The organism is Thalassobacillus cyri (assembly GCF_900107755.1).
In the GTDB taxonomy this organism is placed as follows: domain Bacteria; phylum Bacillota; class Bacilli; order Bacillales; family Halobacillaceae; genus Thalassobacillus; species Thalassobacillus cyri.
In genome coordinates this window covers 57,672-114,320 of the sequence record NZ_FNQR01000009.1, presented here as the reverse complement: position 1 = coordinate 114,320, position 56,649 = coordinate 57,672, and the positions used below count along the sequence as shown (strand labels likewise).

General features: G+C 42.6%; 65 protein-coding genes and 2 pseudogenes (2 of these 67 running past the window's edge). 28 read left to right on the top strand and 39 right to left on the bottom strand.

The annotated features are described in order from the left end of the window. The 5 genes and pseudogenes from BLV00_RS12175 to BLV00_RS12155 form a co-directional block, all read right to left on the bottom strand. Positions 1–166, bottom strand: a pseudogene (locus tag BLV00_RS12175) (RNA-guided endonuclease TnpB family protein); it reaches 948 nt to the left of the window's first position. A gap of 6 nt (positions 167–172) precedes the next feature. After that, a complete protein-coding gene (gene tnpA / locus BLV00_RS12170; RefSeq protein ID WP_093045326.1) occupies positions 173–577 on the bottom strand; it encodes an IS200/IS605 family transposase in 405 nt (134 codons plus the stop codon). 321 nt (positions 578–898) lie between these two features. After that, a complete protein-coding gene (locus BLV00_RS12165) occupies positions 899–1,000 on the bottom strand; it encodes a putative holin-like toxin (RefSeq protein WP_084315779.1) in 102 nt (33 codons plus the stop codon). A gap of 111 nt (positions 1,001–1,111) precedes the next feature. Then, positions 1,112–2,263 (bottom strand): trans-sulfuration enzyme family protein, encoded by a 1,152-nt coding sequence (locus tag BLV00_RS12160; protein ID WP_093045249.1) that lies wholly within the window; start codon positions 2,261–2,263, stop codon positions 1,112–1,114. A 226-nt stretch (positions 2,264–2,489) separates the two neighbouring features. Next, positions 2,490–3,083 (bottom strand): NUDIX hydrolase, encoded by a 594-nt coding sequence (locus BLV00_RS12155; RefSeq protein WP_093045248.1) that lies wholly within the window; start codon positions 3,081–3,083, stop codon positions 2,490–2,492. 109 nt (positions 3,084–3,192) lie between these two features. On the opposite strand from BLV00_RS12155, the gene BLV00_RS12150 reads away from it, so the two are divergent. Beyond that, positions 3,193–3,384, top strand: coding sequence for a hypothetical protein (locus BLV00_RS12150; protein ID WP_093045247.1), 192 nt, complete (start codon positions 3,193–3,195; stop codon positions 3,382–3,384). Positions 3,385–3,404: 20 nt separating this feature from the next. Here BLV00_RS12150 and BLV00_RS12145 read toward each other — a convergent pair whose 3' ends face one another. From BLV00_RS12145 to BLV00_RS12125, 5 genes are all read right to left on the bottom strand, one after another. Further along, positions 3,405–3,755: a ferritin-like domain-containing protein gene (locus tag BLV00_RS12145; protein ID WP_245728960.1), complete on the bottom strand. Its 351-nt coding sequence runs from the start codon at positions 3,753–3,755 to the stop codon at positions 3,405–3,407. 160 nt (positions 3,756–3,915) lie between these two features. Further along, complete coding sequence (locus BLV00_RS12140) at positions 3,916–4,827, bottom strand: MBL fold metallo-hydrolase (protein ID WP_093045246.1); 912 nt, start codon at positions 4,825–4,827, stop codon at positions 3,916–3,918. Positions 4,828–5,010: 183 nt separating this feature from the next. Then, positions 5,011–5,808 carry an alpha/beta fold hydrolase gene (locus tag BLV00_RS12135; RefSeq protein WP_176791497.1) on the bottom strand — a complete coding sequence of 266 codons (798 nt, stop codon included), beginning with the start codon at positions 5,806–5,808 and terminating at the stop codon, positions 5,011–5,013. A 64-nt stretch (positions 5,809–5,872) separates the two neighbouring features. Then, entirely contained in the window at positions 5,873–6,685 is an 813-nt protein-coding gene (locus BLV00_RS12130) for a DUF2935 domain-containing protein (RefSeq protein WP_093045244.1), read from the bottom strand. A gap of 66 nt (positions 6,686–6,751) precedes the next feature. Then, positions 6,752–7,384: a DUF421 domain-containing protein gene (locus tag BLV00_RS12125; RefSeq protein WP_093045243.1), complete on the bottom strand. Its 633-nt coding sequence runs from the start codon at positions 7,382–7,384 to the stop codon at positions 6,752–6,754. 477 nt (positions 7,385–7,861) lie between these two features. On the opposite strand from BLV00_RS12125, the gene BLV00_RS12120 reads away from it, so the two are divergent. From BLV00_RS12120 to BLV00_RS12105, 4 genes are read left to right on the top strand one after another with little or no spacing between them, the layout of a single operon-like run. Next, positions 7,862–8,449 carry a YitT family protein gene (locus BLV00_RS12120; RefSeq protein ID WP_093045242.1) on the top strand — a complete coding sequence of 196 codons (588 nt, stop codon included), beginning with the start codon at positions 7,862–7,864 and terminating at the stop codon, positions 8,447–8,449. Positions 8,450–8,498: 49 nt separating this feature from the next. Beyond that, complete coding sequence (locus tag BLV00_RS12115; RefSeq protein ID WP_218131902.1) at positions 8,499–9,254, top strand: amidohydrolase family protein; 756 nt, start codon at positions 8,499–8,501, stop codon at positions 9,252–9,254. A gap of 13 nt (positions 9,255–9,267) precedes the next feature. Beyond that, positions 9,268–10,218, top strand: a complete 951-nt coding sequence (locus BLV00_RS12110) for a hypothetical protein (RefSeq protein WP_093045240.1) — start codon at positions 9,268–9,270, stop codon at positions 10,216–10,218. Continuing rightward, the gene (locus tag BLV00_RS12105; RefSeq protein WP_093045239.1) at positions 10,215–10,802 is read left to right on the top strand and encodes a hypothetical protein; all 588 of its coding nucleotides are present in this window, start codon (positions 10,215–10,217) and stop codon (positions 10,800–10,802) included. The genes BLV00_RS12110 and BLV00_RS12105 overlap by 4 nt, the downstream gene beginning before the upstream one ends. A 178-nt stretch (positions 10,803–10,980) precedes the next feature. On the opposite strand, the gene BLV00_RS12100 is transcribed toward BLV00_RS12105, so the two are convergent. Further along, positions 10,981–11,781: an SDR family NAD(P)-dependent oxidoreductase gene (locus tag BLV00_RS12100; RefSeq protein WP_245728959.1), complete on the bottom strand. Its 801-nt coding sequence runs from the start codon at positions 11,779–11,781 to the stop codon at positions 10,981–10,983. 127 nt (positions 11,782–11,908) lie between these two features. On the opposite strand from BLV00_RS12100, the gene BLV00_RS12095 reads away from it, so the two are divergent. Continuing rightward, a complete protein-coding gene (locus BLV00_RS12095) occupies positions 11,909–12,472 on the top strand; it encodes a DUF420 domain-containing protein (protein ID WP_093045237.1) in 564 nt (187 codons plus the stop codon). An 82-nt stretch (positions 12,473–12,554) separates the two neighbouring features. Here BLV00_RS12095 and BLV00_RS12090 read toward each other — a convergent pair whose 3' ends face one another. Both BLV00_RS12090 and BLV00_RS12085 read right to left on the bottom strand, forming a co-directional pair. After that, positions 12,555–13,466, bottom strand: a complete 912-nt coding sequence (locus BLV00_RS12090; protein ID WP_093045236.1) for a DUF1002 domain-containing protein — start codon at positions 13,464–13,466, stop codon at positions 12,555–12,557. Between the two features lie 167 nt (positions 13,467–13,633). Beyond that, entirely contained in the window at positions 13,634–14,524 is an 891-nt protein-coding gene (locus BLV00_RS12085; RefSeq protein WP_093045235.1) for a LysR family transcriptional regulator, read from the bottom strand. Positions 14,525–14,639: 115 nt separating this feature from the next. On the opposite strand from BLV00_RS12085, the gene BLV00_RS12080 reads away from it, so the two are divergent. The 3 genes from BLV00_RS12080 (at position 14,640) to BLV00_RS12070 (ending at position 16,872) form a co-directional block, all read left to right on the top strand. Next, positions 14,640–15,647 (top strand): YeiH family protein, encoded by a 1,008-nt coding sequence (locus BLV00_RS12080; RefSeq protein WP_176791495.1) that lies wholly within the window; start codon positions 14,640–14,642, stop codon positions 15,645–15,647. Positions 15,648–15,742: 95 nt separating this feature from the next. After that, on the top strand, positions 15,743–16,228 hold the full coding sequence (locus BLV00_RS12075; protein WP_093045233.1) for a hypothetical protein: 486 nt from the start codon (positions 15,743–15,745) through the stop codon (positions 16,226–16,228). 119 nt (positions 16,229–16,347) lie between these two features. After that, complete coding sequence (locus tag BLV00_RS12070) at positions 16,348–16,872, top strand: type 1 glutamine amidotransferase domain-containing protein (protein WP_093045232.1); 525 nt, start codon at positions 16,348–16,350, stop codon at positions 16,870–16,872. An 86-nt stretch (positions 16,873–16,958) separates the two neighbouring features. On the opposite strand, the gene BLV00_RS12065 is transcribed toward BLV00_RS12070, so the two are convergent. Together BLV00_RS12065 and BLV00_RS12060 are read right to left on the bottom strand one after the other, a co-directional pair. After that, positions 16,959–18,116 carry an acyl-CoA dehydrogenase family protein gene (locus BLV00_RS12065; RefSeq protein WP_093045231.1) on the bottom strand — a complete coding sequence of 386 codons (1,158 nt, stop codon included), beginning with the start codon at positions 18,114–18,116 and terminating at the stop codon, positions 16,959–16,961. Positions 18,117–18,197: 81 nt separating this feature from the next. Further along, positions 18,198–18,830, bottom strand: coding sequence for a hypothetical protein (locus tag BLV00_RS12060; RefSeq protein WP_093045230.1), 633 nt, complete (start codon positions 18,828–18,830; stop codon positions 18,198–18,200). Positions 18,831–18,958: 128 nt separating this feature from the next. On the opposite strand from BLV00_RS12060, the gene BLV00_RS12055 reads away from it, so the two are divergent. Together BLV00_RS12055 and BLV00_RS12050 are read left to right on the top strand one after the other, a co-directional pair. After that, positions 18,959–19,687: a YqcI/YcgG family protein gene (locus BLV00_RS12055; RefSeq protein ID WP_093045229.1), complete on the top strand. Its 729-nt coding sequence runs from the start codon at positions 18,959–18,961 to the stop codon at positions 19,685–19,687. Positions 19,688–20,104: 417 nt separating this feature from the next. Beyond that, complete coding sequence (locus tag BLV00_RS12050) at positions 20,105–20,524, top strand: VOC family protein (protein WP_093045228.1); 420 nt, start codon at positions 20,105–20,107, stop codon at positions 20,522–20,524. 286 nt (positions 20,525–20,810) lie between these two features. On the opposite strand, the gene BLV00_RS12045 is transcribed toward BLV00_RS12050, so the two are convergent. After that, on the bottom strand, positions 20,811–21,827 hold the full coding sequence (locus tag BLV00_RS12045; RefSeq protein WP_093045227.1) for an STAS domain-containing protein: 1,017 nt from the start codon (positions 21,825–21,827) through the stop codon (positions 20,811–20,813). 262 nt (positions 21,828–22,089) lie between these two features. On the opposite strand from BLV00_RS12045, the pseudogene BLV00_RS22360 reads away from it, so the two are divergent. The 4 genes and pseudogenes from BLV00_RS22360 to BLV00_RS12025 all read left to right on the top strand — a co-directional run. Next, positions 22,090–22,173: pseudogene (locus tag BLV00_RS22360) on the top strand (YjcZ family sporulation protein); the annotation flags it as partial. Between the two features lie 209 nt (positions 22,174–22,382). After that, positions 22,383–22,631, top strand: a complete 249-nt coding sequence (locus BLV00_RS12035; RefSeq protein ID WP_093045225.1) for a hypothetical protein — start codon at positions 22,383–22,385, stop codon at positions 22,629–22,631. A gap of 113 nt (positions 22,632–22,744) precedes the next feature. After that, positions 22,745–23,374, top strand: coding sequence for a LysE family transporter (locus BLV00_RS12030; protein ID WP_093045224.1), 630 nt, complete (start codon positions 22,745–22,747; stop codon positions 23,372–23,374). Between the two features lie 60 nt (positions 23,375–23,434). Then, positions 23,435–24,163, top strand: coding sequence for a YqcI/YcgG family protein (locus tag BLV00_RS12025; RefSeq protein ID WP_093045223.1), 729 nt, complete (start codon positions 23,435–23,437; stop codon positions 24,161–24,163). On the opposite strand, the gene BLV00_RS12020 is transcribed toward BLV00_RS12025, so the two are convergent. Then, complete coding sequence (locus tag BLV00_RS12020; protein ID WP_093045222.1) at positions 24,158–25,480, bottom strand: amino acid permease; 1,323 nt, start codon at positions 25,478–25,480, stop codon at positions 24,158–24,160. The genes BLV00_RS12025 and BLV00_RS12020 overlap by 6 nt on opposite strands. A gap of 129 nt (positions 25,481–25,609) precedes the next feature. On the opposite strand from BLV00_RS12020, the gene BLV00_RS12015 reads away from it, so the two are divergent. The 3 genes from BLV00_RS12015 to BLV00_RS21990 are packed head-to-tail and all read left to right on the top strand — an operon-like array spanning position 25,610 to position 28,896. Next, positions 25,610–26,743: a zinc-dependent alcohol dehydrogenase gene (locus BLV00_RS12015; protein ID WP_093045221.1), complete on the top strand. Its 1,134-nt coding sequence runs from the start codon at positions 25,610–25,612 to the stop codon at positions 26,741–26,743. Positions 26,744–26,758: 15 nt separating this feature from the next. After that, positions 26,759–28,726, top strand: a complete 1,968-nt coding sequence (locus tag BLV00_RS12010) for an aconitate hydratase (protein WP_093045220.1) — start codon at positions 26,759–26,761, stop codon at positions 28,724–28,726. Continuing rightward, positions 28,720–28,896 carry a hypothetical protein gene (locus BLV00_RS21990; protein WP_176791493.1) on the top strand — a complete coding sequence of 59 codons (177 nt, stop codon included), beginning with the start codon at positions 28,720–28,722 and terminating at the stop codon, positions 28,894–28,896. Before BLV00_RS12010 ends, BLV00_RS21990 begins: the two co-directional genes overlap by 7 nt. A 44-nt stretch (positions 28,897–28,940) precedes the next feature. On the opposite strand, the gene BLV00_RS12005 is transcribed toward BLV00_RS21990, so the two are convergent. Beyond that, positions 28,941–29,882, bottom strand: a complete 942-nt coding sequence (locus tag BLV00_RS12005; protein ID WP_093045219.1) for a ComEC/Rec2 family competence protein — start codon at positions 29,880–29,882, stop codon at positions 28,941–28,943. Between the two features lie 372 nt (positions 29,883–30,254). Between BLV00_RS12005 and BLV00_RS12000 the strand changes: the two genes are divergently transcribed. Then, positions 30,255–31,169: a class I SAM-dependent methyltransferase gene (locus BLV00_RS12000; RefSeq protein ID WP_245728958.1), complete on the top strand. Its 915-nt coding sequence runs from the start codon at positions 30,255–30,257 to the stop codon at positions 31,167–31,169. A gap of 161 nt (positions 31,170–31,330) precedes the next feature. On the opposite strand, the gene BLV00_RS22555 is transcribed toward BLV00_RS12000, so the two are convergent. Further along, the gene (locus BLV00_RS22555) at positions 31,331–31,465 is read right to left on the bottom strand and encodes a hypothetical protein (protein WP_281243021.1); all 135 of its coding nucleotides are present in this window, start codon (positions 31,463–31,465) and stop codon (positions 31,331–31,333) included. A 307-nt stretch (positions 31,466–31,772) separates the two neighbouring features. After that, positions 31,773–31,913: a hypothetical protein gene (locus tag BLV00_RS21985; protein WP_176791491.1), complete on the bottom strand. Its 141-nt coding sequence runs from the start codon at positions 31,911–31,913 to the stop codon at positions 31,773–31,775. Between the two features lie 328 nt (positions 31,914–32,241). Between BLV00_RS21985 and BLV00_RS11995 the strand changes: the two genes are divergently transcribed. Further along, positions 32,242–32,874: a flavodoxin family protein gene (locus BLV00_RS11995; protein ID WP_093045218.1), complete on the top strand. Its 633-nt coding sequence runs from the start codon at positions 32,242–32,244 to the stop codon at positions 32,872–32,874. 84 nt (positions 32,875–32,958) lie between these two features. Here BLV00_RS11995 and rpsN read toward each other — a convergent pair whose 3' ends face one another. Together rpsN and BLV00_RS11985 are read right to left on the bottom strand one after the other, a co-directional pair. Continuing rightward, on the bottom strand, positions 32,959–33,228 hold the full coding sequence (rpsN, locus tag BLV00_RS11990) for a 30S ribosomal protein S14 (RefSeq protein ID WP_093045217.1): 270 nt from the start codon (positions 33,226–33,228) through the stop codon (positions 32,959–32,961). Positions 33,229–33,426: 198 nt separating this feature from the next. Beyond that, entirely contained in the window at positions 33,427–34,308 is an 882-nt protein-coding gene (locus tag BLV00_RS11985; protein WP_342722601.1) for a formate/nitrite transporter family protein, read from the bottom strand. Between the two features lie 141 nt (positions 34,309–34,449). On the opposite strand from BLV00_RS11985, the gene BLV00_RS11980 reads away from it, so the two are divergent. Both BLV00_RS11980 and BLV00_RS11975 read left to right on the top strand, forming a co-directional pair. After that, entirely contained in the window at positions 34,450–34,905 is a 456-nt protein-coding gene (locus BLV00_RS11980) for a LysM peptidoglycan-binding domain-containing protein (protein ID WP_245728957.1), read from the top strand. A gap of 22 nt (positions 34,906–34,927) precedes the next feature. Then, the gene (locus BLV00_RS11975; protein WP_093045215.1) at positions 34,928–36,115 is read left to right on the top strand and encodes a cation:proton antiporter; all 1,188 of its coding nucleotides are present in this window, start codon (positions 34,928–34,930) and stop codon (positions 36,113–36,115) included. A gap of 36 nt (positions 36,116–36,151) precedes the next feature. Here BLV00_RS11975 and BLV00_RS11970 read toward each other — a convergent pair whose 3' ends face one another. The 4 genes from BLV00_RS11970 to mscL form a co-directional block, all read right to left on the bottom strand. After that, a complete protein-coding gene (locus BLV00_RS11970; RefSeq protein WP_093045214.1) occupies positions 36,152–36,865 on the bottom strand; it encodes a DUF421 domain-containing protein in 714 nt (237 codons plus the stop codon). Between the two features lie 16 nt (positions 36,866–36,881). Further along, positions 36,882–38,102, bottom strand: coding sequence for a bacillibactin exporter BcbE (gene bcbE, locus BLV00_RS11965; protein ID WP_093045213.1), 1,221 nt, complete (start codon positions 38,100–38,102; stop codon positions 36,882–36,884). A 96-nt stretch (positions 38,103–38,198) separates the two neighbouring features. Beyond that, positions 38,199–38,558: a DUF2512 family protein gene (locus BLV00_RS11960; RefSeq protein WP_093045212.1), complete on the bottom strand. Its 360-nt coding sequence runs from the start codon at positions 38,556–38,558 to the stop codon at positions 38,199–38,201. A 101-nt stretch (positions 38,559–38,659) separates the two neighbouring features. Continuing rightward, a complete protein-coding gene (mscL, locus tag BLV00_RS11955; RefSeq protein ID WP_093045211.1) occupies positions 38,660–39,163 on the bottom strand; it encodes a large conductance mechanosensitive channel protein MscL in 504 nt (167 codons plus the stop codon). A gap of 113 nt (positions 39,164–39,276) precedes the next feature. On the opposite strand from mscL, the gene BLV00_RS11950 reads away from it, so the two are divergent. Next, positions 39,277–39,495 (top strand): hypothetical protein, encoded by a 219-nt coding sequence (locus BLV00_RS11950; RefSeq protein WP_093045210.1) that lies wholly within the window; start codon positions 39,277–39,279, stop codon positions 39,493–39,495. Positions 39,496–39,532: 37 nt separating this feature from the next. Here BLV00_RS11950 and BLV00_RS11945 read toward each other — a convergent pair whose 3' ends face one another. From BLV00_RS11945 to BLV00_RS11890, 12 genes are all read right to left on the bottom strand, one after another. Continuing rightward, positions 39,533–41,164 (bottom strand): PAS domain-containing sensor histidine kinase, encoded by a 1,632-nt coding sequence (locus BLV00_RS11945; protein WP_093045324.1) that lies wholly within the window; start codon positions 41,162–41,164, stop codon positions 39,533–39,535. Positions 41,165–41,263: 99 nt separating this feature from the next. Next, positions 41,264–41,713, bottom strand: coding sequence for a GAF domain-containing protein (locus BLV00_RS11940; protein WP_093045209.1), 450 nt, complete (start codon positions 41,711–41,713; stop codon positions 41,264–41,266). A gap of 12 nt (positions 41,714–41,725) precedes the next feature. Then, positions 41,726–42,382 carry a response regulator gene (locus BLV00_RS11935; RefSeq protein WP_093045208.1) on the bottom strand — a complete coding sequence of 219 codons (657 nt, stop codon included), beginning with the start codon at positions 42,380–42,382 and terminating at the stop codon, positions 41,726–41,728. Between the two features lie 16 nt (positions 42,383–42,398). Next, the gene (locus tag BLV00_RS11930) at positions 42,399–43,052 is read right to left on the bottom strand and encodes a sensor histidine kinase (RefSeq protein ID WP_093045207.1); all 654 of its coding nucleotides are present in this window, start codon (positions 43,050–43,052) and stop codon (positions 42,399–42,401) included. A gap of 19 nt (positions 43,053–43,071) precedes the next feature. Further along, positions 43,072–44,580, bottom strand: a complete 1,509-nt coding sequence (locus tag BLV00_RS11925; RefSeq protein ID WP_093045206.1) for a nitrate/nitrite transporter — start codon at positions 44,578–44,580, stop codon at positions 43,072–43,074. After that, a complete protein-coding gene (locus tag BLV00_RS11920) occupies positions 44,570–44,860 on the bottom strand; it encodes a hypothetical protein (RefSeq protein ID WP_093045205.1) in 291 nt (96 codons plus the stop codon). The genes BLV00_RS11925 and BLV00_RS11920 overlap by 11 nt, the downstream gene beginning before the upstream one ends. Then, positions 44,847–45,158: a hypothetical protein gene (locus BLV00_RS11915; protein WP_093045204.1), complete on the bottom strand. Its 312-nt coding sequence runs from the start codon at positions 45,156–45,158 to the stop codon at positions 44,847–44,849. Before BLV00_RS11915 ends, BLV00_RS11920 begins: the two co-directional genes overlap by 14 nt. Further along, positions 45,148–45,357 (bottom strand): hypothetical protein, encoded by a 210-nt coding sequence (locus BLV00_RS11910; RefSeq protein WP_093045203.1) that lies wholly within the window; start codon positions 45,355–45,357, stop codon positions 45,148–45,150. Before BLV00_RS11910 ends, BLV00_RS11915 begins: the two co-directional genes overlap by 11 nt. Continuing rightward, on the bottom strand, positions 45,347–45,871 hold the full coding sequence (locus BLV00_RS11905) for a QcrA and Rieske domain-containing protein (RefSeq protein WP_093045202.1): 525 nt from the start codon (positions 45,869–45,871) through the stop codon (positions 45,347–45,349). Before BLV00_RS11905 ends, BLV00_RS11910 begins: the two co-directional genes overlap by 11 nt. 12 nt (positions 45,872–45,883) lie before the next feature. Next, positions 45,884–46,444 (bottom strand): 4Fe-4S dicluster domain-containing protein, encoded by a 561-nt coding sequence (locus tag BLV00_RS11900; RefSeq protein ID WP_093045201.1) that lies wholly within the window; start codon positions 46,442–46,444, stop codon positions 45,884–45,886. Beyond that, a complete protein-coding gene (locus BLV00_RS11895) occupies positions 46,445–48,613 on the bottom strand; it encodes a molybdopterin oxidoreductase family protein (protein ID WP_093045200.1) in 2,169 nt (722 codons plus the stop codon). Continuing rightward, positions 48,600–49,643 (bottom strand): hypothetical protein, encoded by a 1,044-nt coding sequence (locus tag BLV00_RS11890; RefSeq protein WP_176791506.1) that lies wholly within the window; start codon positions 49,641–49,643, stop codon positions 48,600–48,602. Before BLV00_RS11890 ends, BLV00_RS11895 begins: the two co-directional genes overlap by 14 nt. A gap of 1,232 nt (positions 49,644–50,875) precedes the next feature. On the opposite strand from BLV00_RS11890, the gene BLV00_RS11885 reads away from it, so the two are divergent. The 5 genes from BLV00_RS11885 to BLV00_RS11865 all read left to right on the top strand — a co-directional run bounded on the left by BLV00_RS11885 (position 50,876) and on the right by BLV00_RS11865 (position 56,404). Next, positions 50,876–52,174, top strand: a complete 1,299-nt coding sequence (locus tag BLV00_RS11885) for a homoserine dehydrogenase (protein ID WP_093045199.1) — start codon at positions 50,876–50,878, stop codon at positions 52,172–52,174. Next, positions 52,174–53,235: a threonine synthase gene (gene thrC, locus BLV00_RS11880; protein ID WP_093045198.1), complete on the top strand. Its 1,062-nt coding sequence runs from the start codon at positions 52,174–52,176 to the stop codon at positions 53,233–53,235. Before BLV00_RS11885 ends, thrC begins: the two co-directional genes overlap by 1 nt. Further along, positions 53,232–54,161: a homoserine kinase gene (gene thrB / locus BLV00_RS11875; RefSeq protein ID WP_093045197.1), complete on the top strand. Its 930-nt coding sequence runs from the start codon at positions 53,232–53,234 to the stop codon at positions 54,159–54,161. The genes thrC and thrB overlap by 4 nt, the downstream gene beginning before the upstream one ends. 126 nt (positions 54,162–54,287) lie before the next feature. After that, a complete protein-coding gene (locus BLV00_RS11870; RefSeq protein WP_093045196.1) occupies positions 54,288–54,770 on the top strand; it encodes a glutathione peroxidase in 483 nt (160 codons plus the stop codon). Positions 54,771–54,904: 134 nt separating this feature from the next. Then, the gene (locus BLV00_RS11865; RefSeq protein WP_245728956.1) at positions 54,905–56,404 is read left to right on the top strand and encodes a flavin monoamine oxidase family protein; all 1,500 of its coding nucleotides are present in this window, start codon (positions 54,905–54,907) and stop codon (positions 56,402–56,404) included. Here the strand turns inward: BLV00_RS11865 and uvsE are convergent. Then, positions 56,394–56,649 carry the final stretch of a UV DNA damage repair endonuclease UvsE gene (gene uvsE / locus BLV00_RS11860; protein ID WP_093045194.1) on the bottom strand. It continues 701 nt past the right edge of the window, so 256 of the gene's 957 nt are visible here — the last part of the coding sequence; its start codon lies beyond the right edge, outside the window — the gene reads right to left on this strand; its stop codon occupies positions 56,394–56,396. The genes BLV00_RS11865 and uvsE overlap by 11 nt on opposite strands.

Sequence of the window (56,649 nt, the reverse complement as noted above, 5' to 3'; positions counted from 1 at the left end):
TTTTTAAGGCATCTTTATCATCTTTCAGTAACTCATAAGCCCCTTTTCGTTCAGCTAACATCTTGTTGTAGACAAAACGAACACATCCGAAAGTTTTGCGTATAATCAAAGCCTGTTCCTCTGTTGGATACAATCTGAACTTGTACGCTTTATTTTGTTTAGCCATATCAAATCACCTCACTTTATCCCTTGGGTTTTCAATATATTTTTTCACCACTTCGATAGGAGAACCACCAGTCGTTAATAAACAGAAACTTCTTGACCAAAACATTTCTTTCCATAACTTTTTACGAACGTGAGGAAAATCCTTCTTGATAAGTCTTGAACTGGAACTTTTATAGGCATTGATGAATTTCGATAACTCACTGTTGGGTTGTGCTTTGAACAAGATATGAATATGGTCCATATCGTGGTTCCATTCGACTAATGTGATATTATATTTTTCACTCAATGACACAAATTTACCTTTGGCATAATCTGAAATGGGATCATCTATTACTTTCCTTCGATACTTCACAACTAACACAAGATGATAATACATCGAGAATACTGAATGATTATTACTATCTAAATTCATTATCATATCAACCCTCATGCTTTTAATACTGATTATACTATTTTGAGCAAAAGAAAAAAGTCTTTGGGCTATCGTCCAAACCGAAATTCATCTACCCCTTACAGTTGATCTACGCCCTTCACACGCTTGAAGAGGTAGACCCCTTTCGGGAGTATGTTAAAAAAAAGCCAGATGTGGTATGATGTATATAGATAATCATACAATAAAAATAGCCGCAGCTGATGCTGCGGCCATGGATACACGCCCCCTCCGGGGGATCAGCTATCCACTACAGGAATAGGCCTCTCCCCTATCAACTTTTGGCCGAGTGAATAGGGAGGTCTATTTTTTATTGATCATTTGCATGATCAACGCGAGCAAAGCGATCAAAAACGTGCCGAAAGACCAGATGACGGTCAACACTTCGTATATGCTCGTAGGCATCACCCCCCTTACTGATAGATGGGGGCAGCCGATCCTCCCTAAAAGGACGTGCTCCACTTCCAATTATAGCATGGGTGCCGGGGTGAATTTTTCACCAACTTTAATCAGGACTTAAGCCTCATTCAACGATTCCTCAATCGCTTCACCAAGCTGCGTCAAAATATCCTTGGCCCCTTCAATTCCGATAGAAATACGGACGACACGCTCATTGATTCCGATTTTCTCCCGCTGCTCATCAGTAAGTGCACGGTGAGATGTTCCTTTCGGATATGATACCGTCGTTTCCACTCCAGCTAACGAAGGTACAATTTTAATCCAACCCAGGGATTTGAAAAATGTATCCATATCGCATCGCTCATTCAATTCAATCGTAATGATGGCTCCGTTTCCTTTTTCCGATACGTAGGCCGGGTAATATACATGCTTGATATCCGTATGATTGCGCAGGCTTTCTGCTACATAATCGGCATTCTCCGATTGCTGCCTCATGCGCAGCGCCAAAGTCTTCAACCCGCGCTGACCAAGCCAGGCTTCAAATGGACTAAGGTTGGCACCCAGAGCGACCATCTTCCCATTCGCCTTTTCAATCAGTTTCTCCCTGCCGACCAGTACGCCTGCAGAAACATCACTGTGACCACCTATATATTTCGTCGCACTATGGACGACAAGATCCACTCCCTCTTCATATGGCTGTAAAAGATATGGAGTTGCAAAAGTATTATCAATCATTGTCATTAGCTGGTGGCGTTCTGCCATCTCAACGAGAGCATTGATATTTTCTACACGTAGAAATGGGTTGGAGACAGATTCGCTATATAGAAGTTTCGTATTCTCCTGGATGGCATCTTCTACTTCTCCCAGGTTATCAAAAGAAGCGAGTGTCACTTCAATACCAAACGTCTGCAGTTCCTGGGTAAGCAGCTGATAGGTACCACCATAGGTGTCTTCTGCTGCTACAATATGATCGCCATGCCCGACTACTGCTAGAATGCCGCATAAAATCGCAGACATTCCGGATGAGGAAGCCATTCCAGCAGGCGCCCCTTCCAATTGGGCAACGGAGTAGCCCAATTCGTCCGTATTCGGATTGCCGTTCCTCGTATAAAGGTAAGGAGCATTTCCTTCAAAGTAGCCTTCCAAATCTTCCAGGCTCTCAAAGGAGTAGGCCGAGGTTTGATAAATTGGGGTCGCTTTACTATTGATCTTGTCTTCTTCCTGCTTCAATTTACTATGTACGACTTTCGTTTCAAATGATTTTGCCATATAGCTTGTCTACTCCCTTCAAATATAAAAACCTGGCTTGTCGCCAAATACTTATGGAGACAGCCTTCGTACTTCCTTATACTTCATTCTTTTAACAAGGTTAAACTTTCTTATAGTGTAAAAAAACCTCTTCCTAAGAAGAGGTGTCTCATTCATGAGGATCTTCCCCACATAAGCACGTACCTTTATTTGAATAGTTTGATTATATCCCCAAGAGGCATAACTGTCAAAAGGAAGTCAATTTTTTGACAGCTTCTGCAACGAAGGAAAAGTAACCCGAAGTATGAGGACATAAGTGATCTAAACTTATCGGCTTTTGTACACCGCTTAATAAATAGTCCCCTTCCCTTTTGCCCCCTTGCAAAATCTCCTCAAAGTCATGGAAACGGAGTCGGAGAACATCCTCGACCTCATCGGTGATCCTGAAATCGGGACGCTTCTTTACATGGTGAAAATAAACATGGCAAAACTCCCGATCGATCATATGCTCTGTAATCAGCTCTTCCTGGTAACACCCCTGATATATCAAATCGTTTTCTGCCAGCTTGATTCCTAACTCTTCTTCTATTTCCCGCATTCCTGCCGCAACAACTGCTTCATCTGCCACTACATGCCCCGCAGCAGTGATGTCTAATGTACCTGGAAAATCTCTCTTACTCGCCGCCCTATGCTGGAAATACATATAAGGGTCTTCAGTATCTAATTCTACAAACCAGCACTGAAACGTTTGATGCCACAGCCCTCTCTTATGTACTTCCTCCCTGTCTTCCACTCCAATTTCATTACCTTTGTCATCCAATACAGTCAATAATTCGACCACAGACCACCTCTTTCTCCCGATATTTCTTGCTGCTCATCATGGATGTTTAGCTTTTTCATTCCAATGGAATAATAATTAATAATAACATATCAAAAAGGAGGCCATCTTCATGACTCAACAAAAACAAAAGAAGGCTACCGTTCAAACTTCCAATGAGCAAGCCGAGGTCTTCAGCAAAGGAATTTCCTTCTCAAAATCATTTCTTCCTCCAAAGTTGGAACGAGAAGAACATCCTACTGAAGGTGAAATGATGAGCGGTCATCACGAAGTTGAAAATCACACGAAAAAGAAAGACAAATAAAAAAGAGGGGAACCCCCCTCTTATCCGTTCGGCATCAACCCTTTTAAGATCTGAAGATGATTACGGTCTTCATCCAGTATTCTCTCAATCATCTGCTTACTTTCCGGATCAAAGTCCCCTTTAACAATCTCTTCTGACAAATGTAAACCATAAACGTCTTCTCCCTTTAAAGCACTTTCCAGTATCCCTTCTGTCGAATCAGGAGTGGTGAATCTACTGACACAATTCTGCATCGACCCGACAAAACCTTCATCGTCCACCGGATTTCCACCAAGATGCTGAATACGTTCAGCTACTTCCATCGCATGCATCTTGTGCTCTTGCTGAATATTTTGTAACTCTTGCTTGATACCAGTACCAGGTTCGTCCACGCGCTGAATAAGGTGTTCTTATGCATGAATCCCCATGTACTGCCCTTTTAGAAAAGCATTTAATTCTTTGATGGCAACGTCATTCATGGTGTAAGCTCCTTTTTTTAAGCTTAGTTTGCCATATAAATACGTAAATAACCTTCTCAATATCACATGGAAATTATTGCAGGGAGACGCCCTTGTCTGTTTCGATGATGATATCCTTATCCTTTAACCGATTGAGATGGTTGGAAATCAGTTGAATATAAAACAACAAATGCTCATCCACTTTTCCATTATTGAACTGGAGAGCAAGATCGTAACATGACTTAGAACCATCCTTCAGGCAAGTAATGATTTTCTGATCGATGTCAATAATAGTGGTAATCGATTGCTCAATCGCATCATGATGGTGGTACATGACCGGCCCATGGCTTGGAAAAACTTCAGTTACATCTTTCTGTTTTAATGCATCCAGCGTAAGTAAGTATTGCTGCAAATCTATAATTTTCGTCGGAGGTCCATTTTCAATCAGCACATCTCCTCCAAATAACAATTTCGAATCCGGTTCGTAGAGAGAAATATGATCATAACTATGGCCCGGGGTTTCAAGTACTTCCACCCTTCCGCCTCCTATATCAATCACATCTCCCTGTTTCACAAGATCTGTGATAGGAAGATGTTCTGCATGAGCAAAGTCTATTTCGTCCATCGTCACTTTGGTCAACAGTTCCTCTGTAAACTGATCTGGCAGCTGGGGACGGATGCCCTCAAGCTGTTCGTAAAGTTTCGGCTCTTTTTTAGATGGATATCCTGCAAACACCTTGCAGTCAAGCTCATCAGCATGACTCAATAAAGCGCCAATATGGTCCATGTCCCGGTGTGTTACAATGAGTTGATCAATATCCCCCCACCCGACACCGAGCTCTTTCAAGGCATCGACCAGGCAGGCCTGAGAATCTGAAGACGGATGACCGGCATCAATCAGTGTCACTTTATCATTTTTAATCAAATATACGAATACATCTCCAGAAACCGGCTGTGGCAGACTGATTCGATATATTCCGCTTTTCACTTCCTTCACATTTTTCATCTCGTACCCCTCCGAATTTTCCGAATATTATCACTTCTCTCAGTTTACCACATAATTTACTGATATTGGATAAGAAGTTAGCAGGAAAAATCGACAGAAATCCATACCAAAGTCCCCCAGTTTTGAGTCTGGGAATTTATACATTAAATCTAATAAAAAACACCCCTCATCCAGGGGTGTCGATTATCGCATGGTCTTTGCTTGGTGATAAGTTTGTTTTGTCAGGTTTTCCTGTATGAAGAAATCCACATAATGATTGAAGCTATGCCAATGCTTCGTCGGCAGTTGGTGTGTCGCCTTTTCGATATGAGTTAAGCGGACATCTACGCACTTTCGATAGTGGTAACTATGGTGATGAATCCAGAATACACGAACCCCATACATTAAAAGAACCGGGCAGTCTATGTCGCCTAAACGTGCTGAACAATCATATCGATAGGACTCATCGTAAAAATCATACCAGCTTTTTAAATCTGCTTTCCCCATATGACCGGTTATCAACTGCTGGACATTCGTATCTAAAAAGTGAGATCGGGCTAGTACCCGAATCAAAGAATCAGGCTTTGTTTCGAGCCATTTCATTCCAATACGGTATTCCAGCTTCAATAATTGTGTTTCTACTTTTGGATATCCGCCAGATAAGACTAACGCCCTGGTCCGTTCTGGATAAGCCAATGCGAACTCCTGGACGACTCCCCCCCCTGCTGAATAACCACAGATGACAGCTTTCTGAGAGCCTGTATGGTCAAGAAGCGCCTTGATTTCCTCCGCATACCGCTTTATCGTTACTGGTTCTGATGCAATCGATGAATCTCCATGCCCACTTAAATCTGGAATCAATAAGCGGTATTGATTGCCCAAGGGGTGTTGATAGGTGAAGACCAGCCTCCCCATGCCAGGCGGGTGTATCAACACTAGTGGTATCCCTTTACCGATATCATCGTAATGGATGGTACAGGAGTCATATTTGAATTCAGGCATATACATTCCTACTTTGTTTGAAGATTATAAACGTCGATTATTAGCATATCCGTTATGTAGCTTTTTATTTATCCCCTTTTTTAAGACGCGGTTTTGTGGGATCACAATCCGGAAACTTTGAAGCAGTAGATTGCGCCACCTTGAATAAGTAGTAACATTCCTCCCGGAACATATGGTCTGCCATCAAAGGTGTAAAGGAACTTAACGCTTCGTCCGTTAACTCCATTTCTTCCAGCTCCTTCAAAAATGTCTGGAACAGTTTCATTTCGACTTTCGTTTCGTTATTGAAACGTGTCAATGCGGGGAAAGATTGGATATTAGCTCGTAAATACCCTGTCATTTCTACCGATTTCAAATACAAATCATTGAACGTTTGACGAAAGACATCGCTCTGTTTTTTGATTTGTTGTTCGGTGGCATCCATCGTGTCGTTAATCGCTCCGGCATGGCCGGAAGCATCCAAAAGCCATAGCATATGGTGATGAAGCTCATGAAAAACGGGCGGCTCCTTTCCTTTTCCCAGATATCCAATGACAAGCAGATATTCTTCCAGCTCATTAACCATGTGATTAATAAAAGTAGGTGTCAAATGAATACCTATATTTCCTTCCAGTGACCTTTGGAGAAGTGATAGCTTATACACTCGGAAATTTCGCGCATGGTCTCCTGCCTTCTGGGTGAATGTTTTGGTTTCCTCAAATGATAAATTCTTGGACTTAGCACCCATTTCGTCAAATATAGTAATGAACTGTTTTGTTTTTTCTATGTCTTTCGTTTCAGTCGGGTAAAGCGAGTCACGGATGAAACGGGCATGGTCCCCTAATATCTGCAGCCAAAAAGCATGTTCAAACCGAGCAGCTTCCAGGTAAGTTCTCAAAAAAACCCCTCCTGTTGGATAGTCCTCATTATATCTATTCAGGAAGGCCAAACTTTATTTTCTTTTTTAGTGGAACTGCTCAGGAGGATCTTCGGTATGGCCTTGCTGGGATACCTCTTTAAAAATATCCTTTTGCATGGCAGGGGCTGGATTATTAGCCGTATAAGCAGCTGTTGTTCCAAGCTGGCCAAGCTGCTGCTTCAATGCCATCACTTCCATTTTCAGACTGTCAATATCCCCCTTTGTGGCTGGTTGTTTCGGCTGTTTCAACTCAACACCCAGCTGTCCATTCGGTTCTATCGTGGCATAGGCGACATCGTTGATATCGGTGATACTATTCTGCCTAAGTTTCATTTCCAATTGATCCACCGACAACCGCAGCTTTTTCAATCTATCAATCTGTAGCTCTCCATTTTCAATGACAACCTTGGAACTGCCAGTGATGAATTTCTCTAAAGGATTTACCTTAACTTGCACATACTCCATGACTAATAAAGTCAAAACCAGGGTAAGGCCGACAATTAATGTGGTCCAGATATTTTTTCCAACAATCGGCTGGATGAGCAATGAGCCAATTCCAATCATAATGACTACTTGAGCCAGGGTCATCTGTGATATCGATTTCCGCCCGGCTACCCTTAGAAGAAGTGTTCCACCGACTACTACTACAACTGCTTTCCATAACATATCAAAATCCATGTATCGTTCCCTCATTTCTCACTAGTTCATTAATCGTTAGTTTGTGCAAATGGGCTTCCAGACATTCTATTTTTTTAATAGCCCCTATTCAGGTTAATGATTTTTATAAGAGGCTTATTGAATTATTGCACCGTAAAGTCGAAGACTTTATTTCGAAATTTTTGCCTGAATAACGGTCCGGTGGGGAACGACTCCCTTTCCACGGGAGTTCGCTGATCCTCCTCTGGGATGATCATGATCGGTGAGGTCCCGGAAGGAGAAGCCTGAGGAAGCTCACCACTTGCCTACGGAAAGCGATCCGTTTTCCCAGCCGCCATAACCTCAACCTAAAGTCTCGAAACTGAGTTTACAGTAACGGTAGATTTAACTGTAAAATTACATTGCCTTCGATTTTATTGTTTTAGCAGTACCCTTTCTTATTAAGCAACGTGCTGCATATAAATGAAGAGAACCTGTCCAAAATGAAGGGGTTATCGTATGAAGGAACTGATTGAAAAAGGTATCATCATTATCATTGGCAGTGCATGCCTGGCATTCGGCATCAACTTTTTTTTAGTACCAGATCATGTACTTGATGGGGGAGTCATTGGCATCGGATTGATTTTTCATTATTTGTGGGGACTGGAAACGGGTTTGACCATTCTATTTGTTAGCATCCCGATTTTTTTGATTGCCTGGTTCAAGTACCGTAAATATTTTTATAACAGCCTGCATGGTTTATTGATATCTTCTTTCTTCATCGATTTATTTTATTGGCTGAGAAATTTCCATTTAGCTCTCGATCCAGCCATCAGTTCGATGATTGGCGGGGCTTTTGTAGGTGGTGGTATCGGACTGATGCTTCGTTACCAGACAAGCACGGGAGGGACAGACTTGCTGGCACAGATGGTCGCTGACTTTTTAAATATCAATGTCGGTTTTGCCATTTTCTCCATCGACCTTGCGGTCATTTTGTTAGGCGGATGGCTTTTTTCTTCGCAGACTCTGCTGCTTTCCGCTATCACTATTCTGGTGGTAGCCATGACAACCATGCTTTTCACTTCAAGTCCTACACTAAAAAATTGAATATGGTAGAATTGTAATGGATAATTTTTCCGAAAGCGAGGTGGACCTCATTCGAATATTCGATGCACACGTACATATCATCGACCCCTGTTTTCCATTGATTGAAAACCAGGGTTACATCCCAGATCCGTTCACCTGGGAAGACTATTATACGAGGATGAAACATTGGGACCTAGCGGGAGGTGCTGTTGTTTCAGGTTCTTTTCAGGGTTATGACCAACAATATTTAAAAAAATCCCTACAAATTCTGGGCGATAGATTCGTCGGAGTAACCCAGCTTCCAGTAAATACAACGGACGAAGAAATACTATCGTTGAATGAAGCCGGAATAAAAGCAGTCCGCTTTAATGTTAAACGCGGAGGACCAGGAGTGCTCGCACATTTAGAAACTTTTGCTCACCGGATTTATGACCTCGCGGGATGGCATGTAGACTTATATATTGAATCAAAAAACCTGCCAGAAATCGAGTGTACACTTAAAACGCTCCCCGCTGTTACCATCGATCACCTTGGCCTGACGGAATCTGGTTTTGATACATTACTGAACCTCGTTACTCATGGTGTGAAAGTTAAAGCTACCGGGTTCGGCAGGGTCAATATGGATTTAGCACGAGCATTACAAGCAATAGTCCATGTAAATCCTGATGCATTGATGTTCGGCACCGACCTCCCTTCTACCCGTGCACCCCGTCCGTTTCGTGATACGGATATTAAACTTATCCAGGAGACCTTGGGAGAAGAGCTTGCCGAGAAAGTTTTCTATTCCAATGCAGTAGAATGGTATTTAAAAAAGGAGTTGAAATGAAAGGGAGAAGCAAATGAAGAAAAAATTTTTGTTGGTGGGTATGGCTATAGCCCTTCTTAGCTGGCTGGGTAACAGTATTTATTTTTCCATAAACCAACTGGAGACACCGATTATACTGAAACAATACCACGAGATAGAACAAGGCGAAAACACACCGCTTCAAGTCCATTACATAACCAACCGCCACAATCCTGCTGAAATCACCAGTATTGAACTGCCCGGCCTGTTTACCTATAATGCCCAGAATAACTATTCAGGAACTTTCTATGGGGGTGCTGAAAATCCTGGTCAGTCTTTTTTGCAGCAATTCAGACACCACAAACTTAAAGCTTTTTCTTTTGAGATAGATAAAAATCAATTAAAAGAGAAGCTGGATAAAAACGGGAAGTTTGAATTCCAGCAAGCGACCGTATTTTTTTCTGACGGAACAAGCCAACAGGTGGTCCTTGGTAACATCAGTTTTATAAAAGTGAATCCCGACGATATGTTCAGCCATATGGCAAGCAGCAGTTCCAATCAAAATGAAGATGGGCTGTTAATGAAAACAGAGCATGCTTTCACATTACAGAAGCTCCACTATCCTTTCGAGGATCAGCTGCACGAGGCTTTTCAAGTGAACATTGCCGATGATCAGAAGCAACTCGCTTCTCTTTATACTGACATGGCAGCTAAGGAAACTCCTGCCTCGGGCCTGGGAGAACGTGTGCTGGAGGGAACCAGCATCACAGATTACCCTCTCCCTGTAGAATTTGGCAAAGGAGATTGGCTGCAAATCTCCAGCCGTTTTGATTTTGAAAAAGAAGACCCAAATCGCTTTCACCGCTATCGTTTTCCTATCAGAGCTATCGGAAAGACAGAAGATGGAAAATCTACGCTGACTACCAGCATCGCTCGTTACGAGCCCATTCTCGAACAGGAAGATATAAACGAGCTGATCGAGCGTCATAAGGAGGAAAGCCAATGATCGAGCAGGGTTTCGGACGTATCTTTGTTGGATTTTTATTAGTTTTTATTGAAATACATATCCTCGCGCTTGATATCTTAGCTGATCCTGTTGGCTACTTGTTAATCGCTTCAGGAATTATCACACTGCACGAACACACAGGGAGATATGAAAAGCTGCACAAATTAGCGTATGGTCTTGCATTACTAACAATTCCTACCGTCTTCATCCAAAACACCAATGACCCATATGGCATGGATTACGTGCTCGTGTACACAGGGTATACCCTGCTGCTCGGTTTAATCAAAATCATACTTGTCTATCACTTGCTTACAGGAATGGCAGAATCAGCGAGAAAATATGGCTGGCCAGACGGGGAGCGACGTGCTAAAAAAGTGTTGAACCTTTATCTTCCGATTGCACTCCTTGGGGCAATAGCTCAAACATTCATGATTAATTCGTACAATGAATGGACACCGATCTTCATCATCATTACCGTTATCCTGCATCTGATTGCTGAGATTGCCTTATTGATTCTGCTCTTTTCATACCGAAACCATTTTCCTCCTGACCTTCCAGATGAACTTACTGAGTCGCATGGGTGAACTGAACAAACGTTTGACCAAATCCAATAATAGAGCCTGGAGTACTCCAGGCTCTTTTGAAGTGGTCTCGATATTTTGATGTTACGCTCGAAAAAGTCGAAAACAGCTCGAAAATTTGTCGAACACGGGAGATACCTTCATATCTGGTGCGAAAACCTTGGTTAGTACGCTAGTTGACTTAACGCATGACACTTCCACCGGAAATTTTCACGGACTCGCCGACAATATTTTCAGCTGCATCGCTCATTAAAAAGACAATCGTATTAGCAACTTCTTCCGCTTTCGTAATCCGGCCTGAAGGTATCCCCTCTTCTACCACCTTCATTTGTTCTTCAAAACTTCGGCCTTCACGCTCTCCTTTTTTCTTGATCGCGTTGAGCCCCATCGAGGTATCAACAAAACCCGGGCACACCGCATTGACACGAATTTTTTCCTCAATCGCCTCATGCGCAAATGCTTGTGTAAAACCTGTTACCGCAAACTTCGATGCGCTGTAAGCGGAATTTCCTTTTGTTCCTCTCAGGCCAGATAAAGAAGATAAGTTTACGATAGCCCCTGATTCTGCTTTTCGCATCGTCTCATATACTAGTTGCGTCAAAAACACGGTTGAGGTGTAATTGAGCTCCATAATTTTCCGCATCTCTTCTTCCGGCAAATCTTGGACTGGCCCTCCCCCACCGATTCCGGCAGAGTTGACTAATCCATCAATCCTTCCGTATGCCTCATTAGCTGACTCAACTAAATGTCTTCGATCTTCGTCCTTAGTCAGATCGGCTTTTTGTACAAAAACTTTCGCATCAGTGGTAATTTCCTCACAGGCTTGCTTCAACTCTTGCAGTTTTTCTTCATTGCGGCCGGTAATCGTAACGGCAGCACCAGCCTGTACTGCCGCCTTTGCCGTTTCAAAGCCGATCCCGCCGGTCGCACCAGTAACTAAAATATGTCTTCCCTGTAATGCATCTTCTCTAAAAATAAACACATAAACCCCTCCAATCGTTTCTATGTACATGCTTACCCTTTCATATAACACCATTAACACGATGATAATTCATAAAATAGTAAGATTTTAAAGGTGCTTCTCCTATTCCACTTCGATATACTAAGGAATGAATTATATTTTTAGAGATGGGGAATCGACATTGGATACCAATAAAGAATTCAACTATGTACCTTGGGTAGTAGGCTTATCACTCGCGATCAACTTGATTGTCGTAGCCCTGTTGTTTGTGCCAAAAATAGACAGTGGTACCAGCTTTGATATTACCTTACTGCCGCTTCTCAATGCCATTCTGAACTCTTTCACATTTGTATTTCTGCTGGCAGCATTATTTATGATTTTACGAAAAAATGTTACCTGGCATAAGCGGTTCATATTCGCAGCATTCACGTCCACCGCATTGTTCCTTGTATCTTATCTGACCTATCACTCGATGGCCTCCTCTACTTCTTATGGGGGAGAAGGAATATTGCAGGCAATCTATTATTTTATCCTGATTACGCATATTATCCTGGCAGCGGTGATTGTACCGTTAGCTTTACTCACTCTTTTCCGTGGACTTGCTATGAAAGTGGACAAACATCGTAAAATTGCCAGATGGACAATGCCACTCTGGTTGTACGTTAGTCTCACTGGAGTTATTGTCTACTTGATGATTTCACCTTACTACTAAACGAAAGCTTAGGGCTCTTCCCTAAGCTTTTTTACATATAAAAATCGAGTGTAAGCCTTCGTTAGCCTACACTCGATGATGATTATCCAAATATGCTGGTGAAGAAATCAGACAGGGCCTGAACAATACGCTGCAGGAAAGTTGAAACTTTCTGCCAGAAGCCTTTATCGCCCAGTAGATCCTTCACACTTGAGGTGATATCCTCAAGCTGCTTTTGCACTTGGTCAAAGTTGATATTCAATGCCCGCATCTTTTCAAAAAGATTGATCAATAATTGTCGGTCTTCCTCACTTAACTCAATGTTCAACGATTTCAACTTTTCATTGATAATCTGCTCGATTTCTTCCTTTGTTGCAGGGTTTTGAGCTGCCATTTCTTTTTTGATTTCGGTCAGCAGTTCACTGACTTTTTCTTTATCCATGCCCGACTTTTCGGCAAGTTCTGTAGCGACATCCAACTCTTCACTGGCGACTTCCATCCGGTCTTCATCCAGCTTGACGCCTTTAGAGTCATAGGCTTTATAAATACCGGTCAAAGCAGAATGTCCCGTTACTTTTACAGGAGATGCCACATCAACAATCGCATCTTCTACACCCGCAGTCAACAAAGCATTGGCATACATTTCTTTAGTCACCGCTGTAATATTATCGGGTGTCACAATATTAACTTCAAGGCCTTCCCCTTTTTCCTGGGGTATTATTTTCACAGAAGAAAACATACGCGAATTCGGGTTGCCATTGATATAATTGGCTATATCCTGTCCATCTACATAAAACTCATCTACGTTTTCACGATTTTCCACCTCTAACAGGTTTCGAACTTCTTCTTCCTGAGCATCTGTCAATGTATCCCCATAAACTACAATCGGTACTCCAAGCTTCTCGTTGATTCCCTGATCACTGTTGCCATCCGTAGAAGCAGACACAATCGGCGTCAATCCTGCCCCTGCCCAGATAACCAGTGCCATCATAATCAAACCTATACGTTTTAGCATAACTTCTACTCCTTGTTTTCAGGATTATTCGTGCAAATTTTTTGCACATCCCTATCATGTACTAATTATTTTAACGAGTAAATCGGTCTTGAGGCTTACCTACCTTTTCACCGCTATTCTTATATACGAATGAAGGACTATAAGGTTTCTTGTTTTTGAACTAGAACTCACTTCTCCATTTTATATTTATCTTTGATCGCCTCTAAAAATACTTCCACATTTTTAGATAGCTCTCCTTCAGCAGGCAGCACACAAGAAAAAAAGCGATTCGGTGACTGAATTATTGGAAGACGGACCATAAGATCTTCACCGAATTTATTTTCTACGATGGATCGGGAAATGAAGGATAACCCCAACCCATGCTGAACCGCCTGTACGACACCATGGTTACTGCCAATGGTAATTAATTTTTTCGCATTGATACTGTAGGCGCGAAATACGGCATCCATAATATCTCTAGTCCCGGATCCTTCCTCCCTTCCTACCCATGTAAGTCCTTGCAGGTCACTTAATTTAAGATTATTTAATTCACGGATCGGATGGTCCATCGGTACGATTAATACCATTTCATCTTCTAAAAATGGGAACGAACGCAGTTCCTTCGATTTGACCTGACCTTCAACGAGGCCAACATCGAATTCATGTAACAGCACAGAACGATTAATTTTTTCTGTATTTTCAATATATATCTGTAAATCGATATCCGGATAGTTTTGATCGAAGTCCTTTAATAAAGATGGCAGTATATATTCGCCAACTGTATAACTTGCACCGATCGTTAGAGAACCAGTCAACTGATTATGGTAGGAGAATATTTCTTCATGTGTCTTTTCAACGATACTCGCTATTTGCTTGGCCCGCTGGTAAACAATCTCTCCAGTCGGCGTGATATGAAAATGTTTTGGAGAACGGTCAATTAATTTGGTTTGAAACAGTTCCTCAAGATTTTTAATATGCAGGCTGACGCTGGGTTGGGAGATGGAAAGAGCTTTGGCCGCTTTCGTAAAACTTTTTCCTTCAACTACCACTATCAAAGTCCGCAGTGCCTCTAAATCCATAATTTCACCTACTATTAGTATTATTAATGATTACCATTATTAAATTATATTTTACTAATAATTAATGCTGACGTATAGTGATTTTAAACGCAAAACTTTTTTAGGAGCCTGCGCTATGCTCAAAAATAATCACAGAGTTAAAGGTCATTTATCATGGGTCGCCGGTATTCTGTTTACAGCACTGATTGCTGGTTTTGGATTTTTACTCGCATGGATACCAGGGCTTGCTATGATCGGTCCATTAGCAACTGCCATTATCCTTGCTGTCATTTACCGTCAGCTGTTCGGCTACCCGGAAAAACTCCGATCCGGTATCCAATACTCCGCTAAAAAATTGTTACGACTAGCTATTATACTGTTTGGATTGAAGTTGAATATGAATGTCATTTTTCAAGATGGATTACCACTCCTGCTCAGAGATGTAGCAGTAATTATATTTGCCATCGGAGTGACCTTGTTATTTGCAAAGTTGTTCCGTGCGGATTACTCCTTGTCATTACTCCTTGGTGTAGGGACAGGAGTCTGCGGAGCTTCTGCAATAGCTGCTGTGTCACCGATATTGAAAGCGAAAGCCGAGGATACAGCAATCAGCGCTGGCATCATTTCTCTGATTGGTACAGTTTTTGCGATCGGTTATACCCTGATCAGGCCGATACTTCCAATCGATGCGGCTACTTATGGGTCCTGGGCAGGTATCAGTTTGCATGAGGTTGCCCATGTTGCACTTGCGGCAGCTCCTGCCGGTGAAGACGGTCTTGCTATGGCTCTAGTTGGAAAATTGGGTCGTGTTCTGCTGTTAGTTCCATTAAGCTTCCTGTTCATCTACATCATGCGAAAAAAAGGAAATCCGGAAACCACGGAAAAAGTAGCCTTTCCATGGTTCCTTCTCGGCTTTATTGCCACCAGCCTGTTAGGAAGTTATGTACTAGGCATTTACATTCCCTTCCATGATGCTTTGGTTTCTTTCATTTCCACAACTACCACGTTTATTCTGACCATGGCAATGGTCGGATTAGGACTTAATGTCAGCTTAGCAGCCCTTCGTTCAAAAGCATTAAAGCCGATGCTAGCCATGACAATAACTTCTTTGCTTCTTTCCGGCATCACACTTTTGATATTATGACATCAAAGGTATCTAATAATATTAAATAAAAAGACACTGTTTGTAACTCTTTCTTGTTGGGAATACTTGCTAACAAACAAAGGAGGAGTCTACTCATGAAACTATTCAAACTACTAAGTTTTATGTTGGCAGCTGGAATTGTGTTGGCAGGCTGCGGCACATCAGGCAACGATGACACGATTGAACCAGAAGATACAAACGATTCAGGTGCCGCTGAAGAAGAAACAGAACAGGAATCCAAGAAATCCTCAAGCTCAGGTGGTGAAGTCTCTACAGACTTACCATCTGGAGTGGATGTAGTACTAGCGACCGTTGAGGATTTAAACACGACAGTCGGTAAATCTTCAGAAGACACAGCTAAAATAAACGAAATAGGCAAGACATTAGAAGAAGACTGGGATCGGATTGAAAAAAAAGTCGAAGAGAATTATAAAGAGGATTATAAAAATATTGAAGAAAGTCTTTACCCTTTAATTGATGAGGCACAAGCGGATAAGCCGGACACCGACAAAATAAAGGACCTTGCGAAAGAGACAAAAGATAAATTGGAACAATTCAAGAACAAACTCGAAACTTCTTAAAAAGTAAAGCTGTTTCTCCTAACCAGGGAAACAGCTTTTTTTGATGGTTATCCTTCGATAAACATCATGGCTGTCTGTTAAACTGTGGATAGGTTTCCAAAAGAAAAGGAGGTACCTTTATGCGTTTACAAAATAAAAAAGTGATTGCTCTGGTCAGTGACGATTTTGAGGACTTGGAGTTATGGTACCCGGTCCTTCGCCTGAGAGAAGAAGGCGCCACTGTCCACATTGTAGGAAAAGAAGCCAACAAACCATATACCGGGAAATATGGCGTCCCTGTAAAATCAGACTACGCTTTCAATGAGGTTTCCCCGGAGGACTATGACGGCATTCTCGTCCCTGGCGGCTGGTCACCGGATAAGCTGCGGAGATTTGAGGAGGTCTTAAACTTTGTGCGCCATATGGATGAGTACAAAAAAACAATCGGACAAATCTGCCACGCCGGCTGGGTATTGATTTCAGCAGGAATACTGGAAGGACGTAACGTCACCAGTACGCCTGGCATTAAGGATGATATGATGAATGCCGGGGCTAATTGGTCCGATGAAGCAGTAGTCGAAGAAGGCCATATTATTTCGGCTCGCCGACCACCGGATCTTCCACCATACGCAAAGGCCTTTGCAGATCATCTTGCAAATCAATAGCAACCACAAAGCCAGCCATTGACTAACGGCTGGCTTATAATATTTATTTACAATAGATCAACGTTTATTTTCAATCAGCAAACTCTTTATTTGATTGCCTGGTCTGCCAGCATATTTGTAACCGCATCATCCATGGGAGGATTATGCAATCCTGCCCGGACATCCCGATAATATTTTTCAAAAGGATATCGTTTCGACAGCCCTCTTCCGCCGGCAATTCTCATAGCAAGATCGACGACCTCGTTTGCAGTGTTAGTCGCTGTCACTTTCACTACTGCCAGTTCTGCCTGCAGCTCTTTCCTGTTCTCTGGCTCCTGATCCCATCTCTCGGCTATGGTATACATGAAGTAACGCGCGTTCATAAGCTTCAACTCTATTTCCCCTATTTTTTGCTTTATGTGAGGAACTTCAGCAATTGGGTGATCGAGACTGTTCGGTTGAAAATTTTTCGCAAAGTCGATTGCATCGTTGCGGGCAGCAATCGCAATGCCGAGGTAGCAGGCGGGAATGTGCAACAGCCATCCTTTCGGTACGGATGATTTCTGACTGGCAAGTTCAATGAGCTTGTCATCTTCTACCGAAACACCTTTCAAGACGAGATCATCACTCCCCGTTCCCCGCATGCCAAGGGTATCCCAGGTATGTTCGACCGTTACACCCTCCTGATTTTTATCTATCAAAAACCAGCCGACTCCCCCAAGCTCTTCCACATAAGCAGATACGATGAAATAGTCCAGGCAATCAGCCATCGAGGTGAAAGTTTTTCTTCCGTTAATTATATAGCGGCCGCCACTACGCACAGCTTTGGTTTCCGGACGGCCACCGCGAGTCGGACTTCCTGTTGCTGGTTCAGAGGCTGCACGGTTCATTACTTTTTGTTCCGTGGCAATTTCTTTGGCTACTTTATTAAAGATCGTTTCATCCCAAAGCTGTTCATCGCGTAATTCCATCAGAATTCCGAGATGCCATCCGACCGATAATGCGACCGATCCATCACCTGTAGCAAGCCGCTCCTGCATCAATAAAAATTCGTATAATGAAAGCCCTTCTCCTCCCAGTTTTTCCGGTAAAGGGAGGGAAAAATACCTTTCCAGCTTCAAATCTGCTAAGTTTGCTTTAGAAAAAGAAGCCTGTTGGTCAGAGTCTGTACTGCGTTGTTGCGCCTTATCTGCTAAGACTGCTGCTTTGTTGTATAATCGTTGCTGCCGGTCATTTTTAATCAGAGTTTTATATAAATCGATCATTTGCTCACCCCAACTAGCATATGTTTATTAAAAGCTTACTAGAATAGTCGGGATTAAGCCAATGATTTGAATGAAAATTGCTCAATCACTTTTATTCTTTACTTTGTGAAAAAGATTTTTCATCTCAGATTTAAGAGCATTAGGGTCAATTTCCCTTTCAAGTATGATATCCTTCCAGGATTTACCCTCTTGATTCTCCTTAATGATGTGCTCTAGTTCTGTTTCACTGAGTTTTGCCACTACAGCTGCTTTCATCAAGGTTTTCATAGAGATTTCTTTCTCAAGATAATCCGCCAGCTCTGTTTCATCTTTACCTGTATATGCAATCAATTCTTTTAAAATTTGCGGTTTATTCTGTTTGAAAAACGCCTGTCCCTTTTCTTGATGATGCTGCTTGATTTTTTCGTAATCAATCCTAAAGCTTTTTGCTGTAGCTTGCCAGGAGTTTGTCATTTGATAAGTATCCAACACTTCTTGTGGCTCGACTTCAGCATGTTTAGCGATCAGAATGGCTTTCCTTATATTTTCTTGCTTATAGCCACGTTTCTCGAATTCTTCGATTTTTTTTCGAATTTCTTTATGATGATCATTTTCTTTTTGTTCATGTCTGTGCATGATAGGCCGCTCATCACCTTCTGCCTGCACCCCTAAAGGCGCTCCGAATCCTGGAATCACCATCATAAAGATTATGGATAACCACAATTTTCTGCCCATATCATTTAGCCTCCATTCCGTTATTTTCATCATTAGTTTGTCCATAATGTACCAGACCATTACTGTGTTTTTATTTAGTCCGAATAGGGAAAAAGATAGTCAGTGTATGTGTGGAAAGGAGTCGCTCTATGAAAAAAGATAGTTTCCTGCTGGAAAAACAAGATATGAAAGACAGATCGATTGTACCTGATTGGCTGCCAGAAGAATATGAAACATTCCATAACATCGTTACCGAACCGACTTTCCCTTGTTACTTTGGAATGGGGGCGGAAAAGAAAGGAGAACTTCGTTATTCTTTCTTAAATCATGACGACTGGTCCCACCTCCCGAACACAGTAGAAGATTTCTTGAAATTATTCGAAGCACCCCCATTTATCCGGCATGGTTTCTTCTTATTTGTAGAACCAGAGCAAGAAGAAAAGTCAATTGAATATTATCGGGATTATTTCTGGAAAATCTTAAATTATCTGAATGACAATGACCGGGAACCTTGGCCAGTGGATTATCCAACCGATCCCAACCATCACTTATGGGCATTCTCATTCGCAGGTGAGCCGTTCTTTGTTTTCGGAAACTCTCCTGCTTACAAACAGAGGAAAACACGGAACCTGGGGAATTCTTTGGTGCTGGGGTTCCAGCCCAGAAAAATTTTCGAAGGGTTAGAAGGGACCAGTAAAGGCGGTATCATGTCTCGTGAGAAAGTCCGCGAACGAGTGGAAAAGTGGGACCAGCTTCCAAAACACCCGGACATCAGTCATTATGGTGATCCTACCCATCATGAATGGAAGCAATACTTCATCGGTGACGACGTCAAACCGGTCACCGGTAAATGCCCGTTTCATCAAAATAATAGTTAATGAACAAAAAGCACAAGCGCCTTGCTCACCCCCGACAAGCTTAAGACAAGCTGACCGTGATGTTCTTTGTACTTTAATACAGACTAACTTTATTAAAGGATCAAAGTATAAGAAAAACTAAGGCTTTCGCCATTAGGATGCGGCGATAAGTCAAGTTTTTCTAATCACAGAGAGGATTGACTTAAGACCTCGAGGGGGTAGGCGCTGGAGCTGGATGACACCAACTACCTGAAGTTATCCACAAAAAGAAAATTTTATAATTTCCTAACCAACAAAGAAGACGCCCCTTACCCGGCGTCTTCTTTCATGCACACTCGATTAATTCCATGTGAAGGATGTGCAGAAAAAAAGAAGGAAAATGGCCGCTTTCAGCGAATTTTAATTTTATAAGTCATCCTTCCAAAAGGAGTTGTTGCAATGTTTAAAGTTGGCAGTATTTTCATACCTGTTACAAACCTTGAGGAATCCATGAAGTGGTATCAGGAAAATTTAGGAGCTATCTTCGTCGACAAGTGGGATTTTGGAGAAAGAGGAGCGGGTTTTGTTTTTAAAAAGGGAGACGCTCAGCTAGGATTGATCGAAGTAGAAAATCCCCAGCCTACTGAATTCGAAGTAGTGAAAGGGAAGAAAAACAGTTACTATAATTTTTTAGTTACAGATATTTACGAAGCGCACCATGATCTATATAAAAAAGGGGTAGTCGTCAGCAAAATAGATGATTTGGGAGGTATGTATGCATTTGAATTCCTGGATCCGGATGGAAATCCTTTCAGTATCGTCAATGAAGTTGAAGGATCCAAGTTCCATGCAACCAATCTGGAAAAATTGAAGAAGTAGTTACCAGCGGGGGACTCGCACTTTGAGTCAGCCGCTTTTTCATATAGTACATAATATGAAAGATAAAAAATCGCCCCTCGCCTGGAGGGACGACGCATATTAAAGTGTAGTTCTTCTTCTACGTCTATTCATAAATTTTCGAACCATTGGATAGATGACTGGTGCGTACTTAAATAATCTTCTTATAAGTCTACCCATTATTTTCACCTCATTATCATTTGATTTGGTACTTGTTTTATACTTACCCATATGAGGTGACCATCAAACAATTGTAGTAAGCAGGGGGTCAAACGATCCGGCGGCCGTTTTGAGCAAGGGCGAAATGGATTCCGTGCTGCAAGTTCTGAAAACAATCGAATTTTAATAAATCAATCTCTGTATTGGCAATGATTCTCCCTAGTTCTGCCGAAATACCGACAATGATGACTTCTGTACCGATCAGGCTTGCCGCAGTTCCCATTTTTTCAATTAAGCTGGCCGTATAACAGGTAAGGTCATTATCAAGACCGGTCAAATCTAGTACGAGATAGGAGGCTTTGTGTTCTGGCAGGTTGGTTAGTGTCTTGGTAATTAACTCGTCTGCGCGTTCCTCATCATATCGACCCAGCAAAGGCACCACAACAATGCCTTCCAACACGGGGATGATCGGTGACGAAAGGGTTCTGACCAACTCTTTCAAGTCCCTTGTTTTATCCTCGACCAAACCTTCTAAATGACGGATTTGCTCAGCTTCTTTTCTGCGGGCTAAATCATGGATATTGCGTGCTACGTTGACATCTTCAGGAAAATAATTGATGTAGGTGTAATCATGCCCTTCCAACTGGGACTGTTGCACTTCATACCATATAGTCGAACCGAACAGACCGGAGAATATACCCGCATAATGAGCAGAGAGAAACGAACCACGCTTCTCTTTTCCTTGAGCTTTATTGATTTTATATTCCCAGTCGTTCTTCAGTTTAACAGTCATTGTCTGATTTTCTCTGTCAATATTCAAAATTTCCGCTTTTCCCCACCCAGCTGAGGCGTATGTATTGGGCAGTATTTTTGCTACTTCTTCTATACCCACACCTTTATTTTGAAAATATTCCCCTACCACAGATCCTTGACGAAAACCAGTTGTTTCCATAACTAAATTTGCAGCTTCTTCGCCTGAAACTTCCTCAATCGTATCAAAAAAGGATTTCATCGCAGACGTAATCCAAAAAAGGACAGCTTCTTCGCCTTCAAATAGAAAGCGCCCCTCTTCCATCTCCCATGCGAAAGTAAGTCCACCTACGTTGATTTCCGATTCTTTTGTCAAACCGCATCCCCCTATTTCTTAAGCTGTATTTCCATTACTTTTCTATTACCACTATCATACCTTATTTCCAGGGGAAAATGCCCCCCTTTTCTACAATTACCAGGTTATTTCTTCAATTTATGATAGGGATTTCGTAGACTTCTCCCCTTTCTTCAAACGTTTGAACGAGACTTCTTTCCCAAGCCTAAATTCATCAGAAAAAGGCATTTGCCCGGTACATTCGTCATCTTACAACATATACAAATAGAAAGGAGGTGCTTTGATGAGTAAAGGTTATGGCGGTGGTTTCGCTTTATTAGTCGTATTGTTCATCCTATTGATTATTATAGGAGCATCCTATGCAGGAGGCGGTTATGGCGGTGGCTATGGCGGTGGCTATGGCGGTGGCTATGGCGGTGGCTATGGCGGCGGTTGGGGCTATTAGTAAACCCTCCCCTCTTTAAATGAAGTCCATACGGCGTGAGCCGTGTGGACTTTTTGTTTGGATAAGGTTACATAGGCAGCGGATAAAACTCCCCTTTTCAGGCAAATTAACAATAAAAAGGAGGATCAGCCATGAAGGATCAACAGGATTTCCAGTCTGTGATGGACCAGCTTAACCAGGCAAAAAGAGCGGTAGAAAGAGCTCAGGAAGAACGAAGCGGTTTTACAGAAGCACAGCAGCAGGTCAAACAAGCGGAAGAAATGCTGAATGAAGCAACCCATAATCCCGCCTTGTTCAGGGGGATCGGCAACCATGACATGCAGCGAGCCACTGACTTATTACGATTAATTGAAGAAACAAATCAAGCGAATAACCGATAAATCGTCCAGCACACCGTCCAGGAGACGATGTGCTTTTTAATTGCAGTGGTAAACTGGGATGTTTGTGCATACATATTGTACAAGCTATTCCATATCGTGAAGGAGTGAGTGCTTTGGGTGTTTTTCTTAGTTATGTTTTCCTCGGGCTATCGCTGGCAGCCCCTCTTGGACCAATCAATGCAGCGCAAATAAATCAGGGAATTAAAAACGGTTTTTTTCATTCCTGGCTAATTGGGTTAGGGTCGATTGTCGCTGAGATTTGTTTTATCATTGCTGTCTTTCTTGGAGTTGTGCATTTTTTAGAAGTTCCGTTCATGAAAACATTTTTATGGTCATTCGGTGCATTTGTTCTCTTATATACTGGCTTTGAAAGTATTGCCAGCTCTCATAAAGTTGATGTGGATTATAATCGCCAAAAAGACTCCTTAGCCAAAACATTTTCAACCGGATTTTTGATCGCTATTACCAACCCTTTATCCATTCTTTTTTGGCTCGGTATTTACGGGTCTGTGTTAGCAAATACAATCAACCGCTATGATCAGTTGCACCTGGTATTATACGGCGGAGCAATTTTACTAGGGCTAATGTTATGGGATATTACGATGGCAGCCATATCGAGTGGGTTCCGACGCGCCCTCACCCCACGTACATTGAAGCGGATCTCTGTTTTATCAGGAATATGCTTATTCGGTTTTGCTTTCTACTTTGCTTTGCAGGCAATTAAAATGCTATTTCATTTATAAAACAGGCACCCACCTCCTTTTCGCTTAATAGGCTATATGGGAAGAGGAGGGAGAAAATTAATGGAACTCTTAAATAGAAAAAGCATTAAAGAAAGGTACACAACACACGACTGGCAGTACCGGGCTTATGAATCCTTTGAATCCAAGATGTCAGATAAAGAGAAACGTTTCCCTTGTATTCCTGCTACTCAAGGGTTTGCCTTGGACCAATTTTTATATGGCTTTTGTAATCGTTTTGAAACCACCCCCACCGCTAAGCAATTAGTAACACTTTTACAGGCATACACAGCTCGCTATGAGACATTAGGCGATTACACATCATTGATTATTTTTATTGACGATCAACAACAGAATTTGAATGTGTTGGACTATGAAAAGCTATTCTGGTCATTGCTGCAGGAAGTGGTCAAAATCAACAAACACACATGGCCCGCACACATTCCAATCGATCCCCTAGACCATACATGGGAATTCCACTTTAATGGGGTCGGGTATTTTGTTTTTTGTGCTACCCCGGCCCATAAAAACCGGCAGAGCAGACACTTTCCTCACTTGATGCTGGCCATCACCCCGCGAATCATACTGGAAAAATTTCATGATCATTCTCCTGCAGCGTTGATAAAAGAAAAAATCCGCAAAAGGCTTTGCAACTATGATCTTATAAGCCCCCACCCTGAACTGAAATGGTACGGCCAGACAGATAATCTGGAAGCAAAACAATACTTTTTAAGAGATGATCAAACCTCATTTTCCGGCTGTCCATTTGCAGATTCCTTTAAAAAGTCATGAAGCTTCCTTCCATTTCTTTCTCATCAAAAAGGTCACCAGAGCTATTACTGCCAAGAATAAAAGGCTGATGAAGAAACCGATCCTGCTCGCACTATCCAGTACTGTCCCGCTGACAGCTGCTGCAATCAATAGGAGTCCAACCCATCGTTTCACTTTTGCCTTACCTGGCAAATCCATCAATTTGTTATAAGAAAACAATATAAAAATCCATGTGTAGAGCAGCATCAACCCGGCAGCTGTTGTTAAATATTCATAAATTTTTTCAGGGAGCAACAGAGCTACGACTATCGATGCGATCAGACCCGAAATGGTTAAACACAAGGCATGGTATGGAACACCGCGTTTGCCGGTTTTTGCAAAAAACGCCGGGGCATCTTTATCTTCCGCAAGCGTTGAAAGAATGGTGGTAATGGCATAAAGGGAAGCTACCATTGTAGAAAATCCGCCTATTACCAACGCACCATTGAAAACATGTGGTACAAAAGCCAAATCATATTTAGCTAATGCGGTGATAAAGGGGCTTTCATCCGCATTAAATTTGTCCCAGGAAACAAGAAAAATTGCTAACCCTAGTGATGCAACATAAATGACAGCAAGCAAGATAAGCATTACTTTACCCGATTTCGGGGCTTCCTTCGGATCTTTCAATTCATTTGCCATAATCCCCATCACTTCGATTCCCCCAAATGCATAAAACGCATAAATCAACGCTGCCCACAAACCGGTCATCCCTGCAGGAAACAGCCCTCCTCTGGTCCACTCAAATGTACGCTCAGCATGTTCCCCTCCTAACACACCTGTCACAGCTAAAGCTGCTATGATAATGAACATTACAATTGCTGCTGTCTTGATTACCGCAAAAATATTTTCAAAGCGTTCGAACCCCGACACACCTGTAATGATCACCCCGATACCTAACACGCCAAAAATCGCTGATAACAACCATAATGGCATATTAGGAAACCAGAATTGTGAAAATATCGCAAGGGCAGTCAACTGGCTACCCATAATCAAAAGCTCTGATGTCCAATATACCCATCCATTGCTGAATCCTGCCCATCTGCCGTACGCTTTTTTTGCGTACGAACGGAACGAACCCTTTTCCGGATCTTCTGCAGTCATCCTGGCTAAGGCATCAAAGACAATGTATGTCCCTACTGCGGCAAGAAGAAAAGTAAGAATAACAGCAGGTCCTCCTCGTTTGATTGCTAATGCGGATCCTAAGAAAAAACCTGTACCAATCGTGCAGCCTACACCAATCAGTGTCAGCTGCCACCAAGGTATTTTCTTTTGTGAATCAGTTTGCTGCTTACTCATAATCCGAACTCCTTCCACCCGGTATAGTTTGTAACCGGCCTCACTAAAACATACAAACCCGCTTATTCATACATAAGATACGACAAACAGGCTATCTTAACACATAGAAAAACAATCCAAGGAGGAGCCATGAAAGCAGTCACTTATCAAGGTAAATATTCTGTCAGTGTTGAAAAAACAGATTTCCCAACTATTCAAGACTCTCAAGATGTCATTATCAGAATCACCTCGACCGCGATTTGCGGGTCAGATTTACACCTTTATCAGGGTAACTACCCTCTTCCGATCGGGTATGTCATTGGACACGAGCCAATGGGAATTGTGGAAGAGATAGGAAAAGATGTAACCAAAGTGAAAAAAGGTGACCGGGTCGTCATTCCATTCACTGTGGCATGTGGTACCTGTCCCTATTGCCATAACCACCAGGAAAGCCAATGTGACAACGCCAATCCGCATTACGATTCAGGCGGTTACTTTGGCTACTCAGAAAAATTCGGGAACTATCCAGGCGGCCAGGCAGAGTACCTGCGGGTGCCATTTGGCAACTATACCCCTTTCCTCATTCCAAAGGATTGCGAGCTGGACGACGATGCTTTGTTGTTTTTATCCGATGTCCTCCCTACCGCTTACTGGAGTGTTGAAAATGCCGGGGTTAAAGCTGGAGACACAGTAATTGTCCTGGGCTGTGGTCCTGTGGGTTTAATGGCACAGAAATTTGCCTGGCAGAAAGGCGCAGCCAGAGTAATTGCTGTCGATCACCTGCCTTATAGGCTGAACCATTCCAAGCTTACTAACAAAACAGATACATTTGACTTTACAGCTCATGAGGATATGGGAGAGGTTTTAAAAGAAGTAACCCAAGGCGGTGCAGACGTTGTCATTGACTGTGTCGGAATGGACGGGAAGAAATCGCCATTAGAATTTGCTCAGCAGAAGTTAAAATTACAAGGCGGAACTTTGGGTCCCATTCAAATCGCTGCTAAAGCTGTGAAAAAATGTGGAACAGTACAGCTTACCGGGGTTTATGGCGGTCTTTACAATATGTTTCCTTTAGGGGCATTTTTTTCCCGTAACATCCAACTAAAAATGGGCCAGGCACATGCCAGGACTTATATGGAAACGCTGTACCAGCAAATCGTGAACGAGGAAATTGATCCCACGGATATCATTACCCACCACCTGCCTTTGGATCAGGCTGCCCATGGTTATAAAATTTTTAATGGAAAAAAAGACGATTGTATCAAAGTGGTACTTCGTCCTTGATTAGGAGGAAAATCTATGGCTATGAATGTCAGCGAGAAATTGATCAACAGTCACCTCATCTCCGGCAAAATGAAGGCTGGCGAGGAAATCGGTTTAAAAATTGACCAGACGCTTACACAAGATGCAACAGGGACGATGGTTATGCTGGAGCTTGAAGCAATGGACCTCGACCGCGCAAAAACAGAAGCTTCTGCCCAGTATGTCGACCACAATATCATCCAGGAAGATAATAAAAACCCGGACGATCACCTTTTTCTACAAAGTGCTGCCCGCAGGTTCGGACTCTATTACAGCCGGCCAGGTAACGGAGTAAGCCACCCTGTCCATATGCAACGACTGGCTGAACCGGGGAAAACATTACTTGGTTCAGACAGCCACACCTGTGCGAATGGCTGCATGGGAATGCTTGCCATGGGTGCCGGGGGAATCGATGTAGCAATGGCTATTGCCGGGGAGCCTTTTTTTGTAAAAATGCCAAAGATATGGGGAATCAGGCTCACAGGGGAACTTCCCGAATGGGTAAGCGCTAAAGACGTGATTTTAGAATTATTGCGGCGCCATGATGTGAAAGGCGGTGTCGGTAGAATCATCGAATATTATGGACCGGGGCTGAAGCACTTAAGTGCTATGGACCGGCATGTCATCGCTAATATGGGGGCAGAACTCGGAGCCACTGCAACTGTGTTCCCTTCGGATAAAGAAGTCCGTCGTTACTTGAAAAGCCAGCAGCGGGAAGATGCCTGGGTAGAAATCCTCGCAGATGAAGGCGCAACTTATGATATCGATGAGGAAATCAATTTGGCTGAGATTGAACCGATGATTGCAAAACCATCCAGCCCAGGAAATGTCGTACCTGTCAAAAACCTGGAAGGTGAACCGATTTACCAATCCTATGTCGGATCATCTGCCAATCCTGGCTACAGAGACTTTGCTATAGCTGCCGAAATTGTAAAAGGGAAGCAAATTTCGAAAGGTATTTCTTTCGACATCAACCCTTCTTCCCGTCAAATGCTTACGGATCTTGTGAAAGAAAGCCATATTGCAAGCCTATTAAGTTCTGGTGCCAGACTACACCAGGCAGGCTGTAACGGTTGTATCGGGATGGGACAGGCACCGGCTACCGGAAGGAATAGCCTTCGGACAACGCCCCGGAACTTCCCTGGAAGGTCCGGTACCCGCGAAGACAGCGTGTTTTTATGCAGCCCGGAGACAGCGGCTGCATCGGCTCTTACAGGAAAAATAACCGACCCTCGCAGTCTTGAGATGAAATATCCAAAAGTAAGGGAAATCACCCAGCCATCGATTGATGTCGATTTGTTAGAAAAGCCGTTGCCGGTTGAAGAAGCGAAGCAAGTAACGTTAGAAAAAGGACCGAATATCGCATCCATCCCTGATATGAGTCCACTTCCTGATAGGCTAGAGATCCCTGTCCTGTTGAAAATGGGTGATAATATCTCTACAGATGAAATCCTTGCTGGCGGTTCCAGAGTGTTACCATATCGAAGCAACTTGCCGGAAATAAGCAAATTCTCTTTTGAAATCATCGATGACACTTACTATGACCGAGCTATGAAAATAAGAGAAGAAGGCGGACACGCTTTAATCGGAGGTTATAACTATGGGCAGGGGTCAAGTCGGGAGCACGCCGCCCTGGCACCAAGATATTTAGGGCTCCGCGTTGTCATTGCCAAAGACTTTGCCAGAATCCATTGGCAGAACCTGGTGAATTTTGGTGTACTTCCACTTACTTTTCGTGATGAAAAAGATTATGACAAATTGGAAAAAGGCGATCTCATCCAATTGGATGACTTAAGAAAAAGTATTCAAACAGGAACGATAGTCAAAGCAAACGTCCAAGGAAAACAAGCGATTCAATTAGAACATGCGCTTTCTGATCGACAAATCGATATGATGCTGAAAGGCGGGCTGATCAACTGGATCAAAGCAAGACAAGTCAATGATAAGGAGGAACAATTATGGTAGACCGAAACCAAATTTGTAAAGCCTGCGACGGTGCAGGGTTATTGATGGACGATGAAGAATGGAAATATACATGCAGTGTCTGTGGAGGCAGTGGAATGATGACACTCGGAAAAAATACGGAACCTAATGGACAAATGGATGTAGACGAAATGAACCGAATCTTAGAATAAAAATAAGCCCGGCTTACTGCCTGGGCTTATTTAATTGCAAAACATCATCCTTGTCTAGGTCCAGGTTCAAACCCAGGGTCATAAGGGTCTGCATCAATGTCATAGTTATCTTTATCAATGGAGATAACGATATCCCCTGATTCAGCCGTAGAGTATAAGGCAGTACCCAGGTGATATAACCTGGCAACCACTTTAGGAACAGGATGGCCATAATCATTCGCTTGATCATAAGAAAAAACAGCAGCTTCCGGGTTGACTGCGTCGACGAAAGCCTGAGAATTGCTGGTTGCTGAACCATGGTGGGCTACCTTTAGGATTTCTGCTTGAACATCATAACGCTTAATCAGTCTTTTCTCATTTTTTTCCTCTGTGTCACTGGTCAACAATACATCCATATTCCCATAACTCAACTTCAACACAATAGAAGCCGGGTTGTTTTCTTTTTCGTTACGATTGACATGCAGTACTTGCACTTTTACATCTGCATCCAAATGGAGCTGCTGCCCTTCTTCTGCTACTTGTGTCGGGATTTCATTCAATGCAATCAGTTTCAAATATTCGGCATACGTATCGGTGGTATAAGTTTTTCCGCTATCCAGCAGTTTTTTTACTCCCATATGAGTAAAAACTTCTAAAAATCCTCCAATATGATCAATATCAGGGTGAGTGGCGACAACTTGATCAATAGAAGATACTCCGGCATCTTTCAAATACTTAACTACTTTTTGCCCCGCTTTTCTATCCCCAGCATCAACCAGCATTGTTTTGCCATTCGGAAACTTGATGAAAATGCTGTCTCCTTGTTCTACGTCAATAAAATGGACTTCAAGCTGCTGCTCTTCCGTGCCTGATTCTATAGACTCAACAGAAGATCGCCAAGCAAGTGAATCTCCTGTTTCTTGCAGTGGAACACCCCATGCTGCTGTGGGATGAAGTGCCATTAATATCAATATGCTGCCGCATATTTTTTTCAGGTGTAATAACACTGACCATACTCCCTTCTTGAAATAGTATAGCTTTAGTTTTTGTGATTTTCCTCAGTTTACACCTGTCCCAAAAATAAATTATTCAGTTGTTTTCCATATAAAGGTAAAGGTATAATTAATTTAAATATTCAGATTTTAAAGGGGAGATGAATTTTTATGATGGAAGCAACCGCCACTGACCGAATTACCCCATACAAAGAGGAGCATATAGGAACAACGGAGGTACTAAATTAGTACCGAGTCGAATTACGCCAACTTTCCGAAAAAGACTATAACAAGTTTGTTAAACTTAATACAGTCAACGATTGGTCTCAGCTGTCCTGGAAAGATGTTGGCAGGCCTTATCAAGTCAAAAATTATTCGCAGGAACGGATGAACTGGGAACAAACATATCAAACAGAAATGCCTCCGAAAACCTCCTGGTCTTACTTTAATAAAGCATTCCATGAATGGTTTGTAAAAGACGTACCAAAGGAAATGACTGAATCGAAACAGGCTTTTTTGAAAGCGGTTACCTCATTCAAACCTTCTGCCATAAAAGAAGCCTTAGGAGACATCATGAAAATTCAATTATGGAATTATGCTCATCGAATTCAGGATGGAATTTGGGACCCGCGAGGAAAAAGGGCTTTATTTGAAGGACTTGATTTAAAAAAGCCTCGCATATTGTTTTTAGGAGCAGCTGAAGGATATGAAGCAATGCAATTAGCGGCTATGTACCCTGGAGCAGAAATAGTAATGGTCGATTATGATGAATATTGTAAGACTACCCGGTTTACAGAGTTCCCGGAAAGCTACCCGTTTCTGGGTCACAACCCATCTACGGGAGCCCCGAAAATTTATTATAAAGAGGATTTTTCTGTGGACTATACAGTGGAAGACATCCGCAACCTCGACTTTGGGAAAGAATTCGATATCGTTCTCTCTGTAGGTATGCTTGAACATTTTCCTGATGAATTTAAAGGTGAAGTAGTCGATTGGCACCGGAAGTTCTTGAAACCTGATGGCTATGTAGTCATGACAACACCACGCAGCCAACTACGTTCAAAGCTATATTATCAGGTAATGGCAGATGTAATGAACCATACTTACCGTGAACTGATGACTGTGGAACAAATGTGGCTTTTTACCTGTATGAGAATGGTTTTCATATTCTCCGTCACGGTTACATCAAAGTGCATAATGGAATCATTGCTCAGCCCAGATAATCCATTAAAAAACAGAACCCCTCTTCTTTTTATGTCAGAAGGATTCTGTTTTATTTTTTTGAAACAACTAAAAACATAGGAATCAAATGTGGTGTAAAACTATAACGTACGATAATGTTTATCATCCTCATTTGCGAGTTTGTATATCATAGCGGAGTATGATGTTGGCTGATGACTGCCACCAAGTCATCCCCATGAAATAGTTGATCCTGTTCTATTTAATTGTGGATACCCAAAGACTTACTTCTTTTTAGAAAACAACGTTGCTTTGCCACTTTTTTTCTGTGCTTGTTTTTGCTCTGGCTGCTTTTTGAATGCTTGATTTTTCATATCTTCCTCAAGCAGCTCACGGCCTTTGGTAAACAGGATCGTCACTTTTCAACCCTCCTTTCAATGTATTGTAGTAGGCAATTCCCGGTGTACACACGTTAAAACCTAAAATTGTCTTCTAATTTTGTCTAAAAAGAACCCTTTTGGATGTATGTATCCAAAAAGGTTCTTCTTTTATGCAATGTCAACCGCAAACATAGGATTCATCTACGTTCATGCGTATTTTATATCAGTTTTGTCACCATGTTCAGATGGTATCTGAGTGCACCTGATGACCTGCTGCGTTTTATCCCATGTTTCGTTGATCCTGCCTTTATTCACTTTTCCAAAGACCAAGCCATCTTAAAATAGCTTACTTACGCTTTTTTGCAAAAGACAAAAACTTACCACTACGAGTTTTCGCTCGACTGTTTTCTTCTGGTTTTCCTTTGAACGCCTGGTTCTTTGCATCTTCTTCAAACAGTTCACGGCCTTTGGTAAACAGGATCGTCACAGCAGCTCACCCTCCTTTAAATAGTGTATTAGGAGATTCCCATAAATCTCCCAGTACAATACGAACTAGGTTATGGGAGTTACCTAACCAGGCTTAATAAAGATTAACCCCTATAGTATTTTTAATTTTCAGAAGATTGATTCTTCAACAATACTTAGGTGCTATATCTTTATTTAATGCAAATTTAACACACGTAGTTTTGATAACGCAATCCCAAAATAGTAGGTATTTATTACCAGATTGATGCCTTGATTCGACAAAATAATTTTCTATGATTCATCCTCTTCATTTCGGGAAAAGAGATATACAAAAAGGAGGAATAATAGTCATGGCCGAATTGAAAGCATTGATTCTAAATGCGTCTTTTAAAACAAGTGAAGATGATCCTTCTAATACGGAAGCTCTTTCCGATGAGTTAACAAAGGTTTTCGATAAAGAAGGAGTATCCCACAAAACTATCCGCCTGGCAGATTACGCGCTTAAATTCGGGGTAAGCGATGATCTTGGAGGAGGCGATGAATGGCCGAAAATCTTCGAAGAAATCAAAGAAGCAGATATTTTGGTGCTTGCCTCACCGGTATGGACTGGTGAAAAAAGCAGTCTGGCTAAACTAGCGATTGAACGTATCAATGGGGGAGCAAGTGTCACCAACGATAAAGGGCAATCGATTTATTATAATAAAGTTGCAGGAACGGTTGTTACCGGAAATGAAGACGGAGCAAAAAATGCAGCAGGCTCAATTCTATACGCTCTCTCTCACTTAGGATTTAATATTCCCCCTAATGTGGATGCCTACTGGGTTGGAGTAGCTGGTCCCGGCCCTTCTTACATTGAAGCGAATGGAATCGAGAATGATTTCACCCGTAACAATATTAAGATGGAAGCTTATAACCTGATCCATCTAGCTCGGATTTTGAAACAAAATCCAATTCCAGCAGAAGGAAACGTGATGGAAGATTAAATTTTTTTGAATAAATCATATAAATACAAATAATCACCATGCCTTAGATGACATGGTGATTTTATATCCGTTCATATCCGCTATTTACCAGCTTGCTTTTTTGATTCCTGGGAGCTGGCCTTTGTAGGCTAGTTCACGAAACTTGATACGGGAAAGGTTGAACTTACGCATTGTACCACGTGGTCGTCCAGTCACTTCACAGCGCTTGGTCAAACGTGTCGGTGAAGAATCCCGCGGAAGTTTCCTTAAAGCCTCATAGTCGCCTTGTGCTTTCAATTCTTGTCTCAATTCCGCATATTTAGCTACCATTTCTTGACGCTTTTGTTCTTTTACTACTTTTGACTTTTTAGCCATACTGTACCTCCTTTCTTATAAGCTATTTATTAGAAATCGAAGCGGATTTTTAAATAGTAATCATTACGATTTACTTTAATATTATAACTCGTGGGCCTAACATTTTCAAGCTAGTAAATTTTTTGTGATAGTCCATAAAAAACCTGCTGCACCATTCGATGAATCCTGTGCAGCAGGTTTTTCTACTTCTTAATGTTTCTAAGGTTTAAGGTCTTCTTTGTACGCATAACTGAAAAGAAGTGCGACCAATAAAGCTCCTCCGATTATATTTCCGATACTTGCAGGTATAAGGTTAAAGAAAATGAACTCATACCACGTATAGGAAGTTTCCGACAAAACTCCAATACTGAAATAACCCATATTCGCAGCACTGTGCTGGAAGTTTCCTGCCACGAACAAAATTACTGGGAGAGTGGTTCCAAGTAACTTACCAGTGATATCCCTGGCAGCTGTCGTTAAGAATGCTGCCATTCCAATCAGCCAGTTAGCAAGAATACCAGACACAATTACTTCAAACCAGCCGGCTGCTCCTAAGTCCATAAACTTCATTTTTTTATCCAGTAATGACTGCATTTCTGTATAAAAAGGTTCTGATAATGAACCTGACGCTTGAATGAGTATAGCTACAAATAACGCTCCGACAATATTTCCTAAATAAGAAGAAAGCCAGAACTTCACCATGTCCATATGCATCAACCCAGCTATATGAAATTTGTACGTCGGGAGCATTACATTGATTTCAGTGAACAACACTGCACCTGAAATGAACACCATCGCATAACCGGCCGCAAAACCTAAGCCAGATAGCAGATAATAGAGTCCTTCCGCTTCTATACCGATACCCAGCAAAATTGAAAAAGCGGCTCCAAAGGTCATGAAGGAGCCAGCAGTAAATGCCAGCAGCATCTGAGCCCGAAACGGCTTGGCCAGATGATCTCTGCCTTTCTCTCCAAATTCTTTAACGATCTGTGATGGAATATAAAATTGACGATCAGGACTATCCGCATGATCTTTTGGCTGTTTTTCTTCTTCTTTCATCTGTCTATCTAAATTTTTTCTATCTTGTTTTTTATCGCTCAATTCCATCCCTCCGTTCTACCGTTTATACCCCCTCTCCCCTAAAAACTAACCTTATCTTCTTTCCAATCACATGTGTGAGGTTTTTGAATATCACTATGATATATCATCGAAAGGAGCAATTAGACGATGCATCCTTATAATATGCATATAAATAATAGCACTAATCCGTATGCCTATTTTACAGATCAAGCCGGCTTTCCCTGTTGGATACCTGAGCATCCGATCTATCGCGAGAAAAACTTTTATTTCATCCAACCAGGGGATAACTTATATTATATTGCTCATTTTTTTAATGTGTCGTTGCAAGACCTGATTACCGAGAATCCTGGTATCCACCCTTACTTTTTAATACCAGGTCAAATGATATCTATCCCGCTTCCCCTGCCTTCCGAGGATTGCCCGCAAATATATGCTGTAAGGCCCGGAGATACTTTCTATCATATTGCTGTCAACAACGATTTGAGCGTCAAAGACCTAATGAATGCAAACCCTGATATCAACCCTAACGCCCTTCTGATCGGCCAAAAAATATGTCTGCCCAAAAATAAATCCCGTTTCAGACGTTTATGGCGCATATTAGCGGGAATGGAAAACTAGCATTCAAAAGGGGAGGATATCTTTGTCTACTTCTCAAATCATTTTGCTATTATTCATTGGCTACCTCATCTTTACCATCGATAAAAAACAAGAGAATTTACCAGTACCGACGGTTTTGGTGATCATTGGTATCGGACTTTCTTTTATTCCTTATTTTTCTTCTATAGAAGTGACCAAGGATATGATTTATCATGTTTTCCTTCCAGCATTGTTATTTACTTCAGCCTACCGGTTTTCCCCAGATGAACTGAAAAAGAATGCTGGTATCATCAGCTTTTTAGCTACAATTGGAATCATGCTGACAGTCACGCTGCTTGGTGCAGCAATATATGCCATAAGCGGACCGTTTGTATCGCTGTCTTTCTTAGGCGCACTAATCATCGCTTCCATTTTGACACCTACAGACCCTGTCTCTGTTGTGTCGATTTTAAAAAAATCTGCTGGAGATGAAAAAATTGCTGATGTCGTCGAAGGAGAATCCTTAATCAACGATGGGACAAGCATTGTCATCTTTACCGTCCTGTCCGGAATGCTTACTCAAAGTAAGTCGTTCAGCGTTTTATCTTTCCTTGGAGAATTCTTACTCGTTTCTCTTGGAGGCGTTGTTCTTGGAGTCTTATTCGGCTGGTTGATGAGTAAAGCCGTCCACTTTACTCATAACCGTCAATATCAGGTGATGTTAAGCATCATATTAGCTTATGGTATCTTTAATATAGCAGAGCATATTGGTGTTTCAGGCGTATTAGCCACTGTCTTTGCGGGCATCATGCTTTCGTTTGAATATGGAAGAACAATTAAGGAAGACCATTTCAAAGATACGTTGGATGGATTCTGGGGCATTGCCGAACTGACTATTTTATCACTAATCTTCTTATTGATCGGCATTCAAGCAGCGAAGTCTTTAGCCTTTGGAGCGTGGGGATTTGCCATAATAATTTTTGCGGCGTCTCTGATTATCCGTTTTATAATCATCACAGGAACTACACAGCTTTTTCCCCATTGGAGAAACCGGATTTCCTGGCGTGAGGCCTCCCTGATATCCTGGTCAGGCTTGAAAGGTACCATGTCCATCTTTCTAATTCTAAGTTTGCAATCCAAAAGCTCAGGAGATGTCGGGATGATTGTTTCTCTTTCGTTTGCAGCTGTATTGATTTCTCTTGTTGTACAAAGTCTCGGCGTATCCCCGCTATCGAAAAAACTAATCAACTAAAAAAGATGCCTCCTATTTTACCAGGAGGCATGTCTTTTATTCATCACCACTAAAACTGATGTGATCTTGTCTCGTATCCAAAAAAACATTTCCTTGTCCATCGACTTGAGCGGCTATGACATCGTTTATATCTTTAATGCCTTTTTGCTTTAAAGTCTCGGTCAGCCAATTTCGACCTTTCCCTGCAGCATGCAGACTGTCTTCTAAAACTTTTCCTTGGATAATGAAAGTTTGGGGCAGTTTCTTTGAGGGTTTAACCACATTTAAATCGTTGTTGGTCGGTGACTGCATGGAAGATTTTTTTAACACACTCACCGTACCATCCGTTTCAAGAATCGCTGTATCTACTTCGCTTAAATAAAAGATATTTTTCTTTCGAAGTTGGGATAATAACTCGTCTACCGTAAAACGTACCCTCTTCATTCCATCCTCAAGAATATGCCCGTTATTCATAAGTACCGTCGGTTCACTATTGAATAACTTCCTCAAATGAAAGTTGTTGAGAGTCATATAGTCAACAAGTAATACGAGGCCCCCAAATAGAACGAGTCCTGTCAATCCTTTCATTAAAGTCAAATTGGAAGTTAAAATTATAGTTGCGGTCATGGAACCAAGGGTAATACCTGCTACAAAGTCAAAAAAAGTCATTTGCGAAATCAATTTTTTATTCAGTACTCTAGCCACCACATATAACACCGTAAAAACAACGACTACCTTGACAATAAGTGTAGTATAATCGATTTCAACCACCCTTTACGTAGATTAATCAATGCTCCAGCTTTACTTCCTTACTTTCATTGGTAGGTTTTATCGTAAAGAAAGTAACGATTACAGCTATTCCACTTAACACAGCCAAGCTGAGGTACAAGCTTGCAGGATACCTATCCATCAGGATAGCAATTACCGGGGGCCCGGCTGCCACCCCTAAAAACCTCATACTGCTATAGAGAGAAGTGATTGTACCACGGACTTCTTTATCAATCCCCTCTGTAATCAATGCGTCTAAACTAGGTAAAGAGAAACCAATGCCAAGCCCGGCAATGGAAAGTAGTACCAAAAACATGATTAAGCCTGTTTCATTTTTAATAAATAGTAGTGTGCACGCAGAAGCTCCATTCCCGAAGATAACCGCCCATTTCATAAGCAGTTTATTTTCGCCGATTTTCTTGCCGCAGATATAAGAAGCAACACAAAGAAATAAGAGAGGAATAGCGAGCACCAAACCTTTATACGCTCCTTGAATGGTATATTTAGATTCCAGCAAGGAAGAAAAATGAAAAAGAAATCCGAATAACACGAACATATTTATACAACCGATGATAAAAATAGCCATCAGCCAGCGTCCGTTATGGTGAAATACCTCTTTGATGGATTGTTTGAATTGAGAAAAACTCGTTTTTTCAGCTGTCCCGGATTCTTTAGGTACTTTTACAAACTTTAACACTAACCCAATAGCAATCAAGGATAATACTGGAATAGCTACAAACGGAATGAACCAGATTATGACTGCCAGTAGGGCTCCCAGGACCGGACTCAACACTTTTCCAAATGTATTCGATGTTTCGATCAACCCCAGTCCGGCACTTACCTGCTCTTCATCCTCAAACATATCTCCCACAGTCGGAATCACTACTGGAAAGGCACCTGCTGCACCAATTCCTTGCAAAAACCTCCCTATCAGGATAATGAAATATGGATCGGTCATCTTCCAGGCAGCAAAGGCAGACACAACACCGCCAAGCCCGGCAATGATCAAACTTGGTATAATCACTTTCTTCCGTCCCAGTTTATCGGATAAGTACCCTGCAATAGGAATCAATAAGATTGCCACTAAGGAATAAACCGTAATAATTAAGCTCGATTGGAAGGGTGATATATTAATTTCCTTCTCTATGATTGGCAGTACGGGTATTAACATGGAATTACCTAATGTCATCACAAGTGGTATGGATGCTAATGCAACGAGGTCCCACTTTTTCTTTTTCATTTTAGTTCCTCCACCTCTTCATTCATCTTCTTCTCTTATAAAACAAAGAGTGCACACGACCCATGTGCACTCTAAAGGGAACCTAACTGATTTTCTTCAGGTCGTTTGTTTGACTGGTTCCTTATTTTCATTTAACAGATGTACAAATTGCCGGTGGAATACGAATTCCACCACTGCCAACAATGCAGTGATTACAAAAATTTCTCCAGCGGATAGAGCCCATCCCATCCACTCTGCTACTCCCCAGAAGTAAATGAATGCCAGTACACCATCCGCTACCGTTGCTGTAATATTATTGCTCATTGGCAAAATGCCGCGATCACCGACAAAGTAGGCAATTACACACAAGATTAGTGCAGTAATAAGACTCTGAAAAAATGTGGCTTCTGAAAACCACATTAACAGGGGAACGATGATAATCCCATTCATTAATGCCTTTCGAATAAAGCCTGTCATTTCAAATAACCTCCTTTCCTGTTATGATTCGTCATTTAATCTTTTTCATACTTTGTGATTATATCCAAAAAAAGTAAAAAAGCATATACACGATATGCTTTTCATTTGATTCCCAGCCGGAAACCTTTACGCCCGACATTATCAGAGGATTGATTTTCTTGTTTTTTTAGTTGAGATCCGCAATTAGGACAAATATTTGCCTTTGCAGGAATAGAAGTACAGCAGTAAGGGCATTCCTTTTTAGTCATGGCAGCTACTAGATCCTGGTTGGGTTTTTTCCAATGGTTCAGCTGCCTGACGACGAGAAAAACAGCAAATAAAATAATAATGAAACGAACACAGGAAGATAAGAAAAGGCCATAATTAATGGTGGCAGCCCCTGCTTCTTTTGCTGCTGCCAATGAAGGGTATGAACCACCACTCAAGCTAATGAACAAGTCGGAAAAATTCATTTTAGCTAAAAGCAGGCCGATGGGAGGCAGTAGAATATCCGAAACAAGTGAATCAATGAAACCACTGAAGGCTGCCCCTAATACAAGCGCTACCCCTAGTTCTGCCGCACTTCCTCTTATTGCAAATTGCCGGAATTCAGTTAATAAACGCATAAAATCATCTCCTTTAGCGGCGATGGTCTTACATTTTATGAAGGAAAAAGACAAGCTATTCCTTTGAATAAAGCCTAGATAATTTCACATGTTAAGAAAAAGGAGTTGAACGTATGGCAGATCATCAAAATGTCCATGTCGAATCCTCTCCACACTTTGATGGAGAAAAAGAAAGCATCATCAACGACCCCGCTATAGCAAGAAACGGTCAAATGGGTGTTACTACTGAAAAAAAGCAAAGCTTCCATCGAACCCATTCCCAGATCCAGCTTAAAACAAGCAAGAATATGTATAAATTCGAGAAAATTATGAGAGGGAAGCGATTAAATTAAACATAAAAAGAGTCGGAAAATAATCCGACTCTTTCATTTATAAAGGAATCTCTATAATAACCTTCGTTCCCTTGCCCGGTGAAGTATGAATATCCAGTGTCCCTCCAACAGACCTTGCCCTTTCTTCCATGCTGAACAAACCTACCCCTGAAGAATATTGCCTATCATCAAATCCTTTGCCCTTATCTTCAATCATTATCCTGACTACGTCATCCAGTTCACGAATCGTTATCCATGCTTGCTGTACATCAGCATATTTACGAATATTGGTGAGTGACTCTTGAATGATCCGGTAAATCGTAATTTCTGCATGCGTCCCTAACCGTTGATCGAGTACACATTCAAACATGACATCAATACCGTAGTGATCGGAAAAGCGGTTCAGAAAGGAACGGATAGCAGGAACGAGGCCGAGGTCATCTAGCACAGATGGGCGAAGATCCCACGAAATGTCACGTACCTCTTCAATTAATTCCGTCGCTTCATCATGCATCTGGCCAATTAATGGATGATCCATTTCCGCACTCAACCGGCTGATGGTAATCAGGTGACTATAGAGGTTTTGTCCGATTCCGTCATGCAGATTGCGGGAAAGCCTGCGTCTTTCCTCTTCTTGTACATCAATGAGCCTGGTCATTGTCCGTTGCAGTTCTTCTTCTACTCGCTTTCGCTCTGTGATTTCTGAACGGATGGCTAAATATTGATAAGGTCTCCCCTTATCATTAAGGAACGGCACAATGGTTGTATCAACCCAGTAGAAGTTACCGTCTTTTGCCTGATTTCTTATTTCACCTTTCCATACTTCTCCACTACCGATCGTCCGCCATAACTCTTTGAAAAATTCTTTGGAATGGTAGCCGGAATTGATGACGGAATGGGTACGTCCGATCAATTCTTCCCGCTCAAATTTAGAAACTTGGCAGAATTGATCATTAACGTACGTAATGATTCCTTTTTCATCGGTAATCGCAACAATGGAAGATTCATCAAGGGCAAACTTTAAATCCACCAGCTCTTGCATGGATTTTTCCAGTTCATCTACGACACGTTTGAATTCTGTGATTTCCTTACGGATGGCAAGATATTGATAAGGTTTTCCTTTATTATTTAGAAAAGGCACAATGGTGGTATCCACCCAGTAATAGGTACCATCCTTCGCCTGATTTTTGATATCCCCACGCCACACCTGCCCGTTGGCGATTGTCCGCCATAAGTCTCGCATAAACCCTTTGGAATGGTAACCGGAATTGATGATCCGGTGATCTTGTCCGATCAACTCTTCTTCTGAGTACTTGGATATCTCACAAAACTTGTCATTTACGTATTTAATGATGCCTTTTTGGTCGGTGATCGCCACAATGGTCGATTCATCAAGCGCAAATTTCATATCAAGCAGTTCATTCAATACTTTTTCCGGTTCTAAATTGGAGATGGAGCTATCATTGTCAGCATGCAAAACAAGAAGCGCGTAGTCATTCCCGCCAATAGAAAACGTGTTTTTCCGTATAAATAATGGGATACGCTGTCCCTCTGTCGTCAAACCGAACTGTTGCGTAAATGTCCCCGGCTCTAAAACATCAATATTCGTCTCAGGTATCCACTTCTCTATGTGACTGCCAGTACTGCTTTCACCTGCTGCCACAAACAGTTCCTGCGCTTTCTCATTCATCGACTCGATAAAACCATTATCATCAATCACAACTGTTGCATCTTCCGTTATTTCTTGCTGACTCCCGTGCTGCGTTCTTGTGGTCACCAATTGTCCCTCCTATTCTTCAGTAAAATGGGAAGGTAAAAATGACTCCAATTTCCGCGCAACTTCCCTGAGCTTCTGTTTTTCTTGTTCATCAAACTGGCGGGCGTGCCGATAACCAATCAAAAGGGCACCTCTAGGAAGTCCGTTCCAAACTAAAGGAACCGAATAAGCGGCTACCAGCTTTTCGGCTAACATAATCGGATAATCGGTGATTTTCCCTAGAATATTTTTGGTAAAATCAGTGATTTCCATAGGCCTTGCACTGGAAATCACTTTTCCGGCAATCCCTTTTCCATATCGGACCGTGATATATTTATATTTCTCATTTCGATTTCCCATCGCGTAAGGCCAGGTAATATCCGGATCATTCCGATTCTGCAGAGCGATTCCGACAAAATCACAGGGTACATTTTGTTTAAGGCTGTCACATTCGGTCAGTACTAACTCTTTTAAATATCCCATGTCATCACGTCCCTACTGAATCCCATAACCAAGCAATCCTTTTTTCAATGCAAAGGATACCAGTTCCGGCCGTGTTTTCATTTGCAGCTTTTCCATTAAGTTTCCTTTATGGGTTTCCACTGTTTTGACACTGATCACCAGCTTTTCTGCAATCTCTTTATTGGAATAGCCTTTCGCAATCAATGTCAGGACTTCCTTTTCCCGATCGGATAATAACTGATACGTATCGGAACCGTCTTCTTTCAAATTACCCAGGTACTCCTCCATCAAACGTTTCTGGGCGGATGGATGAAGATAAGCATCTCCCTGGCATACCGAGCGGATAGCATTGACTAATTCATTATGGGGAGCACTTTTCAATACACACCCGGAAGCACCCGCCTGGATGGCACGGAATAAATATTCTTCATCATCATGCATGGTCAGGATGAGAATAGCTGTCTCAGGAAGAAGCTTTTTTAATTCTCCCGTTGCAGACAAGCCATCCTTTCCATGAGGCATGCTCAAATCCATCAAAATGGCATCCGGCTTTTCTTCCAGCGCCATTTCGATTCCTTCATTACCTTCTGATGCTTCTCCGACTACTTCCATATCCGGTAAGGAATTCAGTAACATCTTCAAGCCCATCCTCACCACTGCGTGGTCATCCACTAACAGGACTTTTATCATCCCATAACCCCTCCTATTACTGGATTGGCAAATTGATAGAAACCGTTGTCCCTTTGTCCAACTCAGAAGAAAGGTCGCATTGCCCCCCGACAAGGCGAAGCCTTTCTCTCATAGCAGCAATCCCATTAGCACGGCCGCTTTCCATCACTTCGTTCGCATCGAACCCTTTTCCAGCATCTTTAATATCTATTCTTACTGAAATTTCTCCCCATGTAAACTCGATTTTCGCATGATCGGTATCTGCGTATTTAGCAATGTTGATCAATGCTTCCTGACAGACACGGAAAGCGGCCATACTTTTTTGGTCGGAAAGAAGCTTCTCTTCCCCGCTGGAATGAACATCAATCAAAATGCCGAAAGTATTCGTGAACAGCTTCGAATAGCTTTTCATCGCTGAAACCAATCCCAATGTCGATAAGGTATTCGGATATAACTCCACAGACAGCAGCCTGACTTCCCTGATTGTCCGCTCCATCAACCCTGCCATTTCTTTGGCGTAACTTTTCATCTCCTGATTTTCGATACCGGCTTCAATGAAGTTCAATCCTGTTTGCATCGTGTACAGGTTTTGATTGATGCTTTCATGGAGCTCAAGGGCTACCCGTTTAATTTCTTCTTCCTGAGACTGAATGATATAACTGCACGCCTGGTTACCTGCTTCAAGCTCCATCTCCATCCTCCTCTATTTTTTATATGCTTTTCTGTTGTTGTTTTTCTGTAATATCCGTGAACACACCAGCATATTGAATGATTTCCCCCGAATCATCCTTGATCGCATTGATGGTCAGCCACTCTAAATAGTGTTTCCCGTCTTTCCGTTTGTTCCAAATTTCCCCTTGCCAATAACCATTCGTTTCTAAGGTGTCCCACATGCGTTGGTAAAATGCCGGGGACTGTCTGCCTGATTTCAGGATATTTGGATTTTTTCCTTCTACTTCCCCAGCCTCAAAGCCAGTCAGCTTTGTAAAGGCAGGGTTTACAGTTACGATTTTACCATTCTTATCTGTGACCATCATGCCAAGCGGTGTCGTTTCCATGATTTGATGGGAAACAGCCAGCTTATCGTGATAATACATCCAGATAACCAGAATCAAACTAGCTAAAGCAATTTGAGACAGGGCCATGAAGCCGATGGCGTAATGTCCAGTCCAACTGTAGAGAAGGGACAAAATCAAAGGCGGGAAGAAGCCGCCGAGTCCACCCATAGCGGATACGATACCGTTCGCAATACCAGCCTGCTTGTTAAAATACATCGGGACAAGCTTGAATATAATACCATTCCCTATTCCGGCAGCCACCGCGATCGTCAAACTCCCAACCGTGTACAGGTTGATAGATGGAGCAAAAGATAATAGCAGCGCCGCAACGGTAAAGCCCCCAAACACGTACATCAGTAGAATCAGGGAATGGAAGCGGTCGGCCAGCCATCCGCCAAGCGGACGTAAGAAGGTAGCGACAGCAATGAACCCTGCCGTTCTCATTCCGGCATCCACTTTATCCAGTCCAAAATTGGCCACAAGGAAGTTAGGAAGGTAGACCGTGAATGCCACAAACGAGCCGAAAGTGATGAAATAAAATAAACAGAATAACCATAGCTTTTCATTTTTATAGACGCCTTTGATCTGCTGCATTAATGGAACTTTCACTCTCGTTTCTTTTTTATCTCCAAAAAAGAAGTTCAAAAGGATGAAAATTCCTAATAGTACAAGGTAGAGTTGGACAGTGAATGACCAGCCAAAATTTGCAGCGACTACCGGCGCGGCAAAGGCCGTTATCGCTGTTCCAATGTTCCCCGCTCCGTAGATACCATTGACGAAGCCGTGGCGGCTTTTATCATAATATTTCGGAAGAGAGGTGACCCCGACCGAAAAGATCGCTCCGCCGATCCCCAGGAACAGACCGCCAATCAAAAGATCGATGAGAGAGTCAGCCACACTGATATAATAGACCGGGAATAATAACAGGATGAAACTTACCATAAAGATCAATCTTGCACCCAGTAAATTAGCTAAATATCCTAATGGGATCCGTAAAACTGATCCTAAAATAACTGGAATAGCGGTCACCCAGGCAATCTGTTCCGGAGCAATCGCAATATCTTCAGTAATAAAAGGCAGTAAGGAAGAAATTAATACCCATACCATAAAACCTGTAACAAGGTTCATCGTTTGTAATGGAAGTTGAATTTTACTTTTCATAGTGGTTTCCCTCACTTTTGATTACATAATATAGGCCGGCTTTTTGATCATACGCAGACCATTCGTTTTCTGTTTGTTTGACTTCACTGGTAAATGGAACTGCAAAAAAATAATGATCATCAAAGTAGATTCTAAGATGGGTGTTATCTGGACAATTAGCCAGCTTCTTCACTTTTTTATCCAGCCACGGAGCCATATCTTCTCCTTCTTCTCCATGGATGCAAACCTTTACGGAAGAACCGATACAGTTTTCCAAATCATTTCTATCAACGGACTCCACAAGTGCCACACCCTTTCTCTGGAGGATAGACGTGAAATTGATAGCCTTGCAAGGCCTGCCAGAATGTCTCCCCTGCCTGCGCTTCCAAATGGTCAATGACGTCTTGCTCTGATGCCCAGCTGCTCATCCCTTTAACTTCAGCAACCACAACTTCAGCATCTAAAACTGTTTTATCATCTAAGTACCAGTGGAGACGCTGTCCTTTGAATAACCTTTCGAAATTGTTTTGTACGTCGGCAGCAAGTGTGCCGGTCATCTCTCTGATAAAACAAAAATCCAGATAGGTTTCACTTTTCATAACCCTTGCTGCCTCCCTTATTTTTCTCATTTTTATAAACGAACAGTGCCACCGGGAACAATAGGATGTTCAAGCCGGCATAGAGCAATGTAACGCCATAGTTTTCATAATAATATTGGTGGACGACCAACTGCGTGAACACGATGTTCATTAACAGGATGGCTGCCAGTATGAGGACGCCGACATAACTACGCTTCATAACGTTTCACCCTTACTGCGTAAATAGCGCCATCTTTTACTTCCACTTCAATTCCTGGCAACGGCCGTCGAGGAGGTCCTGCTGTTGGGGCGCCTGTGGATGCATCGAACTTTCCGTGGTGGCACGGACAAATCATCTCTTTTTCATCTTTCACCCAATAGACCGGACATCTTAAATGTGTACAAGCATTCTGGTAAGCAACATATTTATTTTCACTGAGGCGGATCAAAATCGCGCTATCATGTTCTGTCGGAAAGGTAAATTTTACGGAGTCCCCTACTTTCACGTCTTTTACGTCTGCGATTTTTTCGTTTGGGTATTCTTTATTTCCAAGACCCATCAATTCTTTTGCAGCCACAGCTCCCCAGGGAAGGGTAGAAACGGCGAACACTCCTGCTGCACCTGCTAAAGTTTTCATAAACCCTCTGCGGTCCAGCATCCGCTCATTGTTCCGATTAATATTATGCGTATAGTTATCCTCGTCAAATGGTATCTTATTATTGCGATCGCTCATGATACTTCCTCCTTAAAAGAGTTTTTCTGTGCCCTGCAGGATACCAGGAAGGTTTACTTTGACATTGGTCTCGCCTTCCAGGTAAGGCATGCTGGTCACCCATTTGCCATTATCGAGATCATGCTGCTGTTGTTTCTGTTCAATCTCTTCTTCTGTCAGCCATTGCAACGTGTTGGATGGGCAGACACTGGCACACATAGGTGGAATGCCATCTTTCGTACGATCGATACAAAGATCGCATTTGTACATCAGGTTTTCTTCTTCGTCAAATTTAGGAATGCCATAAGGGCAGGCAATCGTACAGTTTTGACAGCCGATGCATTTCTCTACCAAAGCAGAAAGGACAGCCCCGGTTTCATGGATTTGAATCGCCTGAGCCGGACAGCTTCTTGCACAGGCCGGGTTTTCACAATGTAAGCACATCAGTGGCATTGTCTGCCGATTGACGTGAGGATTAACATCATAAACATAATTCCTATTCCGTTGTTCGTGCCCGCCGCATTGGGTACATGCGGCAAGGCAGGAACGGCATCCGATACAATTTTCTAATTCAATGTATAACCGTTTTTTCATCTAAAGCACCTTCTTAGGGTCGAGTTTTTGCATTTGTGCGGCACAGGCTTTGAATTCCGGCATTCTGGATTTTGGATCAAGTGCTGGAATCGTCAACAGGTTAATCGATTCTTCATGGCCGAAATGATATGGAACAAATACTGTATCTTTACGAATGGCTTCCGTCACTTTCACTTTATAGATGGCTTCCCCTCTCCGGGTATAAAGCCGTATTCTTTCATCATGCTCCATGTTGTATGTTGCTGCTGTTTCCGGATGAACCTCTACGTAAGGTTCCGGGCACATATCCTTCAAAAATTTGATTCTTCTTGTCTGGTTGCCGGATAAGTAATGGTATACAACTCGCCCGGTTGTCAAACGGAGCTGATACTCTTCACAAGGCTCTTCCGCTGGTGGACGGTAAGGTAAAGCACAAATTTGGGCTTTCCCATCTGCATGATAGAATTTCTTATCTAAAAACATATGTGGTGTACCCTGGTCTTCATCATTCTTACATGGCCAGAACACGCCATCCTGCTTTTCGATCTTATCCCAGGTAGCACCATAATAGTCGGCACTTCCACCCTTGGAAGCTAATCGGAATTCATCCGCGACATCCTTCGCTGTCTTCAAATGAGCGAAGTTTTCACCTTTTCCAAGACGTTCTGCAAGCTCCACTTGCATTTGCCAGTCAGGCTTGGATTCCCCTAACGGTTCCTGGGCTTTGTTGATTTTGATGATTCGTCCTTCGATATTCGTGACCGTGCCTTCATCCTCTGACCAAGTAACGGAAGGCAAGATCACATCAGCAAATTCTGCGGACTCCGATAAGTAAAAGTCAGCACAGACCATAAAGTCTAAGTTTTTCATAGCATTACGTACAAAATTCAAATTCGGTGCCGATACGGCAGGATTGGAACATAGCAGATATAGGCCGCGGATTTCTTTTTGATCCATCAATTCGAACATTTCATAGGCGGAAACACCCGCTTTCGGCATCTCTTCCGGAGTGATGCCCCATACGTTACAGACCTCTTGTACGTGCTGCGGGTTGGTGATTTTCCGGTAGCCAGGCAGCAAATCAGATTTCTGACCATGCTCCCTTCCTCCCTGGCCATTCCCCTGACCAGTGAAGGTGGCTACACCTGATTTTGGACGGCCGATTTTTCCGGTGACAAGCGCCATATTGGTATAACCAGATACATTATCTACACCTTTGTGCTGCTGTTCGATACCTCGCGCAAACATGACCACAGCATTTGGCGCTTTACCATAGATCTCTGCAGCTCTTTCAATCTTCTCTGGTGCTACACCAGTCAAGTAACTCGTATATTCCGGGGTGAATTGTCTTACCAGTTCTTTCGTTTCTTCAAAACCGTTTGTATGCTGGTTGACGAATTCTTCATCGGCATACCCTTTTTCAATTAATAAATGGACAATCCCATTTGCTAAAGCCAGGTCTGTGCCCGGTTTCAGATCAAGATGCAGGTCTGCTCTTCTTGCGATCGGAGTTTCACGCGGATCAACAACGATGATATAACCGCCCCGTTCCTGGACATTCCAAATCCGGAACATGGAAGTCGGATGGCATTCCGCTGTATTACTGCCTGCTATGAACAAGCAGTCGGTTTCATGAATGTCCGTCCAGGGAAGCGTGGAACCACGATCGACACCAAAGGAGCGGAGGAAACCGCCAGCTGCACTCGACATACAAAAACGGCCGTTGTAATCGATATAGCGTGTACCTAAGGCCACACGGGCAAACTTTCCTGTCAGATAACATTTCTCATTGGTCATGGATACACCGCTGAATACAGATAAACTGTCTTTTCCATAATTTTGCTGCAGTTCACCGAATTTCTCAGCAATCAAATCGTAGGCTTCCTCCCAGCTTGCTTCCCGGAACCCTTCTTTAGTTCCTTTTAATGAAGCATCATCACGGATCAATGGGCGAAGGATGCGGTCATCATGGTTCGTCTGCTGGTAGGCGGTAACCCCTTTCGGGCACATCTTTCCGACCGTGACTGGCCAATCGTAGCGAGGCTCCACACCGATGATTTTATTGGTCATTGTGTTGACCCGTAGGTTCATGCCGCATTGCATTCCGCAATAGCTGCAGTGTGTCTTGATCAGTTTTTCATTCGGGTGTTCGACATTTTCTATCTCTTTATAAAATTTATCCCTTTGCATTCTGGTTGGCCTCCTTGGTTTTTACCTCGTGGGTTGGAAATCCTGAGAATCTAGCGATGCGGTACTTACGCCGGCAAGGGAGACACAATTCAGCCAGATTGAATCCATCCTTCTCCATTGTGAAATCTATTTCATTGGTACCTAATACGTTGACGACATCCTGTGACTGTTCCGTTGAAACGAAACCTTCTCCACAAACTTTACATTCCTTCATCGATTGCTCGCCATAATGTTCACGGTAGTTTCGCGCAAAGACACTGAGCGGACGGAATGGAATATGAGCAAGCTTACCAAATGGCAGATAAATCAACGTAACGATGACTGAGTATTGATGGATGAGCGACATCATGTAATGGCCCGCTCCATGTAAGAACACGTTCATGAATGTCAAAATCAAACCGGTAATACTGATAAAAAGCAATAAGTAAAGCGGAAGGAAGTCATATAGGAATTTTTGTTCTGCTCTTGCCTGCATATTTTTCAAACGGCGGTAAAGAGCCATGCTGACCCCGATAATTACCATGATTGCTGTGAAATTCAATGCGTTATAAGAAAGAAAGGCAATGACGCCATCTGCCGGGACTGTCATTAAGTCGATACCCATCGCTACGATTGTGTAGTAGCCGCCTTCTTCCATCGTGAAGTACATCCAGCCGAACACGAGTGGGAAGGTAACCAGACAAGACAGGATGACACCCCATCCAATCAGCAAATGCTGGGTCCATCGGTAAATTCCCCTATTCCAAATGAATTGGTATGTAGCCAGGTGGTCAGCCGATATTTTAGGCGTTGATTTACGGAACAATAGTTTAATCCCTTTTTTGATAATGATTTTTGTCGGTGGTCTTTCTCCCCATGCAATGAATCGGTAGAAGAACCCAGCGATGAATACGAATGTACCTACCATATATCCGTACAAGTTCAAGTCGACATGTGTGAACATCCTCGTTCCAATGAACATCAGCACAATGATGGCGCTGACGGTAAGGAACATGGACTTTGCAAATTTCGAAGCAAATGCATTATTAATGGAATGAGTTGCTTTCATTGGTTTTCTTAACACTGTTTCAGCCATTTTCAATTCCCCTTCGCTTAACTTTTTTATGTGTTTGTGTGATCCCTGAAAGTTGTTAATTTAATTATAGAAAGCGAAGGTGTTTTTCGTAATCGGGGAAACTCCCCATCCTCTCCGGGAAATCCCCCTATTTATTTTTCAAGCTCAAACATAGTTGATTTTTCATAAGAGACTTATTCAATAATAGGACCGAAAAGTCGAAGACTTGATTTCGAGATATTTTGGGAGTTTAAGGTCGTTGGAGAAGGATTTGCTTTCCTGCGGGGGAACTGGCAAGCTTCCTCGGGCTATCGCCCTGTGGGGTCTCGCCTAGCTCCTTCTCCCGCGGGAGTCTCATCCTTCCCCTACTCCCTTTACCGAAAAAGATTATCGAAATCGCCTTTAAATTTACTTCCATGATTTGCGAGGAGAACCCTATTACAATGCTGAAATAATCGTATTTTCTATTTCAAAAGCACGCTATTTTTAAGATGAGTTTCGAGCTTCCTACAAACACATGGCGGCTGGGAAAACGGCGGGACTCCTCTAAAATGCCACGCATTTCCTTCGTGCGGGGTTTATTCATGATTAAAATTCAAAGTCCTGTGGGATGTACATGATTGGTGAGATCCCGCAATGCGAAGCCTGAAGAAGCTCACCACATGCCCACGGAAAGCGATCCGATTTCCCAGCCGCCATAATTGCAACCTAAAGTATCGAAACTAAGTCTTCATATAAAGGGAGCTAAACTGTGAAATCAATATTAGAAAAACTTGGCTTATCGTCAAATCCTTACGGCGAATGCCAAAGTGTTTCTTATACTTTAATCCTTTAACATTTAGACTTTCTTAAATTATAAAAAAAGCAGGAGCCGGGCTGTTCGCCTGACTCCTGCTTTCATTAATTATCATTATTAAATCATAGATAAAATGGCACCGATCACAACAATTGCACCAATAATCATTAAAATTGTACGGATCATTCATCTTCATCCTTTCTTAACATATCACTTTCTACTTAATAGGTTCCCTTATGTATGTATAAGTTAAACCCTTTTCAACAAATGGAAATATATCCTATCTGATGTGATATTATCCTTTTTGTAAAATTTTCAGAAAAAGGGTTGTAAAACACCTGCTTCATCACTATAATGTCCTTTATACGTAAACGAATGTACTTTCTATAAATACACAAGGAGGACGAAGGACATGACACAAACAATCTCCATAGGCCTGCTCGGGTTAGGTACCGTAGGAAGCGGGGTCGTGCATATTATTGAACAACACCAAGATAAACTGAAGCACCAGGTCGGCTGTAATGTGGAAGTTAAACACATACTAGTCAACAACCTGGAGAAAAAGCGCGATGTTGTCCTAAACGGAGCAAAATTGACAACCAATCCCGATGATGTTCTCAACGATCCAGACCTGGATGTCATCATCGAAGTGATGGGCGGGGTCAAGGGGACGAAAGACTATATTGTCCAAGCCCTCCAAAATAAAAAACATGTCGTGACCGCCAACAAAGATTTGATGGCTGTTCACGGCAGCGAATTGCTGGAAGTGGCCTCTGAAAACCGCTGTGATTTATTTTATGAAGCCTCTGTCGCTGGGGGTATCCCCATCCTTCGCAGCCTGGTGGAAGGCCTCTCTTCTGACCGGATTACAAAGATGATGGGCATCCTTAACGGAACAACCAATTACATCCTGACTAAAATGACGCAGGAAGGTGCCGCCTACAACGACGTACTAAAAGAAGCTCAAGAGTTGGGATATGCAGAGGCTGACCCTACTGCGGATGTGGAAGGAATCGATGCCGCCAGAAAGATTGCAATTCTTGGAACACTCGGCTTCTCGATGCACCTTGATTTGGATGATGTGTCGATTGCAGGCATCTCCCAGGTTTCAAAAGAGGATCTCGAATATAGTAAACAGCTCGGCTATACGATGAAACTGATCGGCATAGCTAACCGAACCGGAGATAAAGTCGAAGTTAGTGTACAGCCGGCATTATTTCCGGAAACTCATCCGCTCGCCGCTGTCAATGATGAATTCAATGCTGTTTATGTTTATGGTGAAGCTGTAGGTGAAACGATGTTCTACGGACCTGGAGCCGGTAAACTGCCGACCGCCACTGCTGTCGTTTCAGACCTTGTCGAGGTAATGAAAAATATCCGACTTGGCGTAACTGGCAACAGCGCCGTTTTACCACAGTTCGAAAAAAAGCTTAAAAACGATGAGGAAATCGAAGCAAAATACTTCTTACGCCTGCATGCGAAAGACCAGCCAGGAACTTTTTCAGCATTGACAGCCTTGTTTTCCAGTTATGGCGTAAGTTTAGAAAAAATCTTGCAGCAGCCTGCAAAAGAAGAAGGTGTGGCAGATATCGTGATGACGACCCATACCGTATCCAAGAAAAACTACCAGGCCATTTTACAACAACTGCATGATTTGGATGTTGTTTCTGAAATCAAAAGCAGTTACCGCGTCGAAGGAGATGAAAGCTGATGAACTGGAAAGGTTTGCTCCATCAATACAAAGAATATTTACCAGTCAATGACCAAACACCAAAATTGTCTTTATGGGAAGGTAATACCCCATTAATAGCATTAGATAATTTATCCGAACAACTCGGCGTGGATCTCCACGTCAAGTATGAAGGCCTAAACCCAACCGGTTCCTTCAAAGACCGCGGGATGGTGATGGCAGTAGCAAAAGCAAAGGAAGAAGGCAGTGAAGCGGTCATGTGCGCTTCGACCGGCAATACGTCAGCGGCTGCCGCAGCATATGCTGCGAGAGCTAATATGCGTTGTATCGTAGTCATCCCAGACGGAAAAATCGCTATGGGGAAAATGGCGCAGGCAGTCATGTATGGGGCAGAAATCTATGCCATCAAAGGTAACTTTGATAATGCGATGCAGATGGTCCGAAACTTAAGCGAAGAAGCGCCAATCACGCTCGTCAACTCTGTGAACCCTTACCGGATTGAAGGTCAGAAAACAGCTGCCTTTGAAGTATGCGAGCAACTAGGCACTGCTCCCGACGTCCTGGCGATACCAGTTGGAAATGCTGGCAACATAACAGCATACTGGAAAGGGTTCCAGGAATACAATGAGCGTAATCATACAGGACTGCCAAGCATGCACGGTTTTGAAGCAGAAGGATCTGCAGCCATTGTGCGAAACGAAGTCGTTGAAAACCCTGAAACCCTGGCGACTGCTATCCGGATCGGCAATCCTGCCAGCTGGGATAAAGCTATTGCAGCCTCCAATGAATCAAACGGTAAAATTGATTCGGTAACGGATGAGGAAATCCTCGAAGCCTATCATATGCTGGCCCAATCTGAAGGCGTTTTTGCCGAGCCGGCTTCATGCGCCTCGATCGCAGGTATAAAGAAAGACATCGAAAATGGGCACATCAAAAAAGGCTCAAAAGTAGTCGCAGTCTTGACAGGAAACGGGTTGAAAGATCCGGACTGTGCGATTGAAAATTCCACCATGAAGCCTGTAGTGCTCCCTAATGAAGAAGAAGTGGTTTTCGACCACATCTTAGGACGTGTCAAGTCATGAAGGCCGAGGGGATGTTCTCGATAAGAGTCCCTGCAAGCACGGCCAATTTAGGACCGGGATTTGATTCTATCGGGCTTGCTGTCAATCGTTATTTGACACTTTATGTGACTCCGAATAAGGAGTGGGCATTTGAGGCGATATCCGATAACTTGTCAGGGCTTCCTTCAGGAAAGGACAACCTGATCTACCAAGTGGCTGCTTCTATCGCCGAGTCGCACGGAGAGGCTTCTCTCCCTCCTGTAGCTGTTCAATTGACCAGCGATTTTCCGATGTCTAAAGGATTCGGCAGCAGTGCGGCTGCTATTGTGGCTGGAATTGAGCTGGCTGATCAACTATTGGGTCTCGACCTCTCATTAAAGGAAAAAGCACGGCATGCCAGCCTTTATGAAGGGCATCCTGATAATGTATCAGCTTCTTTGTATGGAGGTCTTGTTATCGGCTGTCACCAGACAAATGATACGCATATTGTTTTGGGTGGGCGTCCGGACATCGATATTGTAGCTGTCATCCCCAACTATGAGATGAAAACAGATGATTCACGAGGGCTTTTGCCAGAAAATTTCCCCTATCATCAAGCAGTCGAAGCCAGTAGTATCAGCAATGTCCTGACAGCTGCCCTCTTGCAAAATGATTGGGAACTGGCCGGAAAAATGATGTCCGAAGACCTTTTCCATCAACCCTACCGTGTCCAGGCAATTGCGGAATGGGAGAAGCTCATGTATTTGAAAGAATCATTGCCTATCTATGGGGTTGCTATCAGCGGTGCAGGGCCGATTCTCCTATGCTTTACCCATCCCCGAAAAGGAAAGTCAGTGATGCGCAGGTTAGCTCCTCACTTTCCTGATGGAGCTGTTGAACTCTTGCAGCCAGCCGGAAAGGGAGTTACCGTCACTCTCGACAGCCATACCTGTTCCGCGGCTAAATAAAGTTATAAATATCAGCCAGTGTTTGTCTCTGAGGGAGCTTACGCTGGCTTTTCCTGTTTAGGAAGCATTATCTTTTGACTTGTCTGATGCTTACTGCTAGCTTTTGATTTAAAGGGAGGCGGTTTAATGAGTAATGTCCATGAATTTTCAGCACAGACAATCACCGGAGAAGATAAGAAGTTAGCCGATTATAAGGGGAAAGTATTGCTTATTGTCAATACCGCAAGCAAATGCGGTTTTACCCCTCAGTATGAAGGGTTGCAGAAGTTATATGAATCTTATAAAGACCAGGGTTTCGAAGTATTAGGTTTTCCGAGTAACCAATTCATGAACCAGGAACCAGGTTCTGACCAGGATATTCAAGAATTTTGTAAAGTAAACTATGTAGTAAGTTTTCCTATGTTCAGTAAAGTGGATGTTAAAGGCAAAGATGCTCACCCGTTATTTAAACACCTGGTAAAAGAAGCACCTGGTATGATTTCCGATCAGGTCAAGTGGAACTTCACCAAATTCCTGGTCGACCAGGACGGAACAGTCATTAACCGGTACGCTCCTAAGACAAAGCCCGAAAGTATCGAAGAAGACATCCAAAAATTATTGAACCACTAGTAGAAGCTGGACGAGTAACCGATACTCGTCCTTTTTACGTGAACCACTCCATGAACTGCTCTAACGTCACACTTCCTTCCCCACATATTCCTGACCCCGGAAGCATATGTTTAAAACCGGGGAGGTGTCATAATTTGAATAATAATAACTCATTCAAGGCATATAGTGAGCTTACTTATCCGCAAGATATGCTGACTATTTTAAGGAAGGGACTTACTCCTGCTTCCCAGCCTAAAAAAATATTGATAGCAGGGGCCGGGCTGGCCGGTTTGACTTCGGCTTCTTTATTGAAACAAGCCGGACATGACGTCACTATTCTAGAAGCAAACAACCGCATTGGCGGAAGAGTTTTCACCTTGCGCCAACCTTTTCATCAGGGAAACTACTTAGAACTGGGAGCTATGCGTATTCCCGATAATCATGTACTTGTGTTCGAATATATACGTCGTTTCGGATTACCCGTAAATAAATTCATCAATACCACCCCGGAAGATATTCTATTTGCGAATGGAATTATGACAACCCGTGAGAGGTATGAACAAAACCCTGACATTTTAAACTTTCCAGTAGAAGGTTGGGAAAAGGGAAAAACAGCAACAGAACTATTCCTCTCTGCTGTGGAACCTTTCATTGAGTTATATAACCTCAGTAATCCAGACCAGCAGGAACAATTAAAACAAAAATTTGCGCGTTATTCGATGGGCGATTTCCTAAAGCACAACCCGCTCGGTCAATCGATGTCTGCCAATGCTATCAGAAAAATTAGTGTCCTGCTCGGAATGGAAGGCTTCCCTGAATTCGCGTTTATCGATATTTTGACAGATATCATATTTCCTATCTTCAATGAAGAGACAAACTTCTACCAAATTACTGGCGGAAATGACCAGCTTCCCCTAGCCTTTTTGCCACAGCTTAGAGATAACATCATTTGCAACCAGCAAGTAACAAAAATCATTCAACGTGCGAAGGGGATTGATTTTCTAACAAATGATCGAGTGATAGGGCAACAAAGGAAATATAGCGGGGACTTAGCCATTACTTCCCTCCCATTCACAGTATTTCAATACATTGACGTGGAGCCGTATGATTCCCTCTCTTTTGAAAAATGGTCAGCTATCAAAGAATTGACCAATGTACCAGCCGTAAAAATTGGTATTGAATTCAAAAGCCGCTTTTGGGAAAAAGACCAGCTTGGCAACATTATTTCAGATAGTCCAACACGGTTCACCTATATTCCCAGTAAACTTGACGGTACCGGTCCTGCAGTTATGCTCGCCAGTTATAGCTGGGGAAATAATGCTATGTTATGGAACAGTCAGCCGAAAGAGGAACATATACGTCAAACGCTCGAAGATCTGGCTAAAGTATATGGTAATCAAGTGTATACCGAATTCATCCAGGGGGTAACGTTCAATTGGAGCCAGAACCCTTTTTCTGGAGGTTGCTTTACGTTATATACCCCCCATCAGGAGATGAATTATGGAAAAATCATCCCTTTACCTGAACAAAGGCTCCATTTTGCAGGAGAACATACCTCTTCCTTTCATGGATGGATGGAAGGCGCTATTGAATCTGGCATTCGAACCGCATTCGAAGTGAACAACCGGAATGAGTTACATCTCTTCAAATTTTAATAGTCGCCCCGCCGATGCGCTGCACCCCACGACGAGCGGCCATATCTTCCACTAATTGCAATAATGCACGATCTTTTGCTTTTGCTTCGACCATAAAATCAACCGATTGATCAATCTCCTTCAATTTATCAATCAACGGCTGTAAAAAATCTAAACTTACATAATCAGCATGACTGCGGAATGCTTTTTCCGATTTTGGTGAGGAGACATGGAGTTTAGGCTGGTGCATACTATCCTCCCATGTG

Excerpts from the sequence above, each read along its gene's own strand:
- BLV00_RS11905 (WP_093045202.1), bottom strand. The coding sequence starts at position 45,871 with ATGAGCGATCGCAATAATAAGATACCATTTGACGAGGATAACTATACG.
- BLV00_RS12140 (WP_093045246.1), bottom strand. The coding sequence starts at position 4,827 with ATGAAAAATGTGAAGGAAGTGAAAAGCGGAATATATCGAATCAGTCTG.
- BLV00_RS12000 (WP_245728958.1), top strand. The coding sequence starts at position 30,255 with ATGAACTGGGAACAAACATATCAAACAGAAATGCCTCCGAAAACCTCC.
- thrB (WP_093045197.1), top strand. The coding sequence starts at position 53,232 with ATGAAGGCCGAGGGGATGTTCTCGATAAGAGTCCCTGCAAGCACGGCC.
- BLV00_RS12060 (WP_093045230.1), bottom strand. The coding sequence starts at position 18,830 with ATGGGCAGAAAATTGTGGTTATCCATAATCTTTATGATGGTGATTCCA.
- rpsN (WP_093045217.1), bottom strand. The coding sequence starts at position 33,228 with ATGGCTAAAAAGTCAAAAGTAGTAAAAGAACAAAAGCGTCAAGAAATG.
- BLV00_RS11900 (WP_093045201.1), bottom strand. The coding sequence starts at position 46,444 with ATGAAAAAACGGTTATACATTGAATTAGAAAATTGTATCGGATGCCGT.
- thrC (WP_093045198.1), top strand. The coding sequence starts at position 52,174 with ATGAACTGGAAAGGTTTGCTCCATCAATACAAAGAATATTTACCAGTC.
- BLV00_RS12050 (WP_093045228.1), top strand. The coding sequence starts at position 20,105 with ATGTTTAAAGTTGGCAGTATTTTCATACCTGTTACAAACCTTGAGGAA.
- BLV00_RS21990 (WP_176791493.1), top strand. The coding sequence starts at position 28,720 with ATGGTAGACCGAAACCAAATTTGTAAAGCCTGCGACGGTGCAGGGTTA.
- BLV00_RS12120 (WP_093045242.1), top strand. The coding sequence starts at position 7,862 with ATGAAGGAACTGATTGAAAAAGGTATCATCATTATCATTGGCAGTGCA.
- BLV00_RS11910 (WP_093045203.1), bottom strand. The coding sequence starts at position 45,357 with ATGAAGCGTAGTTATGTCGGCGTCCTCATACTGGCAGCCATCCTGTTA.
- BLV00_RS12165 (WP_084315779.1), bottom strand. The coding sequence starts at position 1,000 with ATGCCTACGAGCATATACGAAGTGTTGACCGTCATCTGGTCTTTCGGC.
- BLV00_RS12065 (WP_093045231.1), bottom strand. The coding sequence starts at position 18,116 with ATGATCGATTTATATAAAACTCTGATTAAAAATGACCGGCAGCAACGA.
- BLV00_RS12150 (WP_093045247.1), top strand. The coding sequence starts at position 3,193 with ATGACTCAACAAAAACAAAAGAAGGCTACCGTTCAAACTTCCAATGAG.
- bcbE (WP_093045213.1), bottom strand. The coding sequence starts at position 38,102 with ATGAAAAAGAAAAAGTGGGACCTCGTTGCATTAGCATCCATACCACTT.
- BLV00_RS11940 (WP_093045209.1), bottom strand. The coding sequence starts at position 41,713 with ATGGGATATTTAAAAGAGTTAGTACTGACCGAATGTGACAGCCTTAAA.
- BLV00_RS12105 (WP_093045239.1), top strand. The coding sequence starts at position 10,215 with ATGATCGAGCAGGGTTTCGGACGTATCTTTGTTGGATTTTTATTAGTT.
- BLV00_RS11915 (WP_093045204.1), bottom strand. The coding sequence starts at position 45,158 with ATGAAAAGTGAAACCTATCTGGATTTTTGTTTTATCAGAGAGATGACC.
- BLV00_RS12025 (WP_093045223.1), top strand. The coding sequence starts at position 23,435 with ATGGAACTCTTAAATAGAAAAAGCATTAAAGAAAGGTACACAACACAC.
- BLV00_RS11950 (WP_093045210.1), top strand. The coding sequence starts at position 39,277 with ATGGCAGATCATCAAAATGTCCATGTCGAATCCTCTCCACACTTTGAT.
- BLV00_RS12015 (WP_093045221.1), top strand. The coding sequence starts at position 25,610 with ATGAAAGCAGTCACTTATCAAGGTAAATATTCTGTCAGTGTTGAAAAA.
- BLV00_RS12110 (WP_093045240.1), top strand. The coding sequence starts at position 9,268 with ATGAAGAAAAAATTTTTGTTGGTGGGTATGGCTATAGCCCTTCTTAGC.
- BLV00_RS12075 (WP_093045233.1), top strand. The coding sequence starts at position 15,743 with ATGAAACTATTCAAACTACTAAGTTTTATGTTGGCAGCTGGAATTGTG.
- BLV00_RS11895 (WP_093045200.1), bottom strand. The coding sequence starts at position 48,613 with ATGCAAAGGGATAAATTTTATAAAGAGATAGAAAATGTCGAACACCCG.
- BLV00_RS12090 (WP_093045236.1), bottom strand. The coding sequence starts at position 13,466 with ATGCTAAAACGTATAGGTTTGATTATGATGGCACTGGTTATCTGGGCA.
- tnpA (WP_093045326.1), bottom strand. The coding sequence starts at position 577 with ATGAATTTAGATAGTAATAATCATTCAGTATTCTCGATGTATTATCAT.
- BLV00_RS11995 (WP_093045218.1), top strand. The coding sequence starts at position 32,242 with ATGGCCGAATTGAAAGCATTGATTCTAAATGCGTCTTTTAAAACAAGT.
- BLV00_RS11935 (WP_093045208.1), bottom strand. The coding sequence starts at position 42,382 with ATGATAAAAGTCCTGTTAGTGGATGACCACGCAGTGGTGAGGATGGGC.
- BLV00_RS11980 (WP_245728957.1), top strand. The coding sequence starts at position 34,450 with ATGCATATAAATAATAGCACTAATCCGTATGCCTATTTTACAGATCAA.
- BLV00_RS12085 (WP_093045235.1), bottom strand. The coding sequence starts at position 14,524 with ATGGATTTAGAGGCACTGCGGACTTTGATAGTGGTAGTTGAAGGAAAA.
- BLV00_RS12010 (WP_093045220.1), top strand. The coding sequence starts at position 26,759 with ATGGCTATGAATGTCAGCGAGAAATTGATCAACAGTCACCTCATCTCC.
- BLV00_RS11925 (WP_093045206.1), bottom strand. The coding sequence starts at position 44,580 with ATGAAAAGTAAAATTCAACTTCCATTACAAACGATGAACCTTGTTACA.
- mscL (WP_093045211.1), bottom strand. The coding sequence starts at position 39,163 with ATGCGTTTATTAACTGAATTCCGGCAATTTGCAATAAGAGGAAGTGCG.
- BLV00_RS11960 (WP_093045212.1), bottom strand. The coding sequence starts at position 38,558 with ATGACAGGCTTTATTCGAAAGGCATTAATGAATGGGATTATCATCGTT.
- BLV00_RS11930 (WP_093045207.1), bottom strand. The coding sequence starts at position 43,052 with ATGGAGCTTGAAGCAGGTAACCAGGCGTGCAGTTATATCATTCAGTCT.
- BLV00_RS12160 (WP_093045249.1), bottom strand. The coding sequence starts at position 2,263 with ATGGCAAAATCATTTGAAACGAAAGTCGTACATAGTAAATTGAAGCAG.
- BLV00_RS11945 (WP_093045324.1), bottom strand. The coding sequence starts at position 41,164 with ATGAATGAGAAAGCGCAGGAACTGTTTGTGGCAGCAGGTGAAAGCAGT.
- BLV00_RS11870 (WP_093045196.1), top strand. The coding sequence starts at position 54,288 with ATGAGTAATGTCCATGAATTTTCAGCACAGACAATCACCGGAGAAGAT.
- BLV00_RS12135 (WP_176791497.1), bottom strand. The coding sequence starts at position 5,808 with ATGCCTGAATTCAAATATGACTCCTGTACCATCCATTACGATGATATC.
- BLV00_RS12095 (WP_093045237.1), top strand. The coding sequence starts at position 11,909 with ATGAATTATATTTTTAGAGATGGGGAATCGACATTGGATACCAATAAA.
- BLV00_RS12125 (WP_093045243.1), bottom strand. The coding sequence starts at position 7,384 with ATGGATTTTGATATGTTATGGAAAGCAGTTGTAGTAGTAGTCGGTGGA.
- BLV00_RS12035 (WP_093045225.1), top strand. The coding sequence starts at position 22,383 with ATGAAGGATCAACAGGATTTCCAGTCTGTGATGGACCAGCTTAACCAG.
- BLV00_RS12020 (WP_093045222.1), bottom strand. The coding sequence starts at position 25,480 with ATGAGTAAGCAGCAAACTGATTCACAAAAGAAAATACCTTGGTGGCAG.
- BLV00_RS11885 (WP_093045199.1), top strand. The coding sequence starts at position 50,876 with ATGACACAAACAATCTCCATAGGCCTGCTCGGGTTAGGTACCGTAGGA.
- BLV00_RS12080 (WP_176791495.1), top strand. The coding sequence starts at position 14,640 with ATGCTCAAAAATAATCACAGAGTTAAAGGTCATTTATCATGGGTCGCC.
- BLV00_RS12055 (WP_093045229.1), top strand. The coding sequence starts at position 18,959 with ATGAAAAAAGATAGTTTCCTGCTGGAAAAACAAGATATGAAAGACAGA.
- BLV00_RS12070 (WP_093045232.1), top strand. The coding sequence starts at position 16,348 with ATGCGTTTACAAAATAAAAAAGTGATTGCTCTGGTCAGTGACGATTTT.